Origin of the sequence: Finegoldia dalianensis, from assembly GCF_046255015.1 — a bacterium.
GTDB classification, from domain to species: domain Bacteria; phylum Bacillota; class Clostridia; order Tissierellales; family Peptoniphilaceae; genus Finegoldia; species Finegoldia magna.
The window spans coordinates 57672-115342 of the sequence record NZ_JBDLBQ010000005.1 but is presented as its reverse complement, the minus strand read 5'-3'; the positions used below and the strand labels follow the sequence as shown (position 1 = coordinate 115342).

The 57671-nt window shown below is 33.2% G+C and carries 52 protein-coding genes (2 of these 52 cut by a window edge); 43 read left to right on the top strand and 9 right to left on the bottom strand.

Going from position 1 to position 57671, the window contains the following annotated elements; translation table 11 throughout:
* The 5 genes from ABDJ34_RS06570 to ABDJ34_RS06550 form a co-directional block, all read left to right on the top strand.
* Positions 1-534 carry the 3' portion of a metal ABC transporter substrate-binding protein gene (locus ABDJ34_RS06570; protein WP_094206739.1) on the top strand. It extends 783 nt beyond the left edge of the window, so the window shows 534 of its 1317 coding nt (coding positions 784-1317); its start codon lies off the left edge, out of view; it ends in the stop codon at positions 532-534.
* Entirely contained in the window at positions 535-1206 is a 672-nt protein-coding gene (locus tag ABDJ34_RS06565; protein ID WP_412701797.1) for a metal ABC transporter ATP-binding protein, read from the top strand.
* Positions 1200-2039 carry a metal ABC transporter permease gene (locus ABDJ34_RS06560; protein ID WP_412701796.1) on the top strand — a complete coding sequence of 280 codons (840 nt, stop codon included), beginning with the start codon at positions 1200-1202 and terminating at the stop codon, positions 2037-2039. The genes ABDJ34_RS06565 and ABDJ34_RS06560 overlap by 7 nt, the downstream gene beginning before the upstream one ends.
* A gap of 30 nt (positions 2040-2069) precedes the next feature.
* Complete coding sequence (locus ABDJ34_RS06555; RefSeq protein WP_412701795.1) at positions 2070-2279, top strand: AbrB/MazE/SpoVT family DNA-binding domain-containing protein; 210 nt, start codon at positions 2070-2072, stop codon at positions 2277-2279.
* 126 nt (positions 2280-2405) lie between these two features.
* Positions 2406-3872 (top strand): C69 family dipeptidase, encoded by a 1467-nt coding sequence (locus tag ABDJ34_RS06550; protein WP_412701794.1) that lies wholly within the window; start codon positions 2406-2408, stop codon positions 3870-3872.
* A 65-nt stretch (positions 3873-3937) separates the two neighbouring features.
* Here ABDJ34_RS06550 and ABDJ34_RS06545 read toward each other — a convergent pair whose 3' ends face one another.
* On the bottom strand, positions 3938-5263 hold the full coding sequence (locus ABDJ34_RS06545) for a Na+/H+ antiporter NhaC family protein (protein WP_412701793.1): 1326 nt from the start codon (positions 5261-5263) through the stop codon (positions 3938-3940).
* Positions 5250-6323, bottom strand: coding sequence for a uroporphyrinogen decarboxylase family protein (locus ABDJ34_RS06540; protein ID WP_412701792.1), 1074 nt, complete (start codon positions 6321-6323; stop codon positions 5250-5252). The genes ABDJ34_RS06545 and ABDJ34_RS06540 overlap by 14 nt, the downstream gene beginning before the upstream one ends.
* 380 nt (positions 6324-6703) lie before the next feature.
* Between ABDJ34_RS06540 and ABDJ34_RS06535 the strand changes: the two genes are divergently transcribed.
* The 13 genes from ABDJ34_RS06535 (at position 6704) to ABDJ34_RS06475 (ending at position 19373) form a co-directional block, all read left to right on the top strand.
* Positions 6704-7588, top strand: a complete 885-nt coding sequence (locus ABDJ34_RS06535; RefSeq protein WP_412701791.1) for a GTP-binding protein — start codon at positions 6704-6706, stop codon at positions 7586-7588.
* Complete coding sequence (locus ABDJ34_RS06530; RefSeq protein WP_412701790.1) at positions 7581-8363, top strand: uroporphyrinogen decarboxylase family protein; 783 nt, start codon at positions 7581-7583, stop codon at positions 8361-8363. The genes ABDJ34_RS06535 and ABDJ34_RS06530 overlap by 8 nt, the downstream gene beginning before the upstream one ends.
* Before the next feature lies 1 nt (position 8364).
* Entirely contained in the window at positions 8365-9018 is a 654-nt protein-coding gene (locus ABDJ34_RS06525) for a corrinoid protein (protein WP_412701789.1), read from the top strand.
* 7 nt (positions 9019-9025) lie between these two features.
* Positions 9026-10051, top strand: a complete 1026-nt coding sequence (locus ABDJ34_RS06520; protein WP_154272477.1) for an MtaA/CmuA family methyltransferase — start codon at positions 9026-9028, stop codon at positions 10049-10051.
* Positions 10035-11612: an ASKHA domain-containing protein gene (locus ABDJ34_RS06515; RefSeq protein ID WP_412701788.1), complete on the top strand. Its 1578-nt coding sequence runs from the start codon at positions 10035-10037 to the stop codon at positions 11610-11612. The genes ABDJ34_RS06520 and ABDJ34_RS06515 overlap by 17 nt, the downstream gene beginning before the upstream one ends.
* Positions 11613-11614: 2 nt before the next feature.
* Positions 11615-12061, top strand: a complete 447-nt coding sequence (locus ABDJ34_RS06510; RefSeq protein ID WP_225559912.1) for a DUF4430 domain-containing protein — start codon at positions 11615-11617, stop codon at positions 12059-12061.
* Positions 12061-12570 carry a hypothetical protein gene (locus tag ABDJ34_RS06505; RefSeq protein WP_002835680.1) on the top strand — a complete coding sequence of 170 codons (510 nt, stop codon included), beginning with the start codon at positions 12061-12063 and terminating at the stop codon, positions 12568-12570. The genes ABDJ34_RS06510 and ABDJ34_RS06505 overlap by 1 nt, the downstream gene beginning before the upstream one ends.
* Before the next feature lie 98 nt (positions 12571-12668).
* The gene (locus tag ABDJ34_RS06500) at positions 12669-13400 is read left to right on the top strand and encodes a YdjY domain-containing protein (protein ID WP_154253927.1); all 732 of its coding nucleotides are present in this window, start codon (positions 12669-12671) and stop codon (positions 13398-13400) included.
* Between the two features lie 12 nt (positions 13401-13412).
* A complete protein-coding gene (locus ABDJ34_RS06495; RefSeq protein ID WP_412701787.1) occupies positions 13413-14597 on the top strand; it encodes a TVP38/TMEM64 family protein in 1185 nt (394 codons plus the stop codon).
* 178 nt (positions 14598-14775) lie between these two features.
* Positions 14776-16071, top strand: coding sequence for a branched-chain amino acid transport system II carrier protein (gene brnQ / locus ABDJ34_RS06490; RefSeq protein ID WP_412701786.1), 1296 nt, complete (start codon positions 14776-14778; stop codon positions 16069-16071).
* 165 nt (positions 16072-16236) lie between these two features.
* Positions 16237-17175 carry an ABC transporter ATP-binding protein gene (locus ABDJ34_RS06485; protein WP_412701785.1) on the top strand — a complete coding sequence of 313 codons (939 nt, stop codon included), beginning with the start codon at positions 16237-16239 and terminating at the stop codon, positions 17173-17175.
* Position 17176: 1 nt separating this feature from the next.
* A complete protein-coding gene (locus ABDJ34_RS06480) occupies positions 17177-18274 on the top strand; it encodes an ABC transporter permease (RefSeq protein WP_412701784.1) in 1098 nt (365 codons plus the stop codon).
* Positions 18261-19373, top strand: a complete 1113-nt coding sequence (locus tag ABDJ34_RS06475; RefSeq protein ID WP_412701783.1) for an ABC transporter permease — start codon at positions 18261-18263, stop codon at positions 19371-19373. The genes ABDJ34_RS06480 and ABDJ34_RS06475 overlap by 14 nt, the downstream gene beginning before the upstream one ends.
* A gap of 48 nt (positions 19374-19421) precedes the next feature.
* Here ABDJ34_RS06475 and ABDJ34_RS06470 read toward each other — a convergent pair whose 3' ends face one another.
* Both ABDJ34_RS06470 and ABDJ34_RS06465 read right to left on the bottom strand, forming a co-directional pair.
* Positions 19422-20687, bottom strand: a complete 1266-nt coding sequence (locus ABDJ34_RS06470; protein WP_412701782.1) for a GntP family permease — start codon at positions 20685-20687, stop codon at positions 19422-19424.
* 1 nt (position 20688) lies between these two features.
* Positions 20689-21819: a glycerate kinase family protein gene (locus ABDJ34_RS06465; RefSeq protein WP_412701781.1), complete on the bottom strand. Its 1131-nt coding sequence runs from the start codon at positions 21817-21819 to the stop codon at positions 20689-20691.
* A gap of 103 nt (positions 21820-21922) precedes the next feature.
* Here ABDJ34_RS06465 and ABDJ34_RS06460 point away from each other — a divergent pair, with 103 nt between their 5' ends.
* The gene (locus tag ABDJ34_RS06460) at positions 21923-23005 is read left to right on the top strand and encodes a CdaR family transcriptional regulator (RefSeq protein WP_154271513.1); all 1083 of its coding nucleotides are present in this window, start codon (positions 21923-21925) and stop codon (positions 23003-23005) included.
* A gap of 879 nt (positions 23006-23884) precedes the next feature.
* On the opposite strand, the gene ABDJ34_RS06455 is transcribed toward ABDJ34_RS06460, so the two are convergent.
* Together ABDJ34_RS06455 and ABDJ34_RS06450 are read right to left on the bottom strand one after the other, a co-directional pair.
* On the bottom strand, positions 23885-24739 hold the full coding sequence (locus ABDJ34_RS06455) for a YihY/virulence factor BrkB family protein (RefSeq protein ID WP_412701780.1): 855 nt from the start codon (positions 24737-24739) through the stop codon (positions 23885-23887).
* A gap of 3 nt (positions 24740-24742) precedes the next feature.
* Positions 24743-26638 carry an alpha/beta hydrolase family protein gene (locus ABDJ34_RS06450; protein ID WP_412701779.1) on the bottom strand — a complete coding sequence of 632 codons (1896 nt, stop codon included), beginning with the start codon at positions 26636-26638 and terminating at the stop codon, positions 24743-24745.
* A gap of 384 nt (positions 26639-27022) precedes the next feature.
* On the opposite strand from ABDJ34_RS06450, the gene ABDJ34_RS06445 reads away from it, so the two are divergent.
* The 4 genes from ABDJ34_RS06445 to ABDJ34_RS06430 all read left to right on the top strand — a co-directional run bounded on the left by ABDJ34_RS06445 (position 27023) and on the right by ABDJ34_RS06430 (position 31835).
* Positions 27023-27622 (top strand): hypothetical protein, encoded by a 600-nt coding sequence (locus ABDJ34_RS06445; RefSeq protein WP_412701778.1) that lies wholly within the window; start codon positions 27023-27025, stop codon positions 27620-27622.
* Between the two features lie 117 nt (positions 27623-27739).
* A complete protein-coding gene (locus tag ABDJ34_RS06440) occupies positions 27740-29488 on the top strand; it encodes an ABC transporter ATP-binding protein (protein ID WP_412701777.1) in 1749 nt (582 codons plus the stop codon).
* Between the two features lie 105 nt (positions 29489-29593).
* Positions 29594-30754 (top strand): GspE/PulE family protein, encoded by a 1161-nt coding sequence (locus ABDJ34_RS06435; RefSeq protein WP_412701776.1) that lies wholly within the window; start codon positions 29594-29596, stop codon positions 30752-30754.
* Positions 30744-31835, top strand: coding sequence for a type II secretion system F family protein (locus ABDJ34_RS06430; protein ID WP_412701775.1), 1092 nt, complete (start codon positions 30744-30746; stop codon positions 31833-31835). Before ABDJ34_RS06435 ends, ABDJ34_RS06430 begins: the two co-directional genes overlap by 11 nt.
* A gap of 65 nt (positions 31836-31900) precedes the next feature.
* On the opposite strand, the gene ABDJ34_RS06425 is transcribed toward ABDJ34_RS06430, so the two are convergent.
* Positions 31901-34801 carry an insulinase family protein gene (locus ABDJ34_RS06425; RefSeq protein WP_412701774.1) on the bottom strand — a complete coding sequence of 967 codons (2901 nt, stop codon included), beginning with the start codon at positions 34799-34801 and terminating at the stop codon, positions 31901-31903.
* Positions 34802-34974: 173 nt separating this feature from the next.
* Here ABDJ34_RS06425 and ABDJ34_RS06420 point away from each other — a divergent pair, with 173 nt between their 5' ends.
* The 4 genes from ABDJ34_RS06420 (at position 34975) to ABDJ34_RS06405 (ending at position 38663) form a co-directional block, all read left to right on the top strand.
* Positions 34975-35736 carry an exodeoxyribonuclease III gene (locus tag ABDJ34_RS06420; RefSeq protein ID WP_412701773.1) on the top strand — a complete coding sequence of 254 codons (762 nt, stop codon included), beginning with the start codon at positions 34975-34977 and terminating at the stop codon, positions 35734-35736.
* 9 nt (positions 35737-35745) lie between these two features.
* On the top strand, positions 35746-36591 hold the full coding sequence (locus tag ABDJ34_RS06415) for an SDR family oxidoreductase (RefSeq protein WP_412701772.1): 846 nt from the start codon (positions 35746-35748) through the stop codon (positions 36589-36591).
* A 36-nt stretch (positions 36592-36627) separates the two neighbouring features.
* A complete protein-coding gene (locus tag ABDJ34_RS06410; RefSeq protein ID WP_412701771.1) occupies positions 36628-37893 on the top strand; it encodes a dicarboxylate/amino acid:cation symporter in 1266 nt (421 codons plus the stop codon).
* An 86-nt stretch (positions 37894-37979) separates the two neighbouring features.
* Complete coding sequence (locus ABDJ34_RS06405; protein ID WP_412701770.1) at positions 37980-38663, top strand: TVP38/TMEM64 family protein; 684 nt, start codon at positions 37980-37982, stop codon at positions 38661-38663.
* A 95-nt stretch (positions 38664-38758) separates the two neighbouring features.
* Here ABDJ34_RS06405 and ABDJ34_RS06400 read toward each other — a convergent pair whose 3' ends face one another.
* Both ABDJ34_RS06400 and ABDJ34_RS06395 read right to left on the bottom strand, forming a co-directional pair.
* Entirely contained in the window at positions 38759-40123 is a 1365-nt protein-coding gene (locus ABDJ34_RS06400; RefSeq protein ID WP_412701769.1) for a UDP-N-acetylmuramoyl-tripeptide--D-alanyl-D-alanine ligase, read from the bottom strand.
* A 2-nt stretch (positions 40124-40125) separates the two neighbouring features.
* A complete protein-coding gene (locus ABDJ34_RS06395) occupies positions 40126-41178 on the bottom strand; it encodes a D-alanine--D-alanine ligase family protein (RefSeq protein WP_094208180.1) in 1053 nt (350 codons plus the stop codon).
* Between the two features lie 172 nt (positions 41179-41350).
* On the opposite strand from ABDJ34_RS06395, the gene ABDJ34_RS06390 reads away from it, so the two are divergent.
* The 16 genes from ABDJ34_RS06390 to ABDJ34_RS06315 all read left to right on the top strand — a co-directional run.
* Complete coding sequence (locus ABDJ34_RS06390; protein ID WP_412701768.1) at positions 41351-43729, top strand: glycogen/starch/alpha-glucan phosphorylase; 2379 nt, start codon at positions 41351-41353, stop codon at positions 43727-43729.
* A complete protein-coding gene (locus tag ABDJ34_RS06385; RefSeq protein WP_154272456.1) occupies positions 43716-44048 on the top strand; it encodes a thioredoxin family protein in 333 nt (110 codons plus the stop codon). Before ABDJ34_RS06390 ends, ABDJ34_RS06385 begins: the two co-directional genes overlap by 14 nt.
* A 12-nt stretch (positions 44049-44060) precedes the next feature.
* Positions 44061-45110 carry a magnesium/cobalt transporter CorA gene (gene corA / locus ABDJ34_RS06380; protein ID WP_412701767.1) on the top strand — a complete coding sequence of 350 codons (1050 nt, stop codon included), beginning with the start codon at positions 44061-44063 and terminating at the stop codon, positions 45108-45110.
* A gap of 15 nt (positions 45111-45125) precedes the next feature.
* The gene (locus ABDJ34_RS06375; RefSeq protein ID WP_412701766.1) at positions 45126-45680 is read left to right on the top strand and encodes a hypothetical protein; all 555 of its coding nucleotides are present in this window, start codon (positions 45126-45128) and stop codon (positions 45678-45680) included.
* Positions 45680-46168, top strand: a complete 489-nt coding sequence (locus ABDJ34_RS06370; RefSeq protein ID WP_412701765.1) for a dihydrofolate reductase — start codon at positions 45680-45682, stop codon at positions 46166-46168. The genes ABDJ34_RS06375 and ABDJ34_RS06370 overlap by 1 nt, the downstream gene beginning before the upstream one ends.
* A 302-nt stretch (positions 46169-46470) precedes the next feature.
* Positions 46471-47655, top strand: a complete 1185-nt coding sequence (locus ABDJ34_RS06365) for a zinc ribbon domain-containing protein (protein WP_412701764.1) — start codon at positions 46471-46473, stop codon at positions 47653-47655.
* A gap of 8 nt (positions 47656-47663) precedes the next feature.
* On the top strand, positions 47664-48578 hold the full coding sequence (locus ABDJ34_RS06360) for a 1-phosphofructokinase family hexose kinase (RefSeq protein WP_412701763.1): 915 nt from the start codon (positions 47664-47666) through the stop codon (positions 48576-48578).
* Between the two features lie 547 nt (positions 48579-49125).
* Positions 49126-50121, top strand: coding sequence for an ABC transporter ATP-binding protein (locus ABDJ34_RS06355; RefSeq protein ID WP_412701762.1), 996 nt, complete (start codon positions 49126-49128; stop codon positions 50119-50121).
* A gap of 9 nt (positions 50122-50130) precedes the next feature.
* The gene (locus tag ABDJ34_RS06350) at positions 50131-51069 is read left to right on the top strand and encodes an ATP-binding cassette domain-containing protein (protein WP_412701761.1); all 939 of its coding nucleotides are present in this window, start codon (positions 50131-50133) and stop codon (positions 51067-51069) included.
* 1 nt (position 51070) lies between these two features.
* Complete coding sequence (locus ABDJ34_RS06345) at positions 51071-52039, top strand: ABC transporter permease (protein WP_353316541.1); 969 nt, start codon at positions 51071-51073, stop codon at positions 52037-52039.
* A gap of 9 nt (positions 52040-52048) precedes the next feature.
* Positions 52049-52969: an ABC transporter permease gene (locus tag ABDJ34_RS06340; RefSeq protein WP_412701760.1), complete on the top strand. Its 921-nt coding sequence runs from the start codon at positions 52049-52051 to the stop codon at positions 52967-52969.
* A 12-nt stretch (positions 52970-52981) separates the two neighbouring features.
* A complete protein-coding gene (locus tag ABDJ34_RS06335; RefSeq protein WP_412701759.1) occupies positions 52982-54835 on the top strand; it encodes an oligopeptide ABC transporter substrate-binding protein in 1854 nt (617 codons plus the stop codon).
* A gap of 136 nt (positions 54836-54971) precedes the next feature.
* Positions 54972-55928: an SH3 domain-containing protein gene (locus ABDJ34_RS06330; protein WP_412701758.1), complete on the top strand. Its 957-nt coding sequence runs from the start codon at positions 54972-54974 to the stop codon at positions 55926-55928.
* Positions 55929-56187: 259 nt separating this feature from the next.
* Positions 56188-57231 (top strand): DNA polymerase IV, encoded by a 1044-nt coding sequence (locus ABDJ34_RS06325; protein ID WP_094205237.1) that lies wholly within the window; start codon positions 56188-56190, stop codon positions 57229-57231.
* A 68-nt stretch (positions 57232-57299) separates the two neighbouring features.
* The gene (locus ABDJ34_RS06320) at positions 57300-57614 is read left to right on the top strand and encodes a PadR family transcriptional regulator (protein WP_094205238.1); all 315 of its coding nucleotides are present in this window, start codon (positions 57300-57302) and stop codon (positions 57612-57614) included.
* Positions 57615-57671: the beginning of a DUF4097 family beta strand repeat-containing protein gene (locus ABDJ34_RS06315; protein WP_002835631.1), read on the top strand. The gene runs 978 nt beyond the window's last position; 57 of the gene's 1035 nt are visible here — the first part of the coding sequence; it begins with the start codon at positions 57615-57617; its stop codon lies beyond the right edge, outside the window.

Genomic DNA, 57671 nt, shown 5'->3' with positions numbered 1-57671 from the left:
ACTTACGATCCACATTCATGGTTATCTGTCGTAAATGCAAAGAAATATTTGAATAGTATCCAAGACAAATTGATACAAAAGTATCCAGATAACAAGAAAATTTATCACAAAAACAAATTGAAATACGTGGACAAATTGACAGATATTGATGCAGAATACAAAGAAAAATTTAGTAAATTAGACAACAAAAGCTTTTTGGTAACACATTACGCTTATGCATATATAGCGAGGGATTTTGGGCTTACTCAGTATCCATTAGAAGGTCTTACTAGCATGGAAAGTCCAAGTCTTAAAACAATAAAAAAAGCCGTGGATTTTGCGAAAACAAAAAACATTACTACGGTATTTTATGAATATGGGAAACCTCCTAAAGAAGCGAAGACTTTATCGGAAGAATTGGGAGGAGATATAAAGCCTTTGGCTTCGATGGAATTTATAACAAAAGAGCAACAGGACAATAATCAAGGATATATCGAATTAATTGAGATGAATTTGAAAAACTTATATGAATCTATGAAAAAGGCAGGTGTATAAATGAATGCAGTAACTATTAAAAACTTAAACTTTGGTTATAACGAAGATTTGGTGCTTAAAGATTTAAATTTGAATATAAACCAAGGAGAAATGGCTCTAATCCTTGGAGGAAATGGAAGCGGTAAATCAACTTTATTGAAATTAATGCTGGGAGAGTTAAAAGCTGATGACGGAGAAATCAAAGTTTTAGATAAAAATATTAAAGATTACAAAAGCTACCGAGATATAGGATATGTTCCTCAAATAAATATTGTAAACAAAATTGCGTTTCCGATTACTTGTTTGGAGCTTGTGACGTTAAATTTGTATGAAGATTTTGGAATGATTAAAATCGCAAGAAAAAAACATTACGATAAAGCTAGGAAAATTATGGAAGAAATGGGGATGCAAGAATATATTAATCGTCCAGTAAATGAGTTGTCGGGAGGGCTTCAACAAAGAGCTATGATTTGTAGGGCGATGATTAATGAGCCAAAACTTCTGATACTCGATGAGCCGACTGCAGGTGTTGACAAAGAAAACAAAGAGAAATTTATAAAAACAATTGCTAAATTCAACAAAGATTACAACATAACTGTAATAATGGTAACTCACGAAATAAAAGAAATAGAAGCTTTGGATATTGAGAGAACACAATACGAAATGATTGAAGGGAGGCTTATAAAATGCTAGAATTTGCGTTTATGAGGAAAGCATTGGTAGCTGGATTGATGCTTTCGATAATGATTCCGATGATTGGAATAATAATGGTTAATCGTAAAACATCGATGATAGGAGATGCGCTTTCTCATACTGCTCTTAGTGGAGTTGGGCTTGGACTTATTTTAGGATTCGACCCATTAGTAGGCTCTGCAATAGTTTGTGTAATAGCGGCATTTTTAATAGAATTAATCAGAAAAAAATTCCCACAATACGGAGATATGGCAACTGCTGTCATAATGAGTACGGGACTTGGAATTGCAGCGATATTATCTGATTTTGCTCCTGGAGGAAACTCATTTGAATCGTATCTTTTCGGAAGCATATCTTCTGTAACAAACAGAGATGTGATAAATATTTCTGTGATTTTCATATTAATTTTAGTGATGTCTATATCGCAATATTCTGGATTATTGGCTATTTCTATCGACAAAAACATCGCTCGTCTTGCTGGGGTGAAAGTAAATCGAATTAATGCGATATTTACTTTTTTATCAGCGATTACTATAGCTCTTGCAGTGAAAATAGTTGGAGCGTTGATGGTGACATCATTGATTGTACTTCCCGTAGCTACAGCGCTCATAATTGCAAAAAGCTACAAGAAAACATACATCATAACGATAATACTCGGTATTTTGTATATGATGTTGGGAATAGTTCAATCTTATCAATTTGATATTAAACCAGGTGGAGCAATCGTAGTAAATGCAGTTATAGGAATGATAGTTTTCGTAGCATATTCAAAAATTAAACAACTAAATAGGAAAAACTTTTCAAATTCACGAAATAATGCTAAAATAAAGTAAACACAACATTACAGAAGAAGGCAGGATAATATGAATTTCGAAGTAGAAAAAGGAAACAAAATTACTATACCAGATATATTAATGAGAAAATACGACCTAAGAGTTGGAGATATATTTGAGTGTGAACTTGAAAATGACAGGATAATACTGATTCCTAAGAAAAATCACGATGCAAACTATGTCGAAAAATTAAAGGGATTGACTGACGATACAATCGATGCTTTGGGTGAAGAGGAATAAAATCAGAAGAACTATTGTAAAATTTACGATAGTTCTTTTTATTTTCCTAGTGTAAAACGATAAAAAAAGGGGTATAATGATATTGGATATTAAAAAAGGATATCACATTTAAGGAGGTATGTAATTATGGCATGTACTACATTATTAGTAGGTAAAGAAGCGAGCTTTGACGGCTCCACAATTATTTCAAGAAGTGAAGATTCTCCTTCTGGAATTTTTACAGCTAAGAGATTTATCGTTGTAAAACCAGAAGATCAACCAAGAAAATACGAATCAGTTTTATCAGGATGTAAAGTGGATTTACCTGATAATCCTATGAGATACACAGCACTTCCAAACTCTGACACATTCGAAGGAGATTGGGCAGCATCAGGCGTTAACGAAAAAAATATTTCAATGAGCGCAACTGAAACTATCACTACTAACCCAAGAGTTCAAGGAGCAGATCCTTTGATTCAATCTCCAACAAAAGAAGAAAAATTCGGTGGAATTGGAGAAGAAGATTTCGTAACTCTTGTTCTTCCTTACATCAACTCTGCAAGAGAAGGCGTTGAAAGATTAGGAAAATTATTAGAAGAACACGGAACTTATGAATCAAACGGAATTGCATTCCAAGATGTTGACGAAATTTGGTGGTTGGAAACAATCGGTGGACATCACTGGATGGCAAGAAGAGTTCCTGATGATGCATACGTTGTAATGCCAAACCAATTGGGAATTGATTATTTTGATTTTGATGATGCATACGGCGAACAAAAAGAATTTATGTGTTCAAAAGATTTGAAAGAATGGTCCGAAAAACATCACCTATTCTTAGATCAAGAAGATTATGTAAATCCAAGATTAGCATACGGATCTCATGATCATTCAGATCACACATACAACACACCAAGAGCATGGATTATGCTAAGATATTTCAATCCAAAAACATTGATATGGGATGGAGTTGATGCTGATTTTACACCAGAATCTGATGATTTGCCATGGGCAATGGTACCAGAAAGAAAAATCACAGTTGAAGATATGAAGACAATATTGTCCAGCCACTACGAAGGAACACCTTATGATTGCTACGCAAAACATGGAGATCCAAACTACCGTGGAATGTATCGTCCATTGGGAATTAGCCGTGACAATGTAACTCATTTTACACAAATAAGACCATACGCTCCAGAAGAAATTAGAGCAATTCAATGGTTGTCATTCGGTAGCAACGCATTCAACGCAGCCGTTGCATTCTACGCAAACGTAGAAACAACACCAAGCTATGTAGGTGATCAAGTAGTAAAAGCAACATCAGAAAACTTCTACTGGGCTAACAGAATCATAGCTGCACTTTGCGATGCACACTTCAACAAAACAGCAATCTTCATCGAAAGATATCAAGGAGCAGTTCAATCCAAATCCAACGAAATCATCAACAAATACGACGAAGAATTTGCTAAGAATTCAGGAAACGCTCACGAATTGCTTGAAAAAGCAAACCAAGAAATGGCAGACTTCTTGAAAGAAAAAACAGACAAATTACTTCACGACGTTTTATTCACAGCAAGCTGCGAAATGAAAAACGGATTTGCAAGAAGTGACAACTAATATTTAAAGATAGCAAATGAATTAATAGCAATCAAAAAACACCTCTTATGAGGTGTTTTGTTTTACTATTTAGCGTCTGGAACTTCTGTAGCAGGATCAGATTTTGTTCCGAATCTTGTTATGATTGTTAGAATCATCATAGCTAACAATACGTATTGGTTTACCATGAATGGAAGAATATCTGTTGGTGCAACTTTTCCTGCAGTAAGTCCTGATGCGATTAAGATTTGTGCTCCGTAAGGGATAATTCCTTGCACAACACAGCTTGTTGTATCCAAAAGTGAGGCAACACGAGAAGGTGATACATCGTATTCTTTTGTCATTTCAGCTGCTACTTGACCAGTAATCAAAATAGAAACTGTATTGTTTGCTACAGCAGCGTTTGTAAGTCCAACTAATGTTGCAATTGCAGCTTCAGCACTTTTTTGTCCTTTAACTTTCTTCTTAACTTTCATTATGATCCAATCAATACCACCGTGTTTTCTAACCATGTATGCAAGACCACCAGTAAACATTGATAATAAGAAGATTTCTAATACTCCTGTAAATCCTTCAAAAATTGTTTGTGACAACATAATTGTGTCGAATTTTCCGTAAATCATACCAATTATCCCAGCTAGTAATGTACCAGAGAATAATACTAATAATACGTTCATTCCCATTAATGCAGTTACAATTACTAATAAATAAGGAATTACATAAACCAAGTTGTAACTTTCTTTAACCATTGTTATTGTTGTTTCTGGTCTTCCTATGATTGCGAAAATAATTGTAGAAATTATAATTGCTGGGAAAGCAAATCTTGAGTTCATTACGAATTTTTGTTTCATTCCGATATTTTGTGTTCTAGTAGCTGCGATTGTTGTATCTGAAATTAATGACAAGTTATCTCCTGCCATTGCTCCACAAATCAAAGCTGCAAGCATTAGTGCTGGATTGATTCCTATTTTTTCTGCAACACCAAAAACGATAGGTCCCAAAGCTACTACTGATCCTACAGATGAACCAGTCGCAATTGACAAGAATGTAGAAATCAAGAAAATTCCTGGTACCAAGAAGTTTACAGGTACGATTGATAAACTGAAGTTTACAACAGAATCTACAGCACCACTTGCCTTAGTAACTTGAGCAAATGCTCCAGCTAATAAGTAAATAATACACATGATAATTATGTTTTCATCGCCGCAACCTTTTACGAAATCGTCGGCTTTTTCGTTGATAGTTCCTTCAAAAATAATGAATGCTACAGCAACACCAATCATTATAGAAATAGGTGAAGGAATTTGATAGAATGGCATTTCTACTCCACGAAGTGACAATACTACACCTGATAATACATAGAATAGCACGAACACTACAAGTGGAAGAAGTGCTTTTTTATTTGGTTTCATTTTTTAGCTCCTTTAATCTTTTATAATTTCCGAATTCACGTCCGTATTCCATGAACGCGTCTATATTTTCCATTTTTGTTCCTTTTGGAATTTGACAACCTGTAGACAACACATATCCACATGGAGAATCGTAAGCCATGTCGATACATTCTTTTACAGATTTTTTGACATCTTCAGTATTTCCCAAATACATAACATCTACTGGAGGAACATTTCCTGTGATAACAATGTCGTTACCAAGAATTTCCTTAGCTTCTAATAAACTTTCGCAGTTATCCAATGAGAAGTTACCAATTCCAGAATCTTTTAATAGTGGCCATAAATCTTTAGAATCACCACAAATATGCAAACCTGCAGAAGAACCGCAGTATTTTTTAACATCTGCAATATTTCTCTTCAAATATGGAAGTGAAAATTCTTCGAATTGTTTCTTACGTATCAAAGTAGTACTGGAAACTGGATCGGCAAATCCCATTCCAAATCCTCTACTACCAACTTCCTTAATGTATTCTCCATTGTTAATAGTTATGATATCCATAATTTTATGAACGGCATCCTTTTTCTTAACCATCCAACGAAGTAAAGTTTCAGTACCCAAAACACTTGCGGCTACAGAGAATGGTCCAGTCATTGCAGCGCCGATTGATGCAACATCTCCGACTTGGTCTCTGATTTTTTCCAATGCTTCTATCAACACTGGTAGCTTTCCATCTTTTAATGGATTGATGATTTTTAATTTTTCGATATCTTCGACCTTTTTCACAACTGGATCTTTTAATTGTGAAATACTATCTTCTGGATACCAAATTTCAGTTCCCATGGCTTCTGCCATTCCTCTTAAAGTAGTGGACACACTGATGGAATCGTGGTAGAACCTTTTGAACAAAGCTACTTCCGTATCGGCGATTACATCAGAATTTGAATAATAATCCCAAGTTTTATATCCCAAATAGTCACTCATAGTAACTCCCATATCTGGAACAACTGGAATTCTGTCCATTTCTTCACCTTTTGAGAAGGCCTCCATTCTCTCCTTTGGAGTCATCTCATCTTTGAACATATAAATCCTCCTTTTTGAATTTTAAAAATAATTTAATAAATTTATTGCTATAAATTTCATTATAATTCTATCATAGAAAAATTCAGCCATTTATTGAAATATTTTATAAGTGGTAGTTTTTATTCATTCAAATTAAATAAAAACTTATCAAAATTGATTTGTAGATTAAAAATCTTTAATTTCACACAAAAATATTTTTGTGATAATGATTTCTTAATTGGCAAAAAGAAATATAAGATAAAAATAATCATATTAATTTATCACAACAAAGTATTTGCTTTAATTAAACCTAAAAGTTGATTTATTTGATTATTCAATAAGTCATTATTATTTGGGCAATATTCAATATCAAATATGTTAAAATAAAAATGGGTGATAATATGAAAACAGTAATAGTGTCGGGATTTTTAGGTTCAGGCAAGACAACTTTTATCAATCACATTTTGGGTTTTTCCAAAAATACTTTGGTATTGGAGAATGAATTTGGTGATGTGAGTATTGATTCAATGTTGATTAAAAACGACGATATAATTGAAATCAATTCGGGATGTATTTGTTGTGGATTGAAGAGCGATTTTAAGGAAATTATTCACAAAATCGACAAAGACCAATTTGAATACATCATAATTGAGCCGACAGGAGTTGCAAAGCTAACGGATATATTGGAAGTTTTGAAAGACGAAGAAAATTTGCAAATCCAAAAATGTGTGACAATTGTCGATTGCGACAGTTACATTTGTTTTCACGATGATTTCGGAGAATTTTTCAATGATCAAATCAAAAATGCTGATATAATATACATAACGAACATTGAAAACTTGGAAGAAGAAAAAATCGAAGAAGTGAAGAAGTCAATCGAACAATTTAACAAGCATGCAATTATTCATAAGGAAGATTTCAGAAAGATAAATCCAAATGATATTGTAAGTGAATTTGCGGACAATAAAAAGCAAGACAAGCACAAATGTTGTTGTCACGGCGACGGTCACAAATGCTGTGGCAAACACCATCATCATGACCACGAACACAATGAGCATTCTCACGAGGATTCTAGGTTTAAGACCAATGTTCAAAAGAAATTGAAATTCGATTCAAAAGAAGATTTGGAAAAATTTTTGGATTCAAAAAGTATCGTGAGAGCGAAGGGAAATGTAGAGATTGCAGATAAGAAAGTTTTCGTTAGCAAAACTTTGAGTGGATTAGAAGTATCAGATTCGTTATCTGGTAGCGATGATTTTGTAATAATCGAGGTGAATAATGAGTAAAGTTGGAACTTATGATTGTATTGTAATGGAAACTACGCCCATCACTGATCCGGGATTATTTGAAGATGCGGACTGTTTGGTAGAACATTTCAAGGATAAGGACTATGCGAGTATTCCGATGTCCTCTACATTAGAATCAGAAGCCATGGGTGCTGTTGCAGAACTTGGAAAAGTCAGCAAGTACAAGTACGATAATGTGGATGATATTGTGATTGATTTTGATTACAATCAAAAACATGTCAAAGCTTTGTTTGAAGCAATTGACAAAATGAAAGATGAGAAGAGAATTATCGTTGAGGTTGCAGGTCCATTGGTTATATTAGATAACTTAGCAAGCTCTGAGGTGGTTTTCAGATCTTTTAGGAAAAAACACGATAAAATCGTTGAACTTTATGATGAAATCAGAAAAGCTTTGGTGGAATATATCGAAAAATTAGCCGACAGTGGAATACAATTGATTAGTTTTTCCGATAGTTTGGCGGGTGCTGATATTATTGGTCCTAAGCAAATGCAGTTATATGTGGACGAGTTTTTGATGAAATTTTTGGAAGATATTCAAAACATCGACAAGCCATTTAATTTTCACTTATGCCCAAAATCAACGATGGCGTTGATAAGCTTGTATAAAGCAGAGTTTAAACCTATTGAGAAAAATGAAGAACAAAGATATGTTGATTTCTTGTTTGAGGGAGAACACAAGATCTTCGGAGATAGATGTATGAATTTGTCAGATAAGAAATTTAAGAAGATAAATGAGATTATAATTAGGAGGTAACATGGAAACTCAACAAGAATATTTAGATAAAATGGCAGAAATGGTAGTAGAAATGGAAGATGAAGACATCGCTGAGGTGTGCCAAGAATATATAGACAAGGGATTTGATGCTAAACAAGGTATCTTCGACGGACTTATTAAAGGTATGCAACAAGCAAGTAAGCTTTTTGATGAAGAAGAATATTTCATTACAGATATTTTGCTTTGCAGTGATGCAATGTATGCTGGTTTGGACGTTTTACAAAAACATGTAGAAATGAACGACGATGATATTCTGGGAGTTGGGGTTATCGGAGTTGTTGAAGGAGATACTCATGATATCGGAAAAAACTTGGTAAAATTGATGATGCAAACTGCAGGATTTAAGATGATTGATTTGGGTCGTGATGTTAAATTACAAAACTTCATCGATGCAGCAGTCGAAAACGATGCTGATTTGATTTGTATGTCAACTTTAATGACAACTACTATGGACAACATGGGTAAAGTTATCGAAATGTTAAAAGAACAAGGTCTTAGAGACAGATTCAAGGTTATGATTGGTGGAGGACCTATATCTCAAGCTTTTGCTGATAAAATCGGTGCGGATTCTTACACTGAAAATGCTGTAGAAGCTGTAGAAGCTGCTAAGAAATTAGTTGGAAAAGATCAGTAGGATAGAAATGATTAACGAAAAAGATAGATTGAAGAATGCATTAAATCATATTTTCATCGACAGAATTCCTGTGATTTGTCCGGGTGGAATGATGAATATGATATCCAAAGAGCTAATGGAATTGAAAGATATCTATCTTCCAGAAGCTCACTTGGATGCTAGGAAAATGGCTGATTTGGCAAAAGCTATCTACGACGAGAAAATTTTTGAGAATATCGGAGTTCCATTCTGCATGACGATTGAAGCTGAAGATATGGGTTCTGTTGTCGATTTTGGAAATGAAATTTATGAACCACACGTTATTGAATACGCATTCGATAACATCAAAGATTGGGAAAAGATAAAAGATTTCAAGAAGGAAGATTCCAGAAGTGATATCGTGATTGAGGCTATTAAAATCTTGAAGGACGAAGAAAAAAACGCCCCAATTATTGGAAATATCACAGGACCTGTTAGCACTGCATCATCAATAATGGATTCTGTAAAATACTACAAGGCTCTTAGAAAAGACCCACAAAGAGTTCACGAATTTATGGATTATGTGACAGATCATTTAATAGAATTTGCGAATAGACAAATAGACGCAGGAGTAGATGTTATCGCAGTTTCAGATCCTTCTGGTACTGGTGAAATTATGGGACCTAAATTCTTCAAAGAATTCACTGTACAATATTTGAATAAGTTTTTGGATGGAATCAAAGACGTTCCAAAAATTGTTCACATATGTGGAAGAATGACTCCTGTACTTGATTTGTGCAACGACATTCACTCTGATTGTTTGAGCTTCGACTCTATCGTATCTTTGAAAGATGCGAAGAAAGTTTTGAAGCATCACGTGTTGATGGGCAATGTGTCGACTTATGCACTTGAATATTCAGACAGTGAAAAAATTCAAAAACTAGCAAAAATATCAGTAAACAACGGATCAAATATCCTGTCTCCAGCTTGTGGAATAGGTATGAGATCGCCACTTGAAAATTTGAAATCAATAATAACAGCATCTAAGAATTACGATTATGAAGATAAGAATTAATAATTTAAACAGAACAATTGAATTAGAAGACGGCAAAAGCTACAATTTGATGAATGCATTGCTTGAAAACGACATCTACATCGACAACTCATGCAATGGTAAGTTAACTTGTGGAAAGTGTAAGATAAAAGTTGTAGAAGGAAATGTAAACGATATAACTGATACCGAAAAAAGACTTTTGAAAAAAGAAGAAATCGAAAACGGAGTTAGGCTTTCGTGTGCAGTTACAATGAGTGGCGATGTTATCGTGGAAACATTAAGCGAAAACAGCTCCATTGATGTACTTGATTCAGGAGATATGCCAGAGTTTGAAAAACAATACAGGGACGGTTACGGGATTTGTGTGGACATTGGGACTACAACTGTGTGCATGAATTTGGTAGATTTGAAAACTGGTGAAATCATCGCGAAAAACTCCGCACTTAATGCGCAAACAAAGTACGGATTGGATGTGCTTACGAGAATTACGTTTGAGTTTGAAAATGAAAATGCAGCGAAAATTCTTCAACACAGCATTGTAAGTTCTATGAATAAATTGATAGACAAGATGATTGTAGAATCAAAAATCAACAGAAAAGATATAAAAGAAGTTGACATTGCGGCGAACACTACAATGGTTCATATGCTTTTGGGAGTGGATGCAAGAAGCTTGGGGAAATTCCCGTACAAACCAGTGTTCACTGAAGCAAAGAGTGTGATGTGCGAAGATATTGGACTGAATTTGGACGCAAAGCTGTACACTTTACCAAATGTTTCTGCATATATAGGAGCAGATATTGTAGCAGGTGCTTATGTTACAGATATGAGAAACAGAGAAAACACACTGTTTATAGATATCGGTACAAACGGCGAAATAGTTTTGAAGACTAATGACAAATTGTATTGTTGTTCTTGTGCAGCTGGTCCTGCACTTGAAGGTATGAATATAAAATGTGGAATGAGAGCAGAACAAGGAGCCATTGAAGATGTTTTAATTGACGGGTCAAACGTCAAATTACAAACAATCGGCGACAAGCCTGCAAAAGGGATTTGTGGTAGTGGTATTCTTGCTGTAATCAGTGAAATTGTTAGAAATAAAATCGTCAATAAGAGAGGTAGGATTATCGATCCAAGTACTGTTGATGATTATAGAAAAGATTTGGTTAGAATTGTGGATAATAAAAGAGAGTTCATGATGAATGATGAACTTGTTATCACACAATCAGATATCAGACAAGTGCAACTTGCAAAAGGAGCTATACTTTCTGGTTTTATAAAACTTTTGGATGAAGAGGGATTGGATATTTCCGATTTGAACGAATGTATTGTCGCAGGACAATTCGGAAGTCATTTGAAACCATCTTCAATCGTAGGTGTGGGAATTCTGCCTTACGAAATCGAATCCAAAATAAGTTATGTAGGTAATTCATCTTTAATAGGGGCGTACATGTGTTTAATGAACGATAAAATAAAGGAAGAAATGTCCACTCTTGCTGAAGATATGAATTATATAGAATTATCAATGACAAAGGACTATGAAAAAATATTCGCTAAGGCGATGGAATTTCCAAAGGAGAGATGATTATGAAGAAAAAATTATTGGTATTAATGATGCTTGTGTTCTCATTGACAGCTTGTAACGCTGACAAAGATAAGGCCCAAGAGCCACAAAAAACAGAACAAACACAAGAACAAGCAAAAACAGACGAAAACAAAACAGAAGAAAAAGCATCTGAGAGTGAAGCTACTAAGGTTTCAATCGTTGTAATGGATGAAGTTAACAACAAGGAAATCTTAAAAGAAGATGCAGAAATTAAAAAAGATGAAAACTTGCAATCTTACCTTGAAAAAAATCACAAAGCAGTTTTTGAAAAAGGTATGATGACTGAATTAGAAGGCGTAAAACAAGATCCAGCTAAGAAACAATACTGGATGTACTATGTTAACGACAAGATGGCAGAAGTAGGAATCGGCGATTACAAAGTTAACGAAAACGACAAGATAGAATTCAAATTTCAAGAAATGAAATAATGAAAACTAGTGATTTGACTAGAATTGCAATATTATCAGCAGTATGCATCCTGACAAGAATTTATTTGAATATCATTCCTAATGTAAAAATCTTGTCGGATGTCATACTGATACTTGCAATTGAGAAAAACCTAAAAGAGTCACTATTTGTAAATGCAGTCACGATGGTAGTCACAAGTTTTGTGCTTGGATTTGGAATATGGGTTTTGTTCCAAGTGGTAGACTTTTTCATCTTGGCTGTATTTAACTATGCAATTTTTAATGTTTTTAAATTGAAAAAAACATTGGTAACGAAAACTATCGCATTGTCTGTGTCGGGATTTTTGTATGGACTTATAATCACGTTGATGGAATGCATGACTGTTATGGGAATGAATGTATTCATTGCAAGATACATGACATCAATTCCATTTGATATCAACCATATGATAGGAAATGCTGTGATATATATTTTTCTGATATACAAATTAGAAGACTATATTACCGGCAAGAAAAAAATCATGAATTAAAAATCTTAAAAAATATTTCATTGAATTTAATTTGTATACAGTATTAAACTTATATGATATAATATAATCAAATCAAATTGATAATGGAGGGATTATTTATGAATTTAAGAAAAAAATTATTGGCTGGATTTTTATGTCTAGCAATAGTAGGATTAGCTGGCTGTTCACAAAAAGCAGACGATAAAAAAGAAGAATCTAACAAAACTGAAACGACTGAACAAGCTAAAACAGAAGAAAACAAAACAGAAGAAAAGAAAGCTGACGAAGTAAACGGCGTTTCTTTGGATAACCCAATCAAAGTTGACAAAGAAGCTAAGAAAATTACAGTATTATCTTCAGTTAACGGAAAATACTTCACAGAAAACACAAGACATGCTTCTGTAAATACAGATGGTAGTAACGGTGCAAAATCAGTGCTTACAGCTTATGCTACTCCAGAAGATTTCTACAACGCATTAATCGAAATTGGTGCAAAACCTGGTGAAAATATGACTCCAGATAATGCAGCTGAAACTCACGTTGAAGGATCTAAAATAGGTGCTACTGTAACTTGGGAAGGCGCTGGAAAAGATTATGACATTAACGAAGTAATCACAGATAGCAATGGAAAGAAAATTGATTTTAGATTTGGTGGAAACCTAGAAAGAGCAAAAAACAAAAAAACAGGTTGCTTAACTTGCTTGGACTCTTGTCCAGTAGGAATTATTTCTAATACAACTTACACTAATGGAGCTGTAGAAAAGAGAAACGAAGTTAAATTTACTGGTAACCCTGATGTACTTCCAGAAGATGGAACTTATGTAGCTGTAACTTATACTTTAGAAGATTAATAGAGGTATCGAGTGAAAAAGTTAAGGGCGATATTTTATTATTTAACTACGGGCGTAGCCATCGGGGTTTTATGTTGTTTACTTTTGTTATTCAACGTAAATTTTGAGATGATGGTTAGCCAGCAGCTAGTAATGTTTATCTTTACGGCTTTTGGATTGATACTAGGAATTGCTTATACAAATATCAACAGATATGTATTCTTTGCTTTGGAAGCGGCGATATTCTTAATTGCACTAATAGGTGGGAAAACTCAAAGTCTTATCTACATTGTAAAAGAGTTTATAATGTATCATGGACCAGTTAAGAATATTTTCATTCCTACAATCGCAGTTATCGTAATTGTTAACTTAATCAACCTCTATATAGTTCTTACTCAGAAGAAATATCAAAAGTATTATAGTAGAGAAGAACGTAAAGCTATGAGAGAAGAAGAAGTTAAACTTAGCGATTTAAGAGAAGAAAAAACACCAGAAGAAATAGCTGAACTTAAACACAAGAGAAAAATCCAAAGAATTATCGCTTTGGCAATCATTGGAATTTTATTGGGATTGTATTTCTTTGTACCTTCAGTTAAAGCTAAAACTAATGAAGCTTTCTCTACGATTTCAAAATTAGATACTGATGTAGTTGTAGCTTATTTGAGATCTTACGGAAAACAAGCAGCAGTTGTATCATTTATTTTGATGGTTCTTCAATCAATTGCGGCCCCTATTCCAGCATTCTTGATTACTTTATCAAATGCTGCAATATTTGGATGGGTTAAGGGAGCTATACTTTCTTGGTCATCAGCGATGGCAGGAGCTGCACTTTGCTTTTTCTTAGCGAGAGCTTTAGGAAGAGATGCTGTTGAAAGACTAACAAGCAAAGGTGCTATGGAAAGTGTTGACGTATTTTTTGAAAGATACGGAAAATATGCAATATTAATTTGTAGACTTTTACCATTCGTTTCATTCGACTTTGTAAGTTATGGTGCAGGTCTTACTAACATGGGATTCTGGTCATTTTTCATAGCGACTGGAATTGGTCAATTACCTGCAACAGTTGTTTATTCATATGTTGGAGGAACATTGACTGGTGGAGCGCAAAAACTTTTCTTGGGTCTTTTGACATTGTTTGCATTATCAATCATGATTGGTATAGCTAAGAAAGTTTACAACGACAAACAAAAGAAAAAGGGCGGAAAAGTAGTAGAATAAAATTATAATCATAGGTCATTGATGTGGCCTATGATTTTTTTGCAAAATTTTATTTGTAAAAATCTTACGCTTTATTTTGATAATGGGATAAATAAATTTGACAATAAAACTTTTTAGAATTAAAATTTAATTATGAAATCATTTTCTATAAAGATATAGAAATACATAGGAGGATATTTTGAATAAGAAATTTAAGGACGTCATTATCGTAGGATTTGCATTATTTGCAATATTCTTTGGCGCAGGAAATCTGATTTTTCCACCTTATTTAGGTGTGCTTTCGGGAACTGAGTACAAAAAGGCAATGCTAGGATTTTTGTTGACAGACCCTGTTCTACCTATACTTGGCGTAATCATCACCGCTAAGCTAGGTGGAGGAGCAGAAGATCTTGGAAAAAGAGTTGGGAATAAATTTGCTAAGATTCTTGGAACCGTTACCATATTAACCATTGGACCTCTTTTTGCAATTCCTAGAACTGCAGCGACAACTCACGAAGTTTTCGTGTCTAAAGTTTTTCCAGGAACTCCAGAATGGGTAACTGCATTAATATTTTTCACATTGACTGCGATTTTTGTATTTAATGAAACGGGAGTTATCGATAAAATAGGGAAGTATTTGACGCCAGGATTGGTAGTTATTTTATTAGTTATTATAGGTAAGTGTATCGTAGATCCTATTGGTGTTATGAATATTGCGTCTGAAAATCAAATATTTTTGAAAGGTTTTGCAGAGGGATATCAAACTATGGATGCACTTGGTGCAGCTCTTATGACAGGGATTGTAGTTTCAGATTTGAAAAGAAAGGGATATGTCAACGATGAAGAAAGACTAAAATTAGTTAAGTGGGTCGGACTTGTGGCATTTGTTTTATTGGCGATTATTTACGGTGGATTGATTTATGTTGGAGCGACTGCATCCAAGATTTACACAGTTCAAAACACAAGAGTAGACATACTACTTGGAACGGTTCAAAATATTTTAGGTTCAGCTGGGAAAATAGCCATAGGAATTGCGGTGTCATTGGCATGTTTGACTACTTCTGTTGGGCTCAGTGCGATTGCCGGAGATTTCTTCTCGAATATTACAAAAGACAAATTGGGCTACAAACCAATTGTTTTGGCAACGGTAGTGATTTCTGGTGCGCTTTCACTTGTTGGGGTTGAAGCGCTTATTAAAGCAGCAGTTCCAATACTGTCGACAGTTTATCCAATTATTATGGTACTTATATTTTTAGGAATTTTCGAAGAGCATATCAAATACGATTTGATATACACAGGAGCAGTGCTTGCGACATTTGTAGTGAGTTTCGTAGAAGTTTTGAATCAAAATTTTAAAATTTTACAAGGTTTTACAGATGCAATCAAAACTCTTCCTCTAAGTTCTGTTGGATTTGAATGGTTGTTGCCAGCGATTGTTACGGGTGCAGTGTTCGGAATAATTGCTTATATCCAAGATAAAAAGAAATTAGCATAGACGAAAAATTTCAGCATAAAGTTGTTCTTTGTGCTGATTTTTTGGGCAAATTTAAGGAGTTTAGTGATTTTATATTTAATTTTGCACTTTGTTTACAAACTTTTTACACAATAATGATTGATTAATTATATAATAAAGATAGAAATAAAATTTATGGAGGATTTTATGGAAAACCTTATAGAGGTCAGAGGTCTTGTAAAAAAATACAAGGAACTTACTGCGGTCGACAATTTGGATTTGGACGTGAAAAAAGGAGAAATTCTGGGACTGCTTGGTCCAAACGGTAGTGGAAAATCTACAACTATCAATTGCATGTTGTCGCTTTTGAAAAAAGATTCTGGAAGTGTGAAGATTTTCGGAAAAGAAATGTCTGCTGATGCTTATGATATCAAAAAAAGGATTGGCGTGGTGTTTCAAGATGTCGCAGTGTATGATGAGTTGACTGTCTACGAAAACATCGACTATTTCTGTGGATTATACATACAAGACAAATCTGAAAGAAGTAAGCTTGTGAAAAGGGCGTTGGATTTGGTAAGTCTGAATGATTTTGTTAAGTTTAAGCCGAAAAAATTATCCGGAGGTTTACTAAGAAGACTTAACATAGCTTGTGGAATTGCACATAAACCTGAGCTAATTATCCTAGATGAACCGACTGTTGCTGTTGATCCGCAATCTAGAAATAGTATTTTGGAAGGCATAAAAAAACTAAACGAAGATGGCTCAACGATAATTTATACATCGCATTATATGGATGAAGTTGATTTCTTGTGTGATAATATCGTAATAATTGACAAGGGCAAAGTCATTGCAAAGGGTTCATCGGAACAACTCAAAAATATGATTGAAATGAACGAGAAGATAAGCTTCACAGCGACAGAATTAAATGAAGATGTGATATCTCAAATCAAAACTCTTCCACACTTGATGAATTTTGAAAATAAGGACGGCAATGTTAAGTTGAATTTTTCTCATGGAGATGGGTATTTAATGAAGTTGATTAAACTTCTCGATGAAGAAAATGTTCAGTACAGTTCTTTGAATGTCGAAAAGCCAAGTCTTAACGATGTTTTCTTGGAATTAACGGGCAAAGATTTGAGGGATTGATATGTTTCTACATTCATTTAAAAATACTTTTAAGCTGCTTTTGAGACAAAAAGCTATGCTTTTTTGGGCGTTGATGTTTCCGATTGTTCTGGGGATTTTCTTCAAATTAGCATTTGGAAATATCAATGAAAATAGTAAATTCAAAACCATTGATGTAGCTGTTAATGAAACTCTTATGCAAGACGACAATTTCAAAAACTTCATGAATGAGATGGAAGATGAGAAATATTTCAAGGTTGTAGAATCAAAAAACGAAGATATATTGAATACTAACGAAGATGTAAAAGCGTACATTGATTCGATGGATAAAATCTACACAAAAAAATCTGGGATTTCTGAGACAATCGTCGAAACTATTATGAATTCATATTCACAAAAAGTATCCATGATAACTAAGATTATGCAGAAAAATCCGACGGCTGATATCGGAAAAATTTTAAATGTAGACGATCACATCAAAGACGTTTCAAGAAAAAACATGAATCCTGTGAATGTGTTTTTCTACACGCTTTTAGGGATGACGACGATTTACGGATACATGTGGGGGCTTTTCGTTAGTTTCCAATATGAAGCAAACTTGTCTACAAATGCGAAGCGCAACGCAGTTTCTCCAACTAAAAAAAGCGTAATGCTTTCTGCATCGGTTCTTGTCAGTTGGATAATCAATTTCACAATAACAGTACTGTTTATAGCGTATTTAAAATACGCACTTGGAGTTGAATTTGGGGATAGAATTGGGGCGATAATAGGACTTGCAAGTATTTCATCTTTTTGTGGAGTTGCTTTTGGAATCTTAATCGGAGTATCCAACAAAAAAAGTCTAGATACAAAAATCGGGATGGGAATCGCTGTTACGATGCTGATGTCTTTTTTAGCGGGAATGATGGTTCCAGAAATAAAAGTAGTTATCGCAGAGAAGCTTCCTATTATCAACAAAATCAATCCTGTTGCAGTCGTTACAGATGCGGTATATTCATTGTATTATTACGATTCGATGGCACGATTTAACAAAGATATTGTAAATCTTTTGATGATTACAGTTGTATTTGTTGTAGCGTCACTATTTTTTATGAGAGGTAAAGAGTATGAGAGTCTTTAAAAATTATTTTAAAATCACATGGGCACACAAAACTCCCATACTTTTGTACACGATTATATTTTTCGTATTGATGAGCTTTGCGACAAAAAACACTACACAAACTTCCTACAAACCCGTTGATGTAAATATTTATGTGCAAGACAAAGCGAATACTAAACTGTCCAAATCTTTGTATCATTATTTGGACAAGAACGCTAAGATAAAAACAATGGATGAAACAATCGTAGACGACAAACTTTTCTACGATATTATCAACGCAGCTGTAATAATTCCAGAGGATTTCGACACAACAAAACAAGTTTTATACAAAGTCGCTCCTAATAATGCTTATGCGATGGATATCAAAGAAAAGATAAATATTTATCTGAGCCAAGTAAGTTCCTACGAAAAAAGTGGATTTACTGAAGATGAGGCTATAAAAAACGCGAATGAGGATTTGGACAAAAAAATTAATGTTAGCATTAAAGAGGGAAGTGTAAATTCCAAAAAAGATAAATCCAAATTCTACTTCAACTTTTTAAATTACCTGCTACTTGCACAAGTGATATTAGTCGTATCAAATATCGCCTTGGTCTACAAAAAGCAGCCGATTCTTATGAGAAACAACGTATCACCATGTCCAAGAACTAGAATTAATATGGAGTTGATGCTGGGTCATATCGTCACAGGACTTGTGTTCTGGTTAATTTACATGATACTTTTCTGTGTTTTGTACAAATACGATTTTACAAAGACTCACGTCAATCTTATGATGCTTAATTCGTTTGTATTCACGATATCTGTGGTGTCGATGGCTGTGATGATATCAAATGTAATCAAAAATTCTAACACAGTTCAAGGAGTAATGAACATCGTTTCACTAGGATCGTCGTTTTTATGTGGCGCATTTGTTCCGCAAGAATTACTAGGGAAAACTGCTCTTACAATAGGTAGAATTTTTCCGGGATTTTATTATATAAGTAATAACGAAATTTTAGAAGAATTTCCAGAACTTTCCAAAATTCTTCCTAATCTTTTGATAATTTTGGGATTTAGCGTAGTGTTTATTGTGATTTCTGTTTTGGCAAAACCAAAGGGTAACGATAATATCAACAAATAAAAATAAGGCTATGAGTTATGTGCTCATAGCCCTTACTTTTGAGAAAAATTATTTTGTAATTAAATATACTAATACTGATGCGATTGTAGTCGTCAAACCTACGGCTGCTTCGTAAGGAATGATTTTTAATCTGTCAGCGATAGACATTTTGACAGATCCACCAGTTGCATGGAAGAATGATCCGTGAGGAAGTGAGTCGATAACTGTAGCACCTGCATGAACCATAGCACCAGCATTTAGTGCAGTTACATTTGCATCAATTAATGATTTGGCGAATGTTTGAGATGCTATTGTACTTCCAGCAGTTGTACTTGCTGTTGCACCACCCATTAAAATACCCGCTACTGGAGCAAGTATAAATGCAGGAAGATTAAATGCAGTAATCAAATTAATCATATCAGTTTGTAGTGTTGAATTTTTGATAATTCCAGCTATTGTTCCAGTTCCAATCAAAAGTGCACAAACTCCGATTATTTTTGAGAAACCGTAGTTGACATATTCTTTGGTATTCTTAGTTTCTTTTGTAGCTAATAAGCATACAAATCCTCCTAGTGGAAGTGCGATTAATGGGTCGATTGTGATTTTTGCGATAGGTCTTAGTGCCAATAAAACAATTACAGTAACTGGCCCTATAATTGATGCGAAGAAACTTGGCAAGCTTGTTCTTTCAGAAGATTCCAAATCACTTGAATCTATGACATCAGTTTTTTTCTTTGCTAAAGCCATTGCAATAATAATCGTTACGATTAATGCGCAAATTGCAGGAATGATATTCACATACATCAAAGATGTAAGATTTAGTTTGAATCCTTCAGCAGTTGCGATAGTGTTTGGGTTAGGGCTGATTACATTACCAGCTTTTCCTCCACCAATCATAGCCAATAAAATGCTTGATTTGGAAAGATTTGATTTCTTACCAACAGCAAGGGCGATAGGTGCACAAGTGATAACTGAAATGTCAATGAATACACCGACAGCACAGATAATCATCGTAGAAATCGCGATAGCGATCAAAGCCTTTTGTTCGCCTAATTTTTTGATAATCGTGTCTGCGATTTTTTCTGCAGCACCCGTTTTAACCAAACAGCCTGCCAAAATACCACTTGTCATAATTCTTAGAACTGAACTCATCATTGATTCAGAACCTTTTACCATGGCAGACACAGTTCCAACAAGTCCGCCTCCACCGATAAGTCCACCAACCAAAGCGCCTATGATAAGTGCGTAAGTTGCGTGGAAGTTTTTGATGATTAGAAAAATTGATAACGCTAAGCCAATCAATGCTCCAATCGTTGAAAATGTTACGTTGTCCATACTACCTCCATAAATTTATTAATTTCATTACTTGGTCAACACTTCTGTACAAGTTTTCTTCAGAAATCTTTTTATCCATAGCTTCATTTGTTCCCATACATTTATTTAGAATAGGGAAGAATGCATCGATTCCTCTATCGTTAACAGAGACTGCATCGTTATCGCAAACGCCGCAAAAAGCAATGACTTTTTTGTTGTATTTCTTTGCGAGCTTTGCAATTCCAACAGGAGTTTTTCCCATGGATGTTTGGAAATCCATCTTGCCTTCGCCAGTGATAACCAAATCAGAATTTTTGATTAACTCATCTGCTCCAAGCATTTCTAGAATAATTTCAATTCCTGGTTTTAATTCTGCATTCAAATAGTTTTTGAAGGCATATCCCAAACCACCAGCAGCGCCAGCTCCTTCAATCGTATCATTTGCATCTGGAATAACTTTTTTTGTAACCTCGTGATATTTGCCCAAAAGTTTATCCAATTCTTCGACTTGTTTTGGACTTGCTCCTTTTTGTGGTGCAAATACTCTTGCCGATCCACGTTGTCCACACAACGGATTGTCCACATCACAAGCTATTTGGAATGTGCATTCTTTAAGTCTTTCATCGAAGTTTTCCAAATCAATTGTTTCCAAATCGATAATTCCTATTGGACCGTTTGAGATTTCGGTTCCATTTTTGTCAAAAAATCTCACACCCAAACTTCGAAGCATTCCCATTCCACCATCTGTAGTTGCAGAGCCGCCAATACCAATGATAAATTCTCTGATATTTTTATCCAAAGCGTCCTTTATCATATCTCCAACTCCAAAAGTCGTTGCATTCATTGGATCCAAATTATCTTTTATAAGCGTAAGTCCGCTGGATTCACTCATTTCCATAATCGCAAGTTTATCATCTACTATCAAATATTTAGCTGTGTGATGTTCCATCAAAGGATTATGTACATCAACCTCAACTATTTTAGCGTTTTTAATATCCTTTAATGAATCAATAGTTCCTTCTCCACCGTCAGCAACAGGTTTTACGATTACTTTGTTTGAAGGATTTTTTTCACAAGCTTTTTTTATGATTTCTCCTGCTTCCAAAGAACTCAAACTGCCTTTAAAAGAGTCTATCAATACTAATATATTCATAACAACCTCCTATCTCAATTTTATAACAAACGATTGCACAAATGTATGTTTTATGTAATAATAATGTTAAATGAACAAATAAATTTATTATTATGGAGAACAAATGAGAATTTCTGATCACACTGCAAAAATGATAGTCGAAAAATTAAAAGATGTTATTGATTACGATTTGAACTTTTTTGACCAAGAAGGATATATTATTTATTCTACAAATTCAAATAGAATTGGCACTTATCACGAAGCTGCGAAGGAATGCGTAAAGCTAAACGAAACAATTTTTGTTGATAATGAAAAAGAGTACGTTGGAGCAAAGAAGGGAATTAATATCCCGGTTACAATCGACGGAGAAATCATCGCCGTTATCGGCATCACTGGAAACAAAGACGAAGTTATGAAATATGGAAACATCATCAAAAAAATGACTGAAATACTAGTAAAAGAACAACTTGTTGAGAAGAACAAACTTAAGAAAAAGGACATGAACAAGTATTTGTTTGAGAGTTTGATAAATGAGTTGGACGATTACGGATTGTACAGATATCTGGAAAGTGAAGACGAAAAATACGTTATAGTCGGGAAAAATTCCGAAAACAGATTTTTGTTGAAAGACTCCGATAAAATTTACAAAATCTTGGAGAATAATCTGTCCAATAATTTCGTATACAGCGTTTTTTACGGAGAAATTGTAATTCTTTCAAACAACGTAGACAAGATTATCATCAAGAAAAAATTGGAAAAAATTAGAAACCAAATTCACGATGCAATAGACAGTAGAGTATATTTTGGCATCAGTGGGTCATTTAAAATGATTAGCCAATTTAAGAAAAACTATGATAATTGCATGGTTGCGTTGGATTGGTTGGATAATTTGCAAAGGAAAGACTGTGTTGTGGATTATTCCACATTGGATTTGGGAATTTTGCTTGGAAGTATCAAAAAAGATAGAATCAAAAAATTCAAGCAAGTCGTATTGAAAGATATTTCCGACGAAGATTACAATATTTACAAAGATTTGATAAAAATTTATGCGACAAATAATCAAAGCATAACAAAATGTGCTGAGGATTTGTTCGTACACAAAAATACCGTTCAGTACAGACTGAATAAACTTAGAGATATCACAGGACTTGACCCTAGAAATGTAGAAGATTTTATCAGGTTGTATTTGGCTTTTATATTGAATTAGAAAATGTAGTAAAAAGTGGCAAAACCATCACGCACAAATATCTAGACTACAAAAAATATGTATAGATAGTTTCAAGACAATAAAACACAAAAACTCGTAAACCACTCATATTTCTACAAATATTGCTAAAGGTAGCTTAAAGATATACGAAAATAGACACCGATACGAACGAATATCTAGACTACGCAAATAAATAAATTCTAAGCTTGTGAATCTAAAATTGTGAACTCGCCTTCGGCTCAGACAGCACAATTTTTTTACGATTCACTTCGCTTGAATTTATACTTATTTTCTCCGTATGATATTCTAACCGTATCGGTTTGTCTATTTTTATTTCATATATTTACATAATCGCTTGACATTAAGATTTTAAAGGTACAATAAAACACAAAAACTCGTAAACCACTCATCTGTCTACAAATATTGTTAAAGGTAGTTTCAAGATATATGAAAATAGACACCGATACGAACGAATATCTAGACTACGCAAATAAATAAATTCTAAGCTTGTGAATCTAAAATTGTGAACTCGCCTTCGGCTCAGACAGCACAATTTTTTACGATTCACTTCGCTTGAATTTATACTTATTTTCTCCGTATGATATTCTAACCGTATCGGTTTGTCTATTTTTATTTCATATATTTACATAATCGCTTGACATGAAGATTTTACAGGTACAGTCTAAAGTAGAAAACCAGCTTGCACGAATATCTAGACTACGTAAATTTGTGATTTCTAAATCTCAAAATCCTAAAATCGCAAGCACGCTAGCGCTTACGCAAATGCGATTTTGGACGGATTTTTTCGATTTGAAATCAGATAAATTTCCTCCGTATGATATTCTTAGCAAAACTGGTAATCTACTTATTTCATTAATTCTAAGTCGAATAAATAACTCCTCTTTTAACTTGGTCGTAGTTGGCTGTGATTTCTGCTGAAATCAAGATTATTTGCGAGGATAAGTTAATCCACACCAAAAGTGCAAACACGCCTACCAATGGACCGTATGTCAATGACATATTCGAAATGTTCGAAACGTAGAACGAATACAACACTGTAATCAAAAGCCATCCTATGGTTGCGATTGTTCCTCCTAGCATTGCCGATTTCCATTTGATACTTCTTGTAGAATCGAAATCAGGTGCGAATTTGTATAGCAATGTGAATCCAAAAATCATGGATACAATAGGTATTAAATATCTGAAAAATTGTGCAAAGTATGGTATTCGTATTTTCATATATTGCTCAATTAGATTTAAAATCAAACCACCAAATGCGATAAATACCAATGTCACAATCAACAATAAAAGCAATACTACTGTAAATAGAATGCTTTTAAGTTGTGTTTTCAAAAATCCGTTTTCGCTTCTCACATCAAATGCTTTGTTCATAGCTTTGATTAAAGATTTCAAAGCTTTAGAACTAGACCACAACGCCACCAACAAAGAGATGGAAAGTACAGATGAGGATCTGTTACTTATAATCGTGTTGATTAATGTCATTAGTATATTTCTCGTTTCAGAGGGAATTACTTCCATCCATTTGAAAATCAAATCAAGTTTACTAGCAGCAACCATCAACACAATATTTAATAAAACTATTAGAAATGGCACTAAGCTCATTATAAAATGATAGGTTGTCTGTGCGCTTAATAATGGGATTTGGTCTTCTTTTATTGATTGCAATAATTTTTTGAAGAACAAATTCTTTTTTTCTTTTTTCTGTTTTTTCATCATTTACCTCAAATATTCATCAAACCAATCGCAGATTTCTTTTAATCTTCTGATTCTGTTTTTAGGTTTTCCAGAACGTGAAAGTTCGTGGTTTTCTCCGTAAAACATCACAAACCTTGTTTGTGTGTTGTTAAGTTTCAAAGCTTGAAACATTTGCATTCCTTCAGATACCGGACATCTGTAATCTTTTGTGGAATGAATAAAAAGAGTTGGAGTGTGTGCATTTTTTGCGTATTTTAGCGGAGATTTGTCCCACAATTTATCATAATCATCTAACACTGTTTCAGTGTGGTTTTGATCCGTTCCAAAATAATATCCAATATCTGAAATCAAACTGAAAGAAATCCAATTTGAAATCGAACGTTGACTTACAAAACAATCGAATCTGTTAGTGTGAGTCATCATCCAATTTGCCATGAATCCTCCGTAAGATCCTCCGGTGTAGCCAAGTTTGTCGATAGGGTATTTGTCCATAACAATATCTGTGAATTTCATCAAATCAGAATAATCCACATCGCCGTATTTTCCTCTTATATCCATAAATTCATTTCCATATCCGTCACTTCCACGTGGATTTGTATAGAAAACAAAATATCCTTTAGAAGACAGTAATTCCATTTCATGGAACAATACTTCACCGAAAACAGTTTTTGGACCGCCGTGTACGGACAAAACGCCTGGATATTTTTTATTTTTATCGTAGTCTTTTGGATAAATTACCCAGCCTGTGAATGAATTACCATCATTTTCAAACGTAAACTTGTCTTTTTTGCTTATATGATATTCGTCATTATTCAAATGAGTTAGTTGTTCTCCATTTAATTTGTAAACTTCTTGTCCGTGATTTTCAGTTATCAAGACGTAGTAAACATCATCGTTTTTTACAGAAATCATATTGATAGAATTATTTGTGGATAAAATCTTATCGAATTTGTAATTCTTGTCCATTCTCAAAATCGCACTGCCATATCCTTCCAAAATTACAAAATATATGAACTCGTCAGTTTTTTCGATTTGACTACCAGAAGAATATTTCAAATCACAGCCTATGGAATTGTACAAGCAGTAATGTTCTTCGTTTAGCTTTATAGCTTTATTATCTACAATTTTGTAGATTTCACAGTCTTGGTTGAGCCCATGTTCTTTTCCATCTGTGGCGAGAATCACAATATCGTCATTGAAATATTTCGCAGACATTATCATAAAACCTTGTAAAATCACAGACTCTTTTCCAGATTTTAAATCGTATTCAACTAATTCATCTTCGATTTTCATTACGTTTTCGTAGGAATTTCTCACGAAAATAAGTTTTGATTTATCATCATTGATGTCTACAGATGAGATATTTGAAAATTCATCTGTTAGTATATCAGTTTTGTCAATGCTTGGAAAATATCTTGCAAGTCTAGTTCTTTTCTTGTCAGTAAACCCAACAGCATTTTCAAAATAGGGAAGTTCTGTGAGAACTTCGACATCTTCGTTTTTTTCTTCTTCTGTGATTTTATTCATTTCATGATGTCTGTCGAATTCGTATTTTACGATAAAAGAATCTTCCAATTCGAAAAGAATTTCAGCGTTTTTCAAATCTATGTCGAATTCTTTTACAGCTTCTCCACCATCGACAGGAAGTCTGTAAAAAGATGATGTATCAGAATCTTCTTCTTTTTCTGAATTTCTCATAATTAATAAATCTCCATCATTCAATTCAAAAAATGAAGAGTCCTTGTTTGAACTTGTGAAGTTTTTATTGTCTCCTACTTTGTGTATGTTAGAATCGTATTTGTTTTCTTCTATATTAGCTGTGGTTGTAACACAGAAAATATCGTCTGAGTTTTTTAAAGATTTTAACTTTGAAATAAATGTAAAGTCTTTAAATGAATCGTAATCGAAATATTTCATATAACTCTCCTTCATTTATATATTAAGATAATTATAACATAATAGACTGCTACGATATACTTTAGGAAAAGTAATACATTGAAAATGAATTGAATTTTAATGTAAGTATTTTGAAAGTTCGATTATATTTATTAAACGAGTGTTAAATAAATGTAGTGAAAATGTATTTCAAATAAGTTATACAAATTTTTTCCACAAAAATTGACGATAATTTGTGGAGAAAATTTGGCTTATTTCAAGATATCCACAAAGTTATCCACATTATCCACATTTATCCACAAAAAATTACCAACAATTTGGGATAAAATATCGTGAATAATTTTTGAATATCAACTGAATAATTTATAGTTTTTTTATGGTATTATATATGAGAGGTGAAAACGAATGAAATTGGACGAAGATTTTTCAGATATAAAACAAAGAATTATGATGAATTTGAAGACAAGAAACCTGTATTTTAAGACGTTAAATGAATGTGAGAAACTTTTGGATATTGATTTGATGCAGTTACAAAAAAAGGGCGCATTTCCTACAGAAGAATTGTACAAATCGGAACTTCGAAAGGTCAACAACTACATTGAAGATTTTTCTAATGTGAGTATAGCGAATAAATTAATAGAATTTGTGTATTACTTTTTGTTGATAACTTCTGTTGGACTTGCTACCAATCTAATCAGAAATTTCTTAGGATTGGAATTTAAACAAATTTCAGTATCTGCAGTTATACTTTATTTGACGATGTTTGCAACTGTAATTGCAACTCCGATTATAATTTCCAGAAAAGAAAAGAGATTTCATGACAGTAAATTCAGATACTTTTTGATTGCTATATCAGCGATTGGAATTGTTTTGTTTTCATATTTTTCGATTTTTTCAGGACCTGTGAAGCAAAATTTGTTCACACTGAATATTATTATTTACATTTTAATATTGGTAGGATTTTTCGCAATTACAATATTAATGAAGAAATTATCCACAAAATAAATTGGCCGCCGAGTTTGAAATCAGATTGATTTTGAATTTGGCGGTTTTTGTATTATGTAAAATAATTTAATGTGCTATAATTGTTGTATTGGTTAATTTTAAAGAAAGGATACAAGTATGAAAAGAAATCTCAATCTGATAAAAAGGGTTATGCCTTATTTTAAAAAATACAAATTCATTTTGATGTTCGATTTGTTCTGTGCTGCCCTTACTACACTTACAGATATGGTGTTGCCGATGATTTTGAGAAGACTGACAAATGCGGGACTAGGCACATATTCTTTGACAAGAGAAATGATTTACAGAATGGCAGGACTTCTTTTGGTCATCAAAATAATTGATTTGTTGGCAGGATACTACATGACAAAAACTGGTCATATAATGGGAGCAAAGATTGAAACGGACATGAGATACGATGTGTTCCAACATTTGCAAAAACTTTCTGATTCGTATTTTAACGAAACAAAAGTCGGACAAATTATGGCAAGAATTACATCTGATTTGTTCGATATAACAGAATTTTCACATCACTGTCCAGAAGAATATTTTATTGGATTTATTAAAATAATAGTTTCATTTGTAATCTTAGTTAGACTGAATGCATTGTTGACGGTGATTTTGTTCTTATCAATTCCTTTAATGATTGTGTTTGCATCCAAATACAACAGAAGAATGCGAAAAGGATTCAAAGAACAAAAGCATCACATCGGAGTGTTGAATGCGGATATCGAAGACAGTTTGCTAGGAGTTAAAGTTGTAAAATCATTCGCAAATGAAGATGTCGAAATCGAAAAATTCCAAAAAGGTAACAAGAAATTCTTGGATATAAAATCAGAAACGTACGCATCAATGGCTGGATTTAACACGATAACAAAAGCGTTTGATGGAATAATGTACATTATCGTGGTTTTATTCGGTGGACTTTTCCTAGTCGAAGGGAAAATGAGTAGTGGGGACATCGTAGCATTCATCCTTTATGTTCAAACGTTACTTACAACTGTGAGAAGAATTGTAGAATTTACAGAACAATTCCAACGTGGAATGACTGGTATCGAAAGATTTACTGAAATAATGGATCAAGATATCGAAATTTTCGACGACGAAGACGCTGTGAATTTGGAAAATGTCAAAGGTAAAATCGAAATAAAAGATGTCAGTTTCAAATACAATAACAATAGCGAAAATGTGTTGAACAATATTTCGTTCACTATAAATCCTGGACAGAAAGTTGCGTTGGTTGGGCCTTCTGGTGGAGGCAAAACGACGTTGTGCAATTTGATACCTAGATTTTACGATGTAGAAGACGGAGAAATTTTGGTGGAAGGAATTGACGTTCGAAAAATCAAACTTCAATCGCTTCGTTCAAACATCGGAATGGTGCAACAAGATGTGTATTTGTTCAGTGGAACTGTCAGAGAAAATATTTTGTACGGAAAACCAGATGCGACAGAACAAGAAGTAATCGATGCAGCAAAAGCAGCAGGAGCGTACGATTTTATAATGAACTTGGAAAATGGATTTGACACTTATGTTGGAGAGCGTGGGGTTATGCTTTCAGGTGGTCAAAAACAAAGAATTTCAATTGCTAGAGTTTTCTTGAAAAATCCACCGATTTTGATATTAGACGAAGCTACATCAGCACTTGACAACAAGAGCGAATTTATCGTGCAAGAATCATTGGAAAACTTGGCAAAAGGAAGAAGTTCACTTACAATTGCCCACAGACTTACAACTGTTCAAAACGCAGATTTGATTTTGGTGTTGACCGAAGAAGGAATAATTGAACGAGGAACGCACCAACAATTAATGGAACAAAAAGGATATTATTATAATTTGTACACACAAGGTGGCAGATTATTGGTGTAAATAAGAAGATATCAACTGCAATGCAGTTGGTATTTTTTTTTATTTGTAGATTGATTTAATTATTTTAATGATATAATTAAATTAGATATATACAAGGAGATAACAATGGAAATCAACGATAATATTTTATTTGTAAATTCTATAATTGATGATGCAATCAGAAAAAATTCTAGCGACATTCACATTGAACCATTTGAAGAAAATGTCAGGATAAGATTTAGAATCAATGGAAGTTTGGTGGAATACAAAACTGTGGACAAGAGTATGCACTCAAAAATAATTACTAGAATTAAAATAATGAGTGAGCTTGATATTGCAGAGAAGAGACTTCCACAAGACGGAAGAATTACATATACTTACGAAAATTCGAAGATTGATCTTAGAATTAGCATTATCAACACAATTCACGGCCAAAAATGCGTTATTAGAATTTTGAATCCAGAATCTTTTAAAATCGGGATGCAAAATCTTGGGATTTCTGAAAGTGAACAACAAATGATAGAAGGATTTACGAAATTTGAAAACGGAATGGTATTGATTTGTGGGCCAACTGGAAGTGGTAAGACAACAACGCTTTACACAATGCTAGAACGAGAAAATACAATCGATAAAAATATTATCACGATTGAAAATCCAGTTGAGTACAATATTTTTGGGATCAATCAAATTCAAATCAACGAAAAAATTGGATTGAGATTTGATAATACGTTGAAGTTTGTACTTAGACAAGACCCTTCTGTAATAATGGTCGGAGAAATTAGAGACTTGGAAACTGCGAAGCTTGCGATTAGAGCATCCATCACAGGCCACAAAGTTTATTCAACAATTCACACAGACGATTGCTATCAGTCCATAATCAGACTTATGGATATGGGGATTGAAGATTACATGATAAGAGCATCTCTCAAATTTGTTATCGCGCAAAGATTGCTAAGGAAATTGTGTCCTCATTGTAAGAAAAAAGTCACACCAACATCTTCACAAATGGAAGTTTTCAAATCGAACGGATTAAATCCAACTGAAATTTACGAGCCAGGAAGTTGCGATGAATGCAGTTCTGGTTACGAGGGAAGAATGGCTGTCATGCAGATACTAAAAATCGACGATGATTTGAGAAGTTTAATCAAAAAAGATATGAACTTGAAATCTTTGAAAAATTACGGTGAAGAAAATAAAATAGACAGTTTGTTCAAAAAAGCTTTGATACAAGTAGCACTTGGCAACACTTCATTTGACGAAGCTATGAGGTTGTACAATGAAGATTGACAGTTTTTTAAAAGAAGATAGCATATTAAAGAAGGAAATAAATCTCAAAGTTTCTAAGAAAAAGTTGTTTTTGTTTTTGAGACAGTTTTCAATTCTTCTGAATGCGAAAATACCCATTATTGAAATCATAAATCTACTTAAAGAACAAAAAGAATTCAAACAACTTAAACCGAGCTTGGATAAAGTTTCTGAGAATTTGAATAATGGAATGAGCGTGTCGGAAAGTTTTGCAAATGACAAAAATTTCGATATGTTTTTCACCTCTATGATGAAATTAGGTGAAGAAAGTGGAAGACTGGACAAAGTAGTCTACGATTTGAGTAAATACTACGAGAGAACATACGATATCAACAAAAAAGTTCAAAACGCGATGATTTATCCGATAATTTTGACAGTCACAGGAATTGTAATGCTGATATTTATGCTCAAAAACGTCATTCCGACATTTGTGGATTTGTTCGAAAGCTCTGACATGGTGCTACCACTGTCTACGAGAATTTTAATTTCATTATCAAATGCAATTAACGAAAAAGGATTATTGATTTTAATTATTTTACTATTAATAACAGCAGGAGGTATTATAGCTTATCGAAGAACAAAATTTGGATATTACTTGGATAAATTCAAGACAACCAAATCAATTTTTGGTAAACAAAGAAAAATTATAATATCCTCAGAAATTGCGAGGAGTTTGAGCATAACTCACAAAAATTCCATGACGATTTTGGATGGACTCATCATAATTCAAAAATCCATGAAAAACAAATACTACAAACAACAACTTTCCGATATTTTCAGAGAAATAGAATCCGGAGAGTTTACACTGGAAGAAGCGTTCAATAAAAGAAAAATTACTCCGCAAGTGTTCAACTCCATGCTAAAAGTTGCAGAAAACACTGGAGAACTGGGAGATATATTCGAAAAACTTTCAGAATTCTACGACGGGGAAGTGGAATATGCAATCAAATCATTCATTAGCATATTAGAGCCAATGCTTATAATCTTCATGGCAATAATCGTAGGATTCATCGTAATATCTATCACCATTCCTATGTTTGATGTTATAAATTCGTTTAATTAACAAACTGTGGTATAAAAATATTGAATATTATCATCAAAAAAAGAGGGCATATGCCCTCAAATTTTTTATTCTATATTGATTGTTTTGTCGAAAAGATTTGCATCTTCATCTATCTTTGTATCATTTCCTACAACTACTAAGTGATTTTCTTTCATTGCTTTTTTGATTATTTCAGCAAATTGCTTCAAGTCATCTACAGTTGTGTGTAGCATGTTTTCAAGATAAATTTCATAATCTTCTATTGTTCGTCCCGATAAATACATGTTAATCGAACGACTTCCTTTTGTGAATGTAGTCATTGGTGGGTTGAATTGGTTCACAGTTCCAATGATGAATTGTTTCATTTCTTTTTCATCAAAGCTCATGTTTTCGACAAATTTATCGATTTGATCGTAAATGTCGATTGTGTTTTTGATGTTAGGATCTCTGTAGGAATATACATATAATATTCCATTCAAGCTTACGCTCATTCCAACTCCATAGGCTCCGCCTTTTGCTCTGACTTCGTTGTACAAGAATGAAGTGTTCAATATATTTGTCAACACAGTTATTTTGGAATTGTATTCAAACCCGTATTTTTTCAAATCAGCTGATTTTACAACGTAATTCACATTTGAAGATGTCTTGTAGGCTTCTTTTAATTTGAAGAATTTTGTTGGAGAAGATTTGATGTTGATGTCTTCTGTGTTCATTTTAGCAATCAACGATTTTTGTAATTTGTCGAAGAATTTATTTGCAGAATCTTGTTCATTGATTATGCTTATAATCATGTTGTTTGAATTTACGATTTTTTCGTAGTAATCTTTTAATTTATTCAAAGTGATGTCTGCTTTTTCATCGAAATCATTCAACACGTCGCACAATTTTTCGTAGTAGCTAATTCCAGAACATTCATCTTCTAATACGCTTTTTTCTGAGAATGATGCCATAGAACGTGTCAATGCGAATTGGTTTCCAGCTTCAAGTATTCTCGTTTTGTATTCTTGTTTAAGGTTTTGAAGGATATTTTTGAATCTATTTTTGTCTTCAAATTTCACATTAAACAAGTATTCTTCCAAGATTTTGATACATTCGTCTTCTGTTTTCTCTATTGTTTTGAAGCTGAACACAAATTTGGATTTTAAATCTTGACCGTTTTTTGTATTGTTCAAATGAATTGCCGTGAATATCCCACCTGATGCAAGATATGTTTGAGTGTATAATTTTTTGTAATCGTAATTTGTAGTATCGCTTAGTCCGATATAATCGGATAGAAGTGACAAATAGAAGTAATCTTTTTGCGAGAACTTCGACAAATCAAACATAAATGATGCGTAGTGAATGTTTGATGTGAATAGATTTGGATTTAGGTATGTGTAATTGTCGATTTTCTTTTCGATTCTTTCTACATCTTCAAGTTTTGCGTCAATATCGGAAAGTTCCAATGTTGGAATAGTGTCTTTTTGTTCTTTTGTGTCTTCTTCTGATTGGAATTGTTCTAAGTTTTTGTTCAAATCTACTAATTCATTCAATTCTTCATCGGACAAACTTTCCTTGTATTGTTTTAATTTTTCCTTCACTTCGTTGTCTTTTTTCAAATTAAGACCTGGCGTTGCTTTCAATGATAGAATCAATTTGAAGTTGTTGTTCAATAATTTTTCTTCGATGAATTCTTCGTAGTAATCTGTATCGATCAAATTTCTGCATTCTGCAAGTGTTTCTGAGAATTGTAATTGGTCGTAGTAGCTATCTGAGTACATGAAACTTAGAGCAGATTTTAAGAAATAGATAACTCCTTTTGTGTGGAAACTTCCAGCCTCTTTCAAATCGTATTCTAATTTATTAAGAGTAGAAGTGAGTTCGTCCTTGTCGATTCCGTTTTTTACGATGTTTTCTAATTCTCTTTTAACCAATGCTTCAAATTTTTCGGTGTTTTTTACATCTGAGTTCTCAGCGATAACCCCCATTGTGATTTCTTGGCCGTAAGATGATACGCTCTCTACAGATTCACAGATGTTTTCTTGCAATAATTTTTCTTTAATTATCGCAGATTCGTTGGAGAACAATACGTCACTTAAAATAGTTGATACGAATGCATCTTTTACATTTGTGATGTGTCCGACATTTGCAGCGTAAACCAATACATCTTTTCCGTCTGGCTTTTCGTCTTTTGATATATTGTATTCGACTTGGACTTTTTTAGCTTCCTCAAATGGTTTTTGGTAAGGAATTTCTGAGTCGATTTTTTTGTAATCATATTCATCCAAATATTCTGACAAATGATCCAATTCTTCTTCGATATTGCCGTTTCCGTAAAAATAAATGAACGAATTTGATGGGTGGTAGTATTTGTCGTGGAATTCCAAGAATTTTTCGTAAGTTAAATCTGGAATGTTGTAAGGATTACCGCCCGATGAATGTGCATAAGTTGTATCTGGATACAAATATTTGAACAATTCATCGAAAATAATCGTATAAATTGAACTGTAGGAGCCCTTCATTTCGTTGTACACTACACCATTGTATTTGATATCATCATCGACATTTTTTATTTCGTAGTGCCATCCTTCTTGATAAAAAATGTTCTTTTTTTCGTAAACAATTGGATTGAAAACTGCATCCAAATAAACGTCCACAAGATTTTTGAAATCCTTGGCGTTACGACTTGCTACAGGATAGCAAGTTTTATCCGGATAAGTTATAGCGTTCAAAAATGTTTGTAGAGATGATTTTACCAAGTCCATAAATGGTTCACGAGTTGTGTATTTTTTGGATCCATTAAGAACTGAATGCTCCATTATGTGAGCAACCCCTGTACTATCTTGTGGGATAGTCTTAAAAGCAATTGAAAAAACTTTGTTTTCGTCATCGTTAGCTAGCTTCAAAACTTTCGCTTTCGTTTTTTTGTGTTCGAAAAGAAATGCAGTAGAATTGATGTCTGACAATTCTCTCGTATCTATTAATTTAAAATTTTTATAATCTTGCATAAAAATCTCCTTTTTTCTTTTTAATATATTATATCAAATTGCGAAAACTTAACAAAATCACAAATTTATTAAAAATTTGTTTATTTGGGTATAAATAATTGTTACCTACATTCGCAAATATCAGTTTTTAAAACTGTATATGATATAATAAATAACAAATAAGAGGTGAGAATATGAAATTAGTATCATGGAATGTTAACGGATACAGAGCCGTTATGAAAAAAGGATTTAAGGAAGCATTTGATAAATTGAATGCTGATATTTTTTGTTTACAAGAAATTAAAATGAAAGAAAACCAAATGACTGACGAAATGGAAATAGAAGGTTATCACAGATATTCCTATTCAGCTAACAAGGCAGGTTATTCTGGAACTTTGGTCTACACAAGAGTTGAACCGATTGGAGTAAGTTTCGGGATTGGAATTGATGAACACGACACTGAAGGACGTGTGATTACTTGCGAATACGAAGATTTTTTCTTGGTAAATGTCTACACTCCAAACTCTAAACAAAAACTAGAACGATTGGATTATAGAATGGTGTGGGAAGATGAATTCCACAATTATTTGAATATTTTAAGAGATAAAAAACCTGTAATTGTGTGTGGGGATTTGAATGTAGCACACAATGAAATTGATTTGAAAAATCCACAATCAAATAGACGTTCAGCAGGATTTACCGACGAAGAAAGAAACAAAATGTCACTTTTATTAAATGATGGATACATCGACACTTTCAGATATTTTTATCCCGACAAACCAGATGAGTACTCTTATTGGTCGTACTTTGCAAAAGCGAGAGAAAGAAATGCTGGCTGGAGAATTGATTATTTCATAGTAAGTGATGATTTGAAGGACAATCTTGTGGATGCGAGAATTCACCAAAGCATAATGGGATCAGACCATTGTCCAGTTGAATTGGAGATTAATTTTTAAGGAGATATTATGACTAGAAATAGAATTTGGATAAGTGGAGCAGATGGAAAAATCGGGAAAGTATTACAGAAATATTTGGATCCTTTGGAAGACGAAGTCTTAGCAACGGATAAATACATTGTAGACATTGTGAATTCCGATGAAACTTCAATATTTGCTAGAAGAAATAGACCGAATATAATCATAAATTGTTCTGCGCTTACAGACCCTGTAGCTTGCCAAGAAAACCCAGACGAAGCTTTCAGAGTAAATGCGTTGGGTGCAAGAAACATGGCGGTTGCAGCGAACACTGTGGATGCAAAAATAATTCACATGTCAGCAGACGATGTGTTCAGTGGACAATCCAGAAGTGCATACAGAGAATACGACACTCCACATCCTACGACAATGTATGGAAAAAGCAAATTGATGGGAGAAAATTTCGTAAGGGAATTCAGCGTGAAACATTTTATTTTGAGAACAAGTTGGTTATTCTCTCCGGTAAATCACAGGGTTGAAGATATTATAAAAGAAGCAATTCAAACGGGAAAAGTTTATGTTCCAAAAGCACAATATTCTTCTCCGACAAGCGCATATCAATTAGCAGAATTTATCGTAAAATTGATGGATACTTACGATTACGGAATATACCACGCATCATGCGAAGGAGTCGCTAGTAGAAAAGATTTTGCAGAAGAAATTTTGAGGATAAAAGGAATTGATGCAGAAGTTATCGAAGATGAAAATTTGAGAATTGAAGGTCACAGACCAGATTTTACAGCTTTGGAAAACTTCTTATTGAACACTTCTCAAATTTACAAATTCACAGATTGGCAAACTTCTCTTCAAAAATATATCGAAAAAAATAATTTGTAATTTTAAAAATGAATTTATAAAAAAGGAAAGATGTTTATGAAAAAAAAGAAAAAAAGAGGACTGACAAATCAAATTTTCATTGGATTATTTCTGGGGTTGTTGGTAGGAATAGTTTTTAATCTATTTGTCCCTTCATCATATATAAAAGATACCATTTTAGTTAATGGGATATTCGACGTATTGGGGCAAGGATTTATCAGATTAATGCAAATGCTCGTTGTTCCATTGGTGTTCTTCTCACTTGTAACTGGTGCGATGAGCATGGGGGATACTAAAAAATTAGGAAAAATCGGAGTCAAAACACTTGTGTTTTATTTGTTCACTACGGCTTTGGCGATAACTTTGGCGCTATTATTGGCATCATTTATAAAGCCTGGAGTTGGAATTGATCTTAGCAAAGTGAGCCAGGCTGTCCAAGCAGACCCTGCGAAGGCAGTTTCAATAAAAGATACTGTGCTGAATTTGATTCCTACAAATCCAATTCAAGCTATGGCTGAAGGAAATATGTTGCAAATAATTTTCTTCGCATTGTTAGTTGGAATTATTTTGGCGAATTTGGGAGAAAAAGCACACAACGTAGCAAATATTTTCGAAGAATTCAACGACATAATGATGGATATGACTATGATTGTCATGAAGTTTGCGCCAATAGGTGTATTTGCTCTTATCACAAAGACGTTTGCAACTTTAGGATTATCTGCAATATTCTCTATGTTAAAATACATGCTCACAGTAGTTTTAGGGTTGGTATTGCAACTTTTATTAGTTTATATGGTTTTATTGACGATTTTTGCAAAAGCAAATCCATTCAAATTCTTGAAGAAATTCTTCCCAGTTTTGGGATTTGCGTTCTCCACATCATCTTCAAATGCAACGGTGCCAATGAACATCAACAAATTGGAAGAACTTGGAGTTAGCAGGAAAATTTCCTCATTTACAATTCCACTTGGAGCGACTATCAACATGGACGGAACAGCAATCATGCAAGGAGTTGCAGTAGTATTTGCAGCGAACGCTTACGGAATGCAATTGACACCACAAAATTTCTTGACAGTAATTGCTGCAGCGACACTTGCATCTGTAGGTACTGCGGGAATTCCATCTGTTGGATTGATAACTTTATCCATGGTATTTAATTCAATCGGACTTCCAATATCTGCGATTGCAATGATAATGGGAATAGACAGAATTTTGGATATGATTAGAACAGCGATAAATATCACAGGAGATGCCGTGTGTACAGTTATCGTCGCTAATAGTTCTGGTGAAGAATATTTTGATAGAAAAAAATTTAATTCGTAAATTATAATAAATGATAAACACTTATAGAATATTTCAATAAGTGTTTATTTTTTTATCTGATATAATGAATATAAGGAGGGATAATTTTGAAATTAGAAAATAAACATATTAAAAAAATTGTCGTAATTCTAGTTGTGGTTTTAGCATTTGTATTTATCAAACCACTAAGAGAAGGAATAACGAACATGTCAAAAGCTTTTCAAGACCTTGAAAGTGTAAAAGCTTACATCAGATCTTTCGGGAAAACTGCGGTTATAATTTCATTCTTGATGATGATTCTTCAATCAGTTGCAGCACCAATCCCAGCCTTTTTAATTACTTTTTCAAACGCAGCTATTTGGGGATGGGTTAGAGGAAGTATATTGTCTTGGACATCTGCAATGGCTGGAGCGGCGCTTTGTTTTGGAATTGCGAGATTTTTGGGAAGAGATATCGCAGAGAAATTTGCAACAAAAGGAGCATTGAAGGAAGTAGAAGGATTCTTCGACAAGTATGGCAAGAACGCTATTTTAGTTGCAAGATTATTGCCATTTGTTCCATTCGATCCAATAAGCTATGCAGCGGGATTGACTCCGATGGGGTTTTGGGAATTTTTCATTGCTACAGGAGTTGGACAACTTCCAGCTACTTTGATTTATTCTTATGCAGCAAGTAAATCCACAAATCCATCTACATGGGTAAAAGGCCTTATAATTTTATTCGGAGTTTTCGCTTTAGGAATGTTGATGAAGAGAATTTATAACGATAAACAAGCAAAGAAAAATGTGTAAAAAAGAAAGCCTCAAACTTTTCTAGAAATAAACAAGCCCTTATGCACTTTTGTACATAAGGGCTTGTTGTTTTTATATTATTTAATATTTTGATGTTAAATTTCTTTTATATGTTCGACTAATTTATCGAATTGCATTGCATGAGATGCTTTTACTAAAACTAATGTGTTGTCCACGATTAATTCTTGCAATTTTTCTAGCAATTCTTCTTTTGTTTCAAAGTAGAACACTTTGTCTTCTGCAAAGTTTGTACGTGCTCCTTTGATTATGTTTTCTGCTAATGGTCCAGTTGCCAATACGTAGTCGATTTTTTCTGGATTGATTGATTTACCGATATTTTTGTGAAGAGTTATTTCGTTATCTCCAAGTTCTAGCATATCACCTAATACGGCAATTTTTCTAGAATAGCCGTGCAATCCGTAAGCTGTTTCTAGGCAGCTTGTCAATGATTGTGGATTTGATTTGTAACTGTCGTTTAAAATATGGAATTTATCTAGTAGTATAAGTTCGTTTCTCATTCCGGTTAATTCGATATTTTTAAGTCCTTTTGCAATATCAGAATAATCCAATCCCATAAGTTCAGCTACTATTATTGACATTGTAGCGTTGTACATTTGATGGTGTCCCAACAATTCTATGTTGAACACATGATCGTTGATTGAAAAAGTCGATCCTGTTTCATCGGCCTTGATCATTTCCATTCTATAATCGCTGTCTGGTTTTATTCCAAAAGTTATGGTTTTTTCTGGTAATTTGTATTCTTGTTTTACTTCTATAAGAATTGGATCATCATTATTTAAAATAAATATTCCATCTTCTTTTAAGCCTTCAAGGATTTCGAATTTCGCTCTTGCAATGTTTTCTTTTGTTTTCAAATTCAATAGGTGACTGTCGCCAATGTTTGTAATCATTGCGATGTCGGGATGCGCGATGTTTGTCAATTGTCTGATTTCTCCGAAGTTTTCAGTTCCCATTTCAAGGACAGCAACTTCAGTATCATCATCTATGTCAAATATCGTCTTGGATAATCCGATTTCGTTGTTGTAATTTTTTTGTGTTTTAACGACTTTGTATTTTTCTTTTAATAGTGAACTCATGATGTCTTTTGTAGTTGTTTTTCCGTTGGAACCAGTTATAGCGATTACTTTACAGTTTAAACTGTTGATGTATCCTCTAGCCAAATCCATCATAAATTCTTTTGTATTGTCTACTTCAATTACGGGATAATCGTTGATATTTCTGTAATCTCTGTTAACTACACAGCAAGATGCGCCTTTTTCAAAAGCCATCTCTATGTAATTTTGTCCATCGAAATTATCTCCTCTAAGAGCGATGAACATGTTGTCTTTTTCGATTGTTCTTGTATCTGTGGAGATACCTTTTACCATTACATCATGGTATTTTTCATTTATAATCGTGTTAGTAAGTTCTGTTATTGTTTTTAAATTTCTTGTTAACATATTTACCTCTCTAACTTATATGCTTTATTTTTTTCGTATTCTTCAACAGCCAAATCAATCAAGTTGTCGAATACTTCTGAAACACTCATATCGTTAGTGCATTTCCACAAAACTGGAAACATTGAATGTGGAGTTAGTCCTGGAACAGTGTTGATTTCATTCACCCAAAGCTCATTGTCTTTTACGAACATATCAACTCTTGAAAATCCTGACAAACTCATTAATTTGTACACTTTTTCTGCCAAATGTCTTGCTTTTAATTCTAACTTTTTATCCATTGGAAATGGTGTAAGCATTTCTGTTTTTGAATCGTTGTATTTTGCATCGTAATCGAAAAACTCTACATCGTGTATTTGATATACACCCGGACGTGATGCAACAGGATTGTCATTGCCCATAACTGCTATCTGAAGTTCTGGTCCAATGATTTCTTCTTCAACTAAAATTCTTCTGTCGTATTGGAATGCGTTTTGGATTGCTTTTTCCAATTCTTCTTCTGTTTCTGCTCTCATAACACCAACAGATGAACCAGCGTTACATGGTTTTACATAAACTGCCTTGGATGTTTTGTCGAATATTTCTTTCAAATTGTAATCATCGTTTTTGCAAAGTACTACGTATTTTGCTTGAGGAATTTTGTTCAATTCGAAAATATCGTTAGTGTATCCTTTGTCCATGCAAAGTGCAGAACCCAACACATTACATCCTACAAATGGCAAATCCAAAACTTTTATGAAACCTTGGATTGTTCCATCTTCACCGTAACTTCCGTGAATTGCAGGAAATATTACAGTGTTTTCTGAATTGATTTTTCTGATGCACTCGCTGACAGATTCTATTACAGAAAGCTCAGTGTCAAGCACTAATTCGTCGTCGGATTTTATTTCTTCAGTTATGTTTTCTTTCATAATGAATTTTTTATCGCGGCGAACGAAAATCGCACTTACGTTATATTTTTCTTTTGATAAATTATTTATTAATGTTCTAGCACTTGTAATACTTACTTCGTGTTCAGTACTAGGACCGCCATATAATACATATATATTTTTTTGCATAATTTTTGTCCTTTCTTGTGACTCATTAATATATTACTATAACTAAATCATTATATCAATAAATTAGAAAAATGTATCATTTTTGTTGATTTTACAAAAAACAATACAAATTTAATAGGACTATTTCACAAATGTGGTAAAATATAGTTGAGCTAAGAAATAGGAGGATTTTATGGAAAAGGAAGAATTTTTGTTGCAATTTGAAAAAAATTTATTTAATTTGTTTGGGAAAGATTTACATACTTCAACAAAAAAAGAAAAATATATAGCTTTTTCTAAAATAATAATGAACGAATTGGCAGAAGATTGGAAGAAAACTTCTGATAAACACAAAAATTCACGCAATGCCTACTATTTTAGCGCGGAATTTTTGATAGGAAGATCTTTGGGAAATAATTTGTTGAATATGGGATTGGATGAAAAATATTCACAAATTTTAAAAGAATTGGACATCGACATCAATGATTTGGAAATTCAAGAAGAAGATGCGGCTTTGGGTAACGGTGGATTAGGAAGACTTGCGGCATGTTTTATGGAAAGTGCAGCGAGTTTGGATTATCCGTTGACAGGTTATGGTGTTAGATATCGCCAAGGACTTTTCAAACAATATTTTCACAACGGATTTCAAATGGAAGTCGGAGACAATTGGACATTGGACAAGGATCCTTGGTCAAGACGTGTAGAATCTGAATCCAAAATCATTAGATACAAAAACCAAGTCGTAAAAGCAGTTCCTTATGATATGCCTGTTGTAGGATACAAAAATCACGTTGTAAATACTTTGAGGTTGTGGCAGGCAGAATGTGATGACGGATTTGATTTTCAAAAATTCAATAATTTTCAATACGATGATTCTGTAAAAGAAAAAAACAGGGCAGAAGATATTACCCGAGTTTTGTATCCTAATGATATACAAAGACCGGGAAAAGTTTTAAGGCTTAAACAACAGTATTTTTTCTGCAGTGCATCAATTCAAGATATAATTGAAAAATACGAGAAGAATTTCCCGAATGATGTAAATTTTGAAGATTTTGCAAAATACAATACTATCCAATTAAATGATACTCATCCTGTTATGGCTATCCCAGAAATGATGAGAGTGTTGATGGATGATAAAAAACTTTCTTGGAAACAAGCCTGGAATGTTACAAGCAATGTGTTCAACTACACTAACCACACGATTTTACAAGAAGCTATGGAAAAATGGAGCGTCGATGTTGTAGAAGAAGTGAGTCCTAGAATTATGGATATTATCGCTGAAATCGACAGGAGATTTGTCAGCGATTTGGTGGGATTGTATTATTCTGTGGATAGAATAGACAATCTCAGAATAGTGAAGGACAATACTGTTAATATGGCTCATTTGGCAATATTAACAGCCGTAAAGATTAACGGCGTTGCTAAAATCCACACAGAAATTCTGAAAAACGAGACATTAAAATCATGGCACGATTTGTATCCGGATAAATTCGTCAACAAAACAAATGGAATTACTCCAAGACGTTGGCTATTTTATTCAAATCCAGAGCTAACGAATTTTATAACAGAACTTTTGGGAGAAGATTGGAAAACTGATCTAACAAAATTAAAGGAGCTTGAAAATTTCCAAGATGATGAGAGTGTTTTGGAAAAGCTAATGGAAATCAAACTTCACAACAAAATCAGACTCAAAAAATACATCAAAGAGCATGAAAATATCGATGTAGATGAGAACTCTATTTTTGACATACAAGTTAAAAGACTTCACGAATACAAGAGACAATTGCTGAATGCTTTTCACATTTTGAATTTGTATTATAAAATCAAAAACAACGAAGTATCAGATATTCCAAAACAAACATATATATTCGGAGCGAAGGCAGCGCCGGGGTATTTCAGAGCAAAGGCTATTATAAAATTTATCAATGAAGTTAAAAATCTCGTGAACAATGATGATGTTGTTAACAAATATATCAAGGTTGTATTCTTAGAAAACTTCAACGTATCAATCGGAGAATTGGTGTATCCTGCAGCAGATGTGAGTGAGCAGATTTCAACTGCGGGAAAAGAAGCTTCTGGAACTGGTAACATGAAATTTATGTTAAATGGAGCATTGACTGTGGGAACTTACGATGGTGCTAATATTGAGATTTTCAATCATGCAGGTGAGGACAACAACTTCCCATTTGGAGCAACTGTTGATGTATTAAATTCCATCAGAGACACTTACAATCCAGTTGAGTATTATTATAAGGATGAAAACATCAAACGCGTTTTGGATACTTTGCTAAGCGATTTGATCAATGACAGTGGATCGTTTATGTTCTTGGACATTTACAATTCACTTGTAAACAGAGATTCATCCTTTAAGTTGGACGAATATTTCGTGTTAAAAGATTTCAACGATTATGAACAAATTCACGAAAAGATTTTACAAACCTATTCTGACAAGAAAAAATGGGCGAAGATGAGTTTGATGAATATCGCTAATTTCGGAGAATTTTCATCGGATAGAACTATAAAAGAATATGCAGAAGAGATTTGGAGGATAGTACCAAATGAAAAAATTTAAAAAGAGTGACATTAACTCTAAGATATTTAACAAAGGAAACAAGATTTTATTTTTCCACGCTGACGGAATTTGTCCATGTATTCCGGCGAAAAATGATTTGGAAGATATCGAAAAATCATTTCAAGGAGAAATAGAATTTTACGAATATTTAGCTAAAAAAGTTAGAGAAATTGACAAGGACGAGATAATTACACATTACGAAGCGTTGCCTCTACCTACGACTTTATTTATAAAAGATGGTGAAATCATCGACAGACTTGTAGGGGATAACTCAAAATCGACATACAGAAATTACGCAAATAAATTATTAGATGAATAATAGGAGATAATATTGGCTAATTTATTATTTGAGGAAAGAATCAACGAAATATTATATACTCTTAGGCTTGAGAACGATCTTGAAAACACCAAAATTATTTTTTGTACTTTTGATGAACATCATTTCGACAAACATCAAACCACAGACATCGATGATATCGAATTGAGAGATGACAGGATAAATTGGATATATATCACAGGATTATCAGATACAGATAATTTCATAAAAATGAAAGAAAAATTCAAAATCCATCCTCTTATAATAGAAGATATGTTGGATGTGGAACAAAGGACGAAACTAGAAGCTTATGATGATTATTTGTTCGTGGTAACAGATACTGTGGATTATGATATGTTCAACAGCGTAAAAGAATTGTCGTTTAACCAAGTTTCTTTTGTTTTGAAAGAAAATCTGTTAGTAACTGTAGAGCAAAACAAAACCACATCATTTGACAGAGTTTTGGACAAGTTAGAAAAAATTCCTGTTTTTAGACCGAAAACTACAGATGGACTATTGCTTTTGTTAATGGATGCATTCATCGACAACTACTATCAAATTTTTGATATTTTGGGAGAATACATAGATGATTTGGAAGACGCTATGATGACTAATCATGATGACGATATTCTCAGAGAACTTTACACTATGAAGAAAAACCTAATATTTTTGAGGAAGACTTTGTGGCCTTTGCGTTCAGTTATCAATGAAATTTCGAAGTTCAGAGTAAATTTGGTAAGTCACAACACATCTATTTACATGAGAGATTTGTACGATCACATAATCCAAATGCTTGAATTCATAGAAGTGTATCGCGATATGATTAACTCCATGATAGATGCATTTGACACTAATATCTCCAACAGAACTAACGAAGTAATGATGGTATTGACTGTGTGGTCGACGATATTTTTGCCGTTGACATTCTTAACTGGTGTCTATGGAATGAACTTTAAATATATGCCGGAACTTCAAGGGAAATACGGATATATTTTGTTCTGGGTTACGGCTGTTGTGATTACTAGTGTTATGATTTATTATTTTAAAAAGAAAAAATGGATGTAATATAAAGGAGATTTTATGGAAAACAGTACTTTTTTGGCATCTGATCATGAAAAAGAACAAATTGATGCTATTAAAAAAATACTGCGAGTGTATTTTAGTGGAGATATTGAATTTAGCAAGAATTTTTCTGAATTGAAACCAAACATAGACAACCAAAATTTAAAAGAAGTTTTGAATGAACTAGATGAAAATATAAACAGAGATGATTTGATAAGATATGTCAATGATATCAACATAATGGCTTATAATGAGGTAAATAAGCTTTGTTTTATGTATGATGCTAACAGGAAATTTACAAAAGAAAGAAAGATTGCACTTGAAAATTATCCACGAGATAAAAACTATGGTTTTTGTATTGAAAAATGGATAAACAAATGCGATAGCATACTTTCCAATTCGTCGTCTGATTTGCAAAATGCAATCTATAGCACTATGCTTGATATTTGCTGTGAGGAAATGGGTATACTTGTCGTAAGGATATGCGAAGGTGATTTTGATTGGACAGATGATCATGCAATGGAAAAATTGAACGAAATTGTAAGTAATATAAGGAAGGGAGATTTTTGTTAATGAAAGTTATATTAGCGGTAGATAGAAATTTTGCGATAGGAAAAGATGGAGATATGCTTTTTTCAATTCCTGAAGATATGCAAAGATTTAAGGAATTAACAACTGGAAATATCGTTATAATGGGAAGAAAAACATTGGAATCTTTGCCGGATTCAAAACCTCTACCAAATAGAACCAACATAATAATTACAAGCAAAGATTTAGACGGTATGCTTTGCGTAAAAAACGAAGAAGAATTGCTACGCACTCTCAAAGAAATCAACCCAGACCACAAAATGACAGAGTATTTGATAGGTGGAGCAAACACGATTGAATCATTGATACATTTAGTTGATGAATTCGTAATCACTTATGTTGACGCAGAATTTGAATATGATGCAAAAATCAGAAACTTATTCGAAGATTCAGACTATTATGTAGCGGAAGAATCAGACATCAAAACTTACGAAGGTATGGATTATAGATATATGGTGTTTAAAAGAAAATAGAGAAAAAGAGTATTACACGTTCATGCTAAGAATATCATACGGAAAAAATTGCTTTGATTTCACATCGAAAAAATCCGTCCAAAATCGTACCGCGTAAGCGAAGCGTGCTTACGATTTTAGGATTTTGAGATTCAGAAATCAACAATTTTTATAGTCTAGATATTCGTGCATGATGTGTATTTACTCTTTGAAAAATAGGAGATATAAAATATCTCTTATTTTATTGCCCAAATATTAAGATTTGGCAAAGTTATAATTGAGTATAATGTATTGTGATATAATACGGTTACGGAGGTGAGTAAATGCGTTGTCCTAATTGCAATGAAAAAGTGTTAGATACGGTGAATTTCTGTCACAATTGTGGGTTTAATTTGAAAGAATACCGTGAAAATTTGAATGAACAACAAGACGAATCTGAAAACACGACAATTGATGATAACCATTCATCTGTTGACAAAGACTTTTCGTATTCAGATGATATCAAAAATATTTTTAATATAAAAAATCGTGAAAAATCAGCTGAAGAACAAAAGGCTGAAGATATCATAAACAAAAACAAAACTGAACACAAACCTAAAAGGATTGAAGATATTTTTCAAGTGATTAACAAAAACAAATCTCAGTATGGAAAGTTCAATCCCGACAAAGAAGTTGAGAAGAAAATAAACCACGAGGAAGAAAAAGAACCTGAAGAAAATTATGAAAACACGATTTTTATTACCAAAGGTTATGACGAAAAACAAGAAAAAATTAAAAGAGATGAATCGATAAGATTCACTTCGGCAAATGAGTTTACTATTCATAAGTTTGAAGACGAAGATGAAGATGATGACCAATTTATGGATACTTTTGAGGTTAAAAGTAAACAAGTTTTTGACAAAATCAATTTGTTCTTTACTAAAATATTGAAGAAAATGATGGGAGGCACACAACCTTACAGGTTCTCAATGAGACTTGCGGTTGTAGTGTTATCTGCGTTGCCGCTTTTATTCTTTTACATGAATTCTACAAATCACTGGACATTTACTCAAAAATCAAAAGCAATCGTAGTTATGGTTTCGGTGTTGGTTTTGGATGTTTTCCAAAAACTTTTATCCTACAGTCTGGGTCTCAAACTAGCAGGAACGAAATTATATCAACCAATCGACAAGGATTTGAGATATAATATCTCAGTTTTACTTTCGGTTATAGAATCTCTCATATTTAGCTTGTTTGGCGTTTTAACTGCAGGAGGACTTGTTGGTTTTAGTTCGTCAGTTTTCACGTTTACATTTTTGGGTGCACACGCTTTTATATATCTAATTTCATTGGTAATATTGATATTATTTGCAACGATTATTTTAGTAGATAGATTTGATTACAAAAATTTGTGGAAAGTTTACGGACTTAATGCAGCTGGAATTGTGATAACAAGACTTGTTGTGTTTATGGTCGTTATGACACTTCTTCAAAAAATATTTTTTGGACTTGCTCCGGGATTAATGTAGGTGATTAAATGATTTACACAGTTACTATGAATCCAGCACTTGAATTTGTAAGTGAAGTTTCGGATTTTGAATTTGACAAAAACAATATATCGGATTTTGATTTAATGCTTCCAGCTGGAAAAGGAATCAATGTTTCGAGAGTTTTAAAACAACTTGGACTTCCGACTGTTGCAACTGGATTTGCAGGAGGTTTTACTGGAGAATTTGTAGAAGATTGGCTAAGAAGAGAAGATATCAAATCTGAGTTCATAAGAATTGATGATAATACTAGAATTAATATCAAAATCACAGGCTCTTCGAAAACCGTAATCGAATCAAAAGGACCTAGCATTTCTCATCAAGAACTACAGGAATTGTTATACTATCTATCAAGAGTTAAAGAGGGAGATACTGTGTTTTTGTCCACAGCTTTTCCGAAAAATATAACAGAAACTGTAATCGAAAGAATGATTGCAATTTGCAAAGCCAACAAAGCACAATTCGTACTTGATATAGATGAGTATTATTTGGAGAGGTTTGCTAACGAGGGATCATTACTTGAAAAAATAAGTGTAAAATGCTTGGAGCATCTATTTAAAACAAAAATAGATTCAGAATCAGATTTGCTTAAATGGAAAAATGAAATATTTGATTTGAATTCTAAATTTGTAATAGTGCCCTTTGTAGATAATAAAGTATATTTGTTCCAAAAGAATTCAATCTATGCTTTTGACATAGAACAGCTGCTAAACCAAAAAAGAGATTTTGTTATTGACTCAATAATCGCGGGATTTATCGCGACATTTATCAGAACTTCAGATTATGAAAAGTCTTTTGAAATGGCAAATGCCTGTGCACTAGCTTCGTTGAAGACTAAGGATTTGCCGAAAAAATTCCAAATAGATGATTGCTTTAAAGATATTAATATAATAAAAATAGACTAAAATAAAAAAACAAGGTGTTGAATTTAATTCATACCTTGTTTTTTTATGTTGTAATAAATTAAGAAATGGAGATTTAATTGAAAATGAAAAAGTTTTCAATAATTAAATATATTTTACCATTTCAATATAACGAATGCAAGCTTTTTGTTACATTTTTTAAAAATTAATAAATTTGTAAATAGGCTCATGATTATCATAACTTTACCATAATAAAGAAATTATGTCAAGTCATTTTTATGCAAAAATACAATTTATTTTCTTAAGAGAACAAATTTTAAAAATGAATAAAAATAATTTAATTTTATTTTCATAATTAATTATAAATGGCGGAACTACAATGGAAAAACAAAATCATAAATTTTATTATTGTAGCTAAAAAGTGTAACTTAATTCGAAAAAGCATGAAAAAACTGTATTTTATACTGAAATTTTAAATTAAAAAATAAATAATAATTGACAAATCCGTTTTATGTCACTATAATGAGATAAAGTATTATTTATTATTCATACATAAATCATACGAAAAATAAACTGAAAGGAGAATAAGATGTCTGCTAATAAGAAAATATTGGAAGTTAATAATATGCATACAGCTTTTAGAATAAAAGACGATTATTATGACGCCGTAGACGATGTTTCATTTGAATTGTATGAAAATGAAGTATTAGCTATGGTTGGTGAATCTGGTTGTGGTAAATCTACACTTGCTACTACTATTATGGGTTTACATAATATGAATTACACTCAAATTAGCGGTGAAGTTATATATAACGGCGAAAATATTTTGAATTATACAGAAGCTCAATTCAATGAGTTGAGAGGTGGAGAAATTGGTATGATATTCCAAGATCCATTGGCATCTCTTAATCCATTAATGAGAATTGGCGAACAAATTGAAGAAGCTTTGTTATATCACACTGATTTGGACAAGAAACAACGTCAAGCAAAAGCTATTGATCTTCTAAAAAAAGTAGGGATTGAAAATGCTGAAGTTATAGCAAGACAATTTCCTCATCAATTATCAGGAGGTATGAGACAAAGAGTAATCATTGCGATTGCTTTGAGTTGTAAACCTAGAGTTTTGATAGCTGATGAGCCAACTACTGCACTTGATGTTACAATTCAAGCACAAATTCTAGATTTACTAAAAGAATTACAAAATCAAATGAATTCAGGAATTATATTGATAACCCATGATTTAGGAGTTGTAGCACAAACCGCTGACAGAGTTTGCGTAATGTATGCAGGTCAAATCGTTGAGATTGCACCTGTGGATGAGTTGTTCAATAATCCACTTCATCCATACACAAGAAGTTTATTAAATTCCATTCCACAAGCAGATAATGAATCTGATCAGTTACACGTAATAGAAGGTATGGTTCCTTCATTAAAAGATTTGCCAAGAAAAGGATGCAGATTTGCACCTCGTATTCCTTGGATAGACGATCATGAACACGAAGAAAACCCAGTATTACATGATGTTGGTAATGGACACTTAGTTCGTTGTACATGCTGGAAGAACTTCCATTTTAAAGACGAATAGGAGGAAAATATGGGATTTTTAGAAGTTAAAAATTTGAAAGTTCATTATCCAATTCGTGGTGGATTTTTTAATACAATTCAAGACTATATCAAAGCTGTTGATGGAGTTGATATGGATATTGAACAAGGAAAAACTTATGGATTGATTGGAGAGTCAGGTTCTGGAAAGTCAACTATCGGAAAAGCTATAGTAGGACTCGAAAAGATTACAGATGGACACATTTTGTATGAAGGAAAAGATGTTACAAGTAGATCTTACAGAAAAAAGATTAACTACAATCAAGATGTTCAAATGATTTTCCAAGACTCAATGAGTTCGCTTGATCCTAAAAAAAGGATTTTGGATATAATCGCTGAACCAATCAGAAATTTCGAAAACTTAACACCTAAAGAAGAAAAAGAAAAGGTGTTTAAATTATTAGACATAGTTGGACTTAACGAAAGTGCAATTTACAAATATCCATTTGAATTCTCAGGTGGTCAAAGACAAAGAATTGGTGTTGCAAGAGCTGTTGCATGTAACCCAAGATTGATAGTTGCAGACGAACCAGTTAGTGCACTTGACCTATCAGTTCAAGCGCAAGTATTAAACTACATGAAGTTGATTCAACAAGAGTTTAATCTAAGCTACATTTTCATCTCTCACGATTTGGGGGTTGTAAGACACATGTGTGATTACATTTATATTATGCATAACGGCAAATTTGTGGAAACTGGTAATCGTGAAGAGTTATACTCTGATCCTCAACATATTTACACAAAAAGACTTATCGCAGCGATTCCTCAAATCGAACCAAATAGAAGAAAAGAGCTTAGAGATGCTAGACAAGCTATTGAAAAGAAGTTTGATGAACAAAAAAATGTCTACTACGATGAAAATGGATCGGTGTACGATTTGACGAAGTACAAAGATTCCCATTATGTAGCAGCTAGAAAGGGGGAAATATAATATGACTAAAACAATAATCAGAAGATTTTTAATAATGATTCCTCAATTGATAGTGTTAAGTTTATTTATATTCTTTGTAGCTCAAAAGATGCCAGGGGACCCTTTTACAGGGAAAATCACACCAAGTACTGGTAACTCAAAGGTTGAAGAAGAACTTAAAATAAAATCTGGATTTTACGATCCATGGTATGTGAAATATAAGAGATGGGTTGGAAATGCACTTCAAGGAGATTTTGGAGATTCCTATACTCAAAAATTACCTGTAAAAGATGTTATAGGTCAAAGAGCTAAGAACACATTCTTCTTATCATTGTTCTCATTGATAATAATGTACGCAATTGCAATTCCTCTAGGAATAAACGCAGGTAGGTATAGCGGGTCGGCATTCGATCAGGGGGTTAACTTGTACAACTTCCTCGCTCTGGCTACCCCGGGATTCGTATTTTACTTGATAATGCTTTTAATATTCGGATACAAGTTAGGATGGTTTCCTACAAGCGGAATTATAAGCCTTGAAGCATCAGCAAAAGGTGGCGTGGCAGCGGTATTAAGTAGATTTTATCATATGCTACTTCCTGCAATATCATATGCACTTCTTACAACTATTGGAACTATTCAATATTTGAGAAATGAAGTTGTAGATGCAAAAAGTCAAGACTACGTAAGAACTGCAAGAGCAAAAGGGGTTCCTATTAAAAAAGTTTACAGTAAACACATTTTTAGAAACTCACTTTTACCAATAGCTGCATTCTTCGGATTCCAAATCACAGGATTGTTAGCTGGTTCTATCATGATTGAAACAATTTTCGGATACCAAGGAATGGGCTCATTATTCGTTGATTGTATTAACCAAAGGGACTACTCAGTTATGACAGCTCTTGTAATGATTTATGGTTTCTTGACACTTTGTGGTTCATTATTAAGTGATATTATCATGAGTATCGTGGATCCTAGAATAAGGATAGATTAGGAGGTTTTTATGAAAGAAGTAAAAGTAACAGAAGAAAAGCTTGAAGAATATAAAGACCTTGCAAAAGATAATCCTACTGGATTTAAAGTAATTGTTAATGAATTCAAAAAAGACAAACTAGCAATTTTTTCTTTGGTAATATTGGCAGTTTTGTGGATAGGAATTTTCATAGGAGCGATGTTACTTGATAAGGAACAAGTAATGAAAGTTGACATACTTAATTCATACGTAAGACCAGGAGAAGCTGGACACATACTAGGAACTGACCAAGGCGGTAGGGATTTATTTGGACAATTAATTATTGGAGCTAGAAACTCAATTGTCATAGGAATCGCCGTGACAATACTTACATCTGTAATAGGAATAGTTGTAGGTTTATTGATAGGATATTACGGAGGATGGTTGGACAATATTATAATGAGAATTATAGATTTCATCCAAATTCTTCCAACAATGATGATTATCATAGTTTTCGTAACAATTGTTCCAAAATATTCGATGTTTACATTCGTATTGATATTTACGGTGTTCTATTGGACAGGAATGGCAAGACTTGTCAGATCAAAAGCTCTTGCTGAAAGCAAAAAAGACTATGTAAATGCATCCAAAACAATGGGTACTAGCGATTTGAAGACTATGTTTACAGGCATTTTACCAAACATTTCTTCAATATTAATTGTAGATATGACATTGAGTTTTGCAGGAAATATTGGTATTGAAACTGGACTAAGCTTTCTAGGTTTCGGGCTTCCACCATCAGATCCATCACTAGGAACGTTGGTATCATTAGCCAGAAAACCAGAAGTTATATCAGATAAGTTATATGTATGGCTACCTGCATCATTATTGATATTAGTAATGATGTTGTGTATAAATTATATCGGTCAAGCATTAAGAAGGGCTTCCGATGCAAAACAAAGGAAAGGATAAGGGGGAAAAATAATGAAAAAGAAATTTAAATCATTATTGGCAATCTTTTTAGTATTAGCATTTGTACTTACAGGATGTGGAAAATCTAATAAAGATAGCGGAAAATCATCAGATTCTGGTTCTAAACAAGAATCCAGCACTGGTAAAAAGGCAAACGGAGAAGGTAAAGGCAACATAGTCGGAGAACAAATGGGCGGCGGCGTGCTTATTGAAAACGAAGGCGAACCAATTAAAGGTGGAACTTTTAAAGTAGGTATTCCTACAGATTCACCTTTTAAAGGTATATTTAATGTTGCATTACAAGACGATAACTTCGACTGGACAATTATCGGACCTACAATGTACGGTTCAGCAAATGGTGGAGAAAGCATGGAATTGAGAGATTCTGGTGCTGAAAAATTCGAATGGGATGAAAAGGCAAAGACTGCTACTATCAAATTATCAGACTCATTCAAATGGAATGACGGCAAACCAGTTACTGCAAAAGACATTATCATCAACTACTTAATCATTGGACACAAGGATTATCCTGGTGTACGTTATGATGATGATATGATTAACATTGTTGGTATGGAAGATTATCACGATGGAAAAACACAAGACATATCTGGTGTTAAAGAAGTAGATGAAAAAACAGTTCAAATCTCATTCAAAGAATGGAAACCTTCAATCAAATGGGGTGCTGGTATTTGGCACGAACCAACAAACTACGAACAAGTTAAAGACATAGCTATAAAAGATATTATATCTTCTGACCCAATCAGAAAAAATCCTAAATCAGCAGGACCTTTCTATATTTCTAATGTAGTACCAGGACAATCAGTTGAATTTAGTGCTAACGAACACTTCTGGGGCGGAAAACCTAAAATCGATAAAGTTGTAATGGAAGTAGTTCCTACTTCACAAATTTTAGCATCATTAAAATCTGGTAAATACGATTATATCGCAGGTGGAGCACCATCAGATACATTCAAAGAAATATCAGAATTAAAAGGATACAAAGTTGCAAGACAACAAGACATGGCTTACACTTACTTAGGATTCAAACTAGGTAAATGGGACAAAGAAAAAGGCGAAGTTGTTGTAGATCCTAACGCTAAGATGGCTGATCCTAACTTACGTAAAGCAATGGGTTATGCAATTGATAACAACGCAGTTGGTGAAAAATTCTATCAAGGATACAGATCACAAGCGACATCAGTTGTTCTTCCTATATTTAAAGATTACTTTAACACTGAATTAAAAGGATACAATTTTGACCAAGAAAAAGCTAAAAAATTGTTAGATGAAGCTGGATACAAAGACGTAGACAATGATGGAATAAGAGAAGACAAAAACGGTAAACCATTTGTAATTAAATTCGCATCAATGTCAGGTGGAGAAATCGCAGAACCATTGTCAGCATACTATATCCAATGCTGGAAAGAAATTGGATTGAATGTTGAGTTGACAGGCGGAAGATTGATAGAATTCAACGCATTCTACGACAAGCTTAAAAATGATGACCCTGAAGTTGACGTATTCCAAGGAGCTTGGGCTGTAGGTACTAACCCTGACCCATCAGGATTATTCAGTAAGAATGCATCATTTAACTACTACAGATATACTAATCCAGAAATGCAACAAGCATTGGATAAGATAGCTGATGGTAAATCATCTGATGAAGAAAGAGCACAAGCTTACAAAGATTTTGCAAAAGTTATGGAAGACAATGTACCATTGATTCCAACACTTTACAGAGAATCATTGACTCCAATCAACAAGAGAGTTAAAAAGTTTGATACAAGATATGTTCAAGATCTTAACAAAGATGACTTCAGATGGAATCAACTTGAACTTACATCTGAACAACCAATTAAAGAATAATAGTTTTTAAATTAAGTGGGGTGTAATTTTACACTCCACTTTTTTATGTAAAATATGTAAAAATACGTAAAATATAACGTTTTCGTTTATTGACTTATTCTAGCTTATTCATTAGAATATTAGAGAGGTGTAATGAATGAAGCAGAAGAATATTATTGCTGTAGTTTTGATAACTGTAGTAATATTTGTTGGAACTTTTGTAGGATTAAATATTTTTAATTCATCAAAGGCAGAAAAATTAGATAAATTGGCTCACCAATGTATAGTAGATGGTAATTACCAAAAAGCTGTAGATTATTATAGTGAATTATACGATAGAACAAACGATGGATCTTATATAGATAAAAAACGTGAAGCTGTGGAACTTTTATCTTCTAAAAATAATTACGATTATGGCGTAAATTATTTAAAGGAAATGAAGTATGTCGATGCAGCAAAAAGTTTCTTGAAAGTAAGCAACAAAGATAGCGTCAATTATCAAAAAGCGCAACAAAGATTGCAAGAAAGCACACAAGCTGTGATAATTGCAAGTGATTCATTTGCAGAAGATGACAACTTTGATGCAAGTTTGAATATGTTAAACTCATACGCACGTGTAATGCCACACGAAACTATTGTTATCGACAAGATAAAAGAAGTTGAAAAAGCAAAAAATCAATACAATGAGAAAAAACAAGACGAAGAAAAACAACGTGCATTGTCTGAGAAAAAGGAAAAAGAAGCCAGAGAAAAAGCTGAAAAACTTGCCAATGAATCAGCAGAAGAATTAAAGAAAGAAAAAGAAAGCACAAAAAAACCAGAAAAAAAAGATGAAAGTTATGAAACTGATGATAACAAAAGACTTATTGATTTGTGCATTCGTTTAGTTGGCAAAACTTACTTGGTAACTGCAGATAATGCCAAAATATACGAAGAACCAAGCAATAAATCACAAGTGATTTCCTCAATTCCTATGGGAAGTGAAGTGTACATTTATGAAGCAAAACCAGATTCAGGTCAAAGAGTATGGTGCCATGCGATAATAAAAAGTGCAGATTCACTAAAATCATACGACGCATGGATATCATCAAACAACTTAGAAATTAACGATTAAGCTCTCAATAATGAGGGCTTTTTGCACATTGCAAACCTTCATGCACGAACATCGGACTCCAAAAATTTGTGATTTCTAAATTTCAATATTCTAAAATCCGTAACTAGCATTCGCTCAAACAGACGGATTTTTCAACGAAGATTTTCAATTTGAAATCAATTAAATTTTTATCGTATGATGTTCTTAGCATTACGGTTTGCAAGTTATAATTGAAACTGCTCTCAATAATGAGGGCTTTTTTAGTAGAAAGGGGTGTGTTATGGATTTAAATTTTTTGCATTTTGATTTGGATGCTTTCTTTGCCTCTTGTGAAATTCTGGATAATCCGAAGCTAAAACACGTCCCAATGGTTGTCGGTGGAAGAAGTCAGAGGGGAATAATTACTACTGCAAATTACGAAGCGAGAAAGTACGGTTTGCATTCTGCGATGCCAATATTTCAAGCGAAAAAGATCGTTCCAAATCTTGTTATAGTACCCCCGGATTTTGAAAAATACAGAAGAAACAGCGAGAAAGTTTTCAAGGTTTTGTCGGCATTTTCGACTAAAATTCAAAAGATGAGTATAGATGAAGGTTGCATGGATATTTCTCATATCGATATGGATAGGTTGGAACTGGCAAATCTAGTCCAAGAAAATGTCAGGATAAAAACGGGATTGTCTATCTCTATAGGAATTAGCTACAATATGAGCCTTGCAAAGCTTGCGTCAGATTGGAACAAGCCTCATGGAATCAAAATTATCACACAGGATGATATTCCAGATATTTTGATGAACTTAAATGTTGGTAAGATTCAAGGAATTGGTAGAAAATCTGAGGAAAAACTAAATAATATTGGGATAAAAAAAGTATGCGATTTGTATGATTTATCCAGAAATAATTTGAGAGAATTATTTGGTAAATTTGGCGAAGTGATTTACGATAGAATTCGTGGTATTGACGATAGACAGTTGGATTTGTCAAGAATTAGAAAATCTATTGGCGTTGAGTACACTTTTGAAAGAGATTTGAGAAATTACAATGAGTTACTAAAAAAAGCCAGTGAATTCAGCGAAGAATTGGCGGAAGATCTTCATAAGAAAAATATTAAAGCGAAAACAATTAGGATTAAAATAAAGCTTAGCGATTTTTCGGTGATTACAAAATCAATGACTCTTGATGAATACATTAGTGATGTCAAGGATATTTACAGGATTGTGAAGTATCTTGTGGTTAACACTAAAATTGAAAAGCCTGTCAGACTTTTTGGGATTACTGCTGCAAACCTTAGCGACACGACTTTCGAGCAGTTAAAATTTTTATAGTAAAAAACTTTGCATAATACCTTGCAATATTTACTACTGTGTATTATAATGTAATCAGGAGGTAAGGTATGAACACACAATTAAAAAAAGGGATTTTAGAATTATGTGTCTTATCGGTTATATCTAAACAAGACAGCTACGGATACGAAATTATAGATCAGATAAAAGATAAGATACCAATGAGCGAAGGAACAATTTATCCTATGCTTAGAAGATTGAAAAACGACAAATACTTGGAAGATTACACTGAACAATCAGAGTCAGGTCCATCTAGAAAATACTATAAGATAACAGACGAAGGAAAAACTTATTTGCACTCACAACTTGAAGATTATAAAAAATTGGTTGAAAGTGTTAAGACCTTGTTAGAGGAGGGTTTTTAAATGAATAAAGAACAATTTATGGAACTTTTAGATTATTATTTCAGAAATGTCGACGAA

Coding starts and splice junctions, on each gene's coding strand:
- ABDJ34_RS06565 (WP_412701797.1), top strand. CDS start 535: ATGAATGCAGTAACTATTAAAAACTTAAACTTTGGTTATAACGAAGAT.
- ABDJ34_RS06560 (WP_412701796.1), top strand. CDS start 1,200: ATGCTAGAATTTGCGTTTATGAGGAAAGCATTGGTAGCTGGATTGATG.
- ABDJ34_RS06555 (WP_412701795.1), top strand. CDS start 2,070: ATGAATTTCGAAGTAGAAAAAGGAAACAAAATTACTATACCAGATATA.
- ABDJ34_RS06550 (WP_412701794.1), top strand. CDS start 2,406: ATGGCATGTACTACATTATTAGTAGGTAAAGAAGCGAGCTTTGACGGC.
- ABDJ34_RS06545 (WP_412701793.1), bottom strand. CDS start 5,263: ATGAAACCAAATAAAAAAGCACTTCTTCCACTTGTAGTGTTCGTGCTA.
- ABDJ34_RS06540 (WP_412701792.1), bottom strand. CDS start 6,323: ATGTTCAAAGATGAGATGACTCCAAAGGAGAGAATGGAGGCCTTCTCA.
- ABDJ34_RS06535 (WP_412701791.1), top strand. CDS start 6,704: ATGAAAACAGTAATAGTGTCGGGATTTTTAGGTTCAGGCAAGACAACT.
- ABDJ34_RS06530 (WP_412701790.1), top strand. CDS start 7,581: ATGAGTAAAGTTGGAACTTATGATTGTATTGTAATGGAAACTACGCCC.
- ABDJ34_RS06525 (WP_412701789.1), top strand. CDS start 8,365: ATGGAAACTCAACAAGAATATTTAGATAAAATGGCAGAAATGGTAGTA.
- ABDJ34_RS06520 (WP_154272477.1), top strand. CDS start 9,026: ATGATTAACGAAAAAGATAGATTGAAGAATGCATTAAATCATATTTTC.
- ABDJ34_RS06515 (WP_412701788.1), top strand. CDS start 10,035: ATGAAGATAAGAATTAATAATTTAAACAGAACAATTGAATTAGAAGAC.
- ABDJ34_RS06510 (WP_225559912.1), top strand. CDS start 11,615: ATGAAGAAAAAATTATTGGTATTAATGATGCTTGTGTTCTCATTGACA.
- ABDJ34_RS06505 (WP_002835680.1), top strand. CDS start 12,061: ATGAAAACTAGTGATTTGACTAGAATTGCAATATTATCAGCAGTATGC.
- ABDJ34_RS06500 (WP_154253927.1), top strand. CDS start 12,669: ATGAATTTAAGAAAAAAATTATTGGCTGGATTTTTATGTCTAGCAATA.
- ABDJ34_RS06485 (WP_412701785.1), top strand. CDS start 16,237: ATGGAAAACCTTATAGAGGTCAGAGGTCTTGTAAAAAAATACAAGGAA.
- ABDJ34_RS06480 (WP_412701784.1), top strand. CDS start 17,177: ATGTTTCTACATTCATTTAAAAATACTTTTAAGCTGCTTTTGAGACAA.
- ABDJ34_RS06475 (WP_412701783.1), top strand. CDS start 18,261: ATGAGAGTCTTTAAAAATTATTTTAAAATCACATGGGCACACAAAACT.
- ABDJ34_RS06470 (WP_412701782.1), bottom strand. CDS start 20,687: ATGGACAACGTAACATTTTCAACGATTGGAGCATTGATTGGCTTAGCG.
- ABDJ34_RS06465 (WP_412701781.1), bottom strand. CDS start 21,819: ATGAATATATTAGTATTGATAGACTCTTTTAAAGGCAGTTTGAGTTCT.
- ABDJ34_RS06460 (WP_154271513.1), top strand. CDS start 21,923: ATGAGAATTTCTGATCACACTGCAAAAATGATAGTCGAAAAATTAAAA.
- ABDJ34_RS06455 (WP_412701780.1), bottom strand. CDS start 24,739: ATGAAAAAACAGAAAAAAGAAAAAAAGAATTTGTTCTTCAAAAAATTA.
- ABDJ34_RS06450 (WP_412701779.1), bottom strand. CDS start 26,638: ATGAAATATTTCGATTACGATTCATTTAAAGACTTTACATTTATTTCA.
- ABDJ34_RS06445 (WP_412701778.1), top strand. CDS start 27,023: ATGAAATTGGACGAAGATTTTTCAGATATAAAACAAAGAATTATGATG.
- ABDJ34_RS06440 (WP_412701777.1), top strand. CDS start 27,740: ATGAAAAGAAATCTCAATCTGATAAAAAGGGTTATGCCTTATTTTAAA.
- ABDJ34_RS06435 (WP_412701776.1), top strand. CDS start 29,594: ATGGAAATCAACGATAATATTTTATTTGTAAATTCTATAATTGATGAT.
- ABDJ34_RS06430 (WP_412701775.1), top strand. CDS start 30,744: ATGAAGATTGACAGTTTTTTAAAAGAAGATAGCATATTAAAGAAGGAA.
- ABDJ34_RS06425 (WP_412701774.1), bottom strand. CDS start 34,801: ATGCAAGATTATAAAAATTTTAAATTAATAGATACGAGAGAATTGTCA.
- ABDJ34_RS06420 (WP_412701773.1), top strand. CDS start 34,975: ATGAAATTAGTATCATGGAATGTTAACGGATACAGAGCCGTTATGAAA.
- ABDJ34_RS06415 (WP_412701772.1), top strand. CDS start 35,746: ATGACTAGAAATAGAATTTGGATAAGTGGAGCAGATGGAAAAATCGGG.
- ABDJ34_RS06410 (WP_412701771.1), top strand. CDS start 36,628: ATGAAAAAAAAGAAAAAAAGAGGACTGACAAATCAAATTTTCATTGGA.
- ABDJ34_RS06400 (WP_412701769.1), bottom strand. CDS start 40,123: ATGTTAACAAGAAATTTAAAAACAATAACAGAACTTACTAACACGATT.
- ABDJ34_RS06395 (WP_094208180.1), bottom strand. CDS start 41,178: ATGCAAAAAAATATATATGTATTATATGGCGGTCCTAGTACTGAACAC.
- ABDJ34_RS06390 (WP_412701768.1), top strand. CDS start 41,351: ATGGAAAAGGAAGAATTTTTGTTGCAATTTGAAAAAAATTTATTTAAT.
- ABDJ34_RS06385 (WP_154272456.1), top strand. CDS start 43,716: ATGAAAAAATTTAAAAAGAGTGACATTAACTCTAAGATATTTAACAAA.
- ABDJ34_RS06375 (WP_412701766.1), top strand. CDS start 45,126: ATGGAAAACAGTACTTTTTTGGCATCTGATCATGAAAAAGAACAAATT.
- ABDJ34_RS06370 (WP_412701765.1), top strand. CDS start 45,680: ATGAAAGTTATATTAGCGGTAGATAGAAATTTTGCGATAGGAAAAGAT.
- ABDJ34_RS06365 (WP_412701764.1), top strand. CDS start 46,471: ATGCGTTGTCCTAATTGCAATGAAAAAGTGTTAGATACGGTGAATTTC.
- ABDJ34_RS06360 (WP_412701763.1), top strand. CDS start 47,664: ATGATTTACACAGTTACTATGAATCCAGCACTTGAATTTGTAAGTGAA.
- ABDJ34_RS06355 (WP_412701762.1), top strand. CDS start 49,126: ATGTCTGCTAATAAGAAAATATTGGAAGTTAATAATATGCATACAGCT.
- ABDJ34_RS06350 (WP_412701761.1), top strand. CDS start 50,131: ATGGGATTTTTAGAAGTTAAAAATTTGAAAGTTCATTATCCAATTCGT.
- ABDJ34_RS06345 (WP_353316541.1), top strand. CDS start 51,071: ATGACTAAAACAATAATCAGAAGATTTTTAATAATGATTCCTCAATTG.
- ABDJ34_RS06340 (WP_412701760.1), top strand. CDS start 52,049: ATGAAAGAAGTAAAAGTAACAGAAGAAAAGCTTGAAGAATATAAAGAC.
- ABDJ34_RS06335 (WP_412701759.1), top strand. CDS start 52,982: ATGAAAAAGAAATTTAAATCATTATTGGCAATCTTTTTAGTATTAGCA.
- ABDJ34_RS06330 (WP_412701758.1), top strand. CDS start 54,972: ATGAAGCAGAAGAATATTATTGCTGTAGTTTTGATAACTGTAGTAATA.
- ABDJ34_RS06325 (WP_094205237.1), top strand. CDS start 56,188: ATGGATTTAAATTTTTTGCATTTTGATTTGGATGCTTTCTTTGCCTCT.
- ABDJ34_RS06320 (WP_094205238.1), top strand. CDS start 57,300: ATGAACACACAATTAAAAAAAGGGATTTTAGAATTATGTGTCTTATCG.